A 54,813-nucleotide genomic window follows, 5' to 3' on the forward strand; every position below is an offset into this window, starting at 1 on the left:
CACCGGCCGGTGGTCGGTGTCACTGAGTTCGTGCACGCTGAACGCGCGCACTCCCATCCGCCTGTCGGCGAGCACGTGGTCGATCGTCACCCCCGGCAGCGGCCGCCATCCCTGCTGCGGCCAGGTCGCGGTGAACCCCTGCCCCGTGACGTCGGCCGCGTCCCTGTAGCCCGAGTCGAGCAGCGCCCGCACCGGCCAGTGGTCGAGGGTGGCGTTGAAGTCGCCCGCCAGCACCGTCAGCCGCTCGCCCGCCCTGGGCAGCGCGGCCAGTCCCGAGCGCCAGCACGCCATCTTCTCGGCATGGCTGGGCGCGCACGGATGCACCGACACCACCTCGATCTCGGGTCCTTTCGGGGGCTTGATCACCGCTCTGGCCTGGCGGAACCTGCCCAGTGCGATCAGCGGCCGCTCGGTCAGCGGGTGCAGGGAGTAGAGGCCGGACCCCCAGACCCCGCCCTGGGACCTGTCCACGACGTGCGGCATCCGCTTGCGCAGGCCGAGCGCGTCGAGCCGCTTCCTGGCCTCGGGGGTGAGCTCCTGGATGGCGAGCACGTCGGGCTTGAGCCGTTCGACCAGCTGCACCAGCTCCGTGGTGTCTCCCGCACCCACCGCCAGGTTCGCCGCCAGCACCCTGAACGTGGCGCCGTTCGCGGGCGGCTGCGCGTCGGTGAAGTACCGGGGCAGGACGGCCAGCGCCAGCGCTCCAGCCGTCACCACGGCCACCGCCATGGGGACCCACCGCCTCAGCAGGCCGGTCAGCAGCACCGGCACCACCGAGGCGGCGGCCACGTAGGGGGTGAAGGCGACCAGCTGGATCCACCGGTCGGCGATGTCGGCCCCCGTCACTCTCAGCACCGCCCACACGGCGAACGGCACGACCACCAGCCAGGCGAGGAGAGTCCGGATCATGGAGCGGAACCTACCGGGTCAATGTGCAGAAACCGTGAAGAGGTCAGACGGTCACCGAGGACTCGACGGGCAGGCCCGCCTCGACCCAGTCCTGGATGCCCTCGCGATAGGTGCGGACGTCGGTGTAGCCCAGCGCGGTCAGGCGGTTGGCCACGGCCTTGCTGTTGGGGCAGGACGGGTTGGAGCAGTAGGTGACGATCGCCGCGTCCCTGTCGGGCAGCAGCGCGGCGGCGCGCTCGGCCACCTCGCTCTCGACCAGGGCGATGGCGCCGGGCAGGTGCTGCTGCGCGTAGTAGTCGCCGCCGAGGGCGTCGACCACGGTGACGGCGCCTGCCTCGATCGCGGCCTTGAGATCGTCGCGGGAGATGTGCACGGTCATTGCGACCTCCGAGATGGACTACAGTCCGTTTTGTGGATGGCACCGAAATTAGCGGACCGCAGTCCGGTTCGTCAAGCGAGGTACTGGAGATCCTGCGCACGCGCCCGCCCCAGGAACGGGCCGACGCGGCCCGCAACCGTGAGAAGGTGCTGGCCGCCGCGGCCACGCTGTTCGCGGACAAGGGCGTCGAAGCGGTCTCCATGGACGCGATCGCCACGGCGGCGGGCGTGGGGAAGGGGACGCTGTTCCGCAGGTTCGGCGACAAGTCGGGGCTGGCCGTGGCGCTGCTCGACGCCCGCGAGCGCGACCTGCAGGAGCGGATTCTGTCGGGTCCGCCGCCGCTGGGCCCCTCACCTGAGGCCGGACGGCCCGCCGCGACGCCGGCCGACCGGCTGGCGGCCTTCGTCCAGGCCTACCTCGACTACCTGTTCGCCCACCTCGACCTGGTGCGGATGTCGGAGACCGCCAGCCCGGGGGCGCGTTACCGCATCGGCGCGTACGGCTTCTGGCACAGGCACGTGGCGATCCTGCTGGGCGAGGCGCTGCCGGGCGAGGACGCCGAGGTGCTGTCCCACGCCGTCCTCGCCGTCCTGGCCGGGGAGAGCGCCGCCGCGCTCAAGGACAGGTACGGCGAGGAGCGCGCCAAGGCCGCCCTCGCCACGACCGCCCTGGCCCTCTGCCCCGCGACGTGACGGCCCTCAGGACGGTTCCCGGCTCAGGACCGGCGCCAGCCCTCGGGCATCTTGTCGCCGTACTCGACGCCGGTGGCGCCGACGAGCGCCGCCAGATCGGCGATCTGCTCGGTGACCGCCTCGCGCAGCGCGGCGGTCGGCCGGACATCTGCCTCCAGGTACAGACCCTCGATCACCAGGACCGTCCGGCTCCGGTCGTAGCGAGGTGAGAGCCGGCCTGTCAGGCGGTCGCCGTGCAGAATCGGCAGCAGGTAGTAGCCGTACTCCCGTTTGGCCTTCGGCACGTACATCTCGTTGCGGAAGGCGAAGCCCCACAGCCGTTCGGTGAGGCGCCGGTCGTTGATCAGGTTGTCGAACGGCGACAGCAGCGCGGTCCGTCCCTGCCAGTGGCCAGCGCGGATCGACTCCAGCTCGCCCAGCGCCTCGACGTGCACGTACCACGTTTCGGACGGAGGTCCACCGTCGACCCGCACAGGCACGACGCGGCCCTGCTCCTTCAGGGTGCGCAGGACCTCGGGCAGGCCGGTGTACTGCCCGCGGACGAAGTACTGCCTGACGTCCAGCGGGCGGGCCACCCCGAGAGCGCGCAGCGTGTGCTCCGTGGCCGCGGTGACCATCTCCAACGGTGACACCGCCTGCCTGTCGGCCTCCGGCGGCAGGCAGGCGTCGGGAAGCCCCCACAGCCGCTGCCCCGCGGCCCGGCCCGCCACCATGATCCGGCCCTGCAGCCACAGGAAGGTCAGCATGCGCTCCACGTTGCGGCCTGCCGTCCAGCCGCTGGAGGGCCAGTCCACCACCGAGCAGTCCTCGAAGGCGTCGGTGGGCAGAGGAGCGCCTTCGCCGAGCCGGCGCAGCACGTGCCGGCGAAGCGCGTCGTTCGCCTCCATCCAGCCTCTGGCGTACGAACGGTTCGCGGGGGGATAGGCGTCCATCGTCACCCGGTGGAGCGGGTAGTCCTCGGTGAGCACGAGGGCCGCGGCGTGGGCCCAGTACTCGAACAGCCACCGCTCGTGCCACCACAGTCCGGGCAGGTGGGAGCCTGCCTGAGGGCCGAGGCGGCTCCACAGGACGAGATCGTGGCTCGGGGCCACGACGCTGACGGGATCGAGCTGCAGGTAGCGCAGCGACCGGAGGACGGCGCGCAGGCTCTCTTCCCGCGCGGGCAGGCGGGGGCCCGCCAGGTGCTGCCGCGTGAGGGCCAGCCGGCGCGCGTCCGTCTGGCTGATCGTCAGAGGTCGCTGGGGTGGGGGCATCGCGGGGTTCCTCGCTCCGTCACCTGGGCCCGTGGGCGTTGCGGTTCGGTGGCACACCCTACGGTGCCCCGCGCCTCTAGTGCGCGACAGGGGTGCGCGCCCTCCTCCGTGCCTCGGGGACGATCAGCGGGGTGCCCGACTGCGGATCGGCGATGATCTCGCACCGCAGGTCGAAGACCTGCTCGACCAGGTCGGGCGTCATCACCGCGGCGGGCTCACCCTCGGCCACCAGCACGCCGTCACGCATCACGATCAGATGCGTGGCGTACCTGCAGGCCTGGTTGAGGTCGTGCAGCACCGCCACCATGGTCCTTCCCTGCTCGTGCAGGTCGGCGCAGAGGTCCAGCACCTCGATCTGGTGGGAGATGTCCAGGTAGGTGGTCGGCTCGTCCAGCAGCAGGATGGGCGTCTCCTGTGCCAGCGCCATGGCCAGCCACACCCGCTGCCGCTGCCCGCCCGACAGCTCGTCCACGATGCGTTCCGACAGCGACGTGACGTCGGTGGCCGCCATCGCCGAGGCCACGGCCACCTCGTCGGCCTTGGACCACTGCCGCATCAGCCGCTGGTGCGGATAGCGCCCCCTGGCCACCAGGTCCGCCACGGTGATGCCGTCGGGCACGATGGAGGTCTGGGGGAGCAGCCCGAGCCTGCGAGCCACCTCCTTGGAGGGCAGCGAGGTGATCACGCTTCCGTCGAGGTGGACCGCGCCCGTCTTGGGCCTGAGCATGCGGGCCAGCGCTCGCAGCAACGTGGACTTCCCGCACGCGTTCGGGCCGATGATCACCGTGAAGGACTCGTCGGGGATCTCCACGTTCAACGACGACGCCACCACCCGCTGCTCGTAGGCGAGGGTGAGGTCCGAGCCGGTCAGACGAGCCATCAGCGGCGGTCCTTTCTCAGTAGCAGAGCCAGGTAGGTGCCGCCGATGGCGGCCGTCAGCACTCCGACGGGCAGCTGGGTGGGGGCGAGCAGCCGCTGGGCGGCCAGGTCGGCCGCGGTCAGCAGCACCGCGCCGGTGAGGGCGGAGGCGATGAGTGTCACGCCGGGGGAGCGGGTCAGCCGCCTGGCCAGCTGCGGCGCGGCCATGGCGACGAACATCACGGGCCCCGCGGCGGCCGTGGCGACGCCGCACAGCAGCACGCCCGCCACGATCGCCGCCGCCCGCACGGGCTCGACCCTGATGCCGACCGCCCGCGCGGCGTCGTCGCCCATCTCCATCATCCGCAGCGGCCTGGAGACCGCGCAGCACACGGGGACCAGCACGGCCAGCGCGATCGCGACGGGAAGGGCGTGATCCCAGCCGCGGCCGCTGAGGCTGCCGTTGAGCCAGGCACCCGCGTTGGCCGCGTCGTTGATGTTGGCCTTGGTCAGCAGGTAGTTGTCGGCGGCCAGCAGGACGGCGTTGACGCCGATGCCGACCAGGACGAGCCGGTAGCCCTGCACGCCCCTGCGGAAGGCGAGCGCGTAGACCAGGACCGCCGAGATCACGCAGCCGAACATGGAGCCCGCGGCGATCTGCACCGCCGTACCGCCCATCACCACGGCGAGCACGCCGCCGGTGGCCGCGCCCGCGGTGAACCCGATGAAGTCGGGGCTGCCCAACGGGTTGCGGGTCAGGCTCTGGAAGATGGCCCCGCTCAGCCCGAAGGCGGCGCCCACGGCCAGCCCGGTGACCACGCGAGGAGCGCGCAGCTGGCTCACGATCAGCTCGGCCACCGGCGTGCCCTGCCCGAACAGGGCGGTGACGATGTCGGCGACCGGCACGGTGAACTCGCCCGTGGAGATCGCCACCAGCGCCAGCGCGACCGAGGCCGCCACCAGCGCGAGGCTCACCACGAGAGCACGGGGGGCGGGCCGCATGGAGTAGGGCCCGACCCTGACAGGAGTCGTCATAGCGCGGCCAACCTCCTGCGCCTGGCCAGCAGGATGAAGACGGGCGCGCCGACCACCGCGCACATGATGCCCACCTGCACCTCTCCGGGGGTCGCGATGACGCGCCCCACGATGTCCGCGCCGAGCAGCAGCACCGGCGCCAGCACCGCCGCGTACGGCAGCAGCCACCGCTGGTCGGGCCCCACGACCGCCCTGACCGCGTGCGGCACCGCCAGCCCGACGAACCACAGCGGCCCAGCCCCCGCGGTGGCCGCGCCGCACAGCAGCGTCACGGCGACGGCGGTCAGCACCCTGGTGCGTCCGACGGCCACGCCGAGCGCCCTGCCCGCCTCCTCGCCCAGAGCCAGGGCGTTGAGCGGCTTGGCGAGCAGCAGGCCGAGCGCGATGCCTACCGCCATGAAGGGCACCAGGCGTATGATCACGTCGGAGGTCTGCGCGGCGAGCGAGCCGGTGAGCCAGAACCTCATCCGGTCGAAGGCCTGGGAGTCCATGCGCAGGATCGCCGAGGAGACGGCGGTGAAGACCATGCCGAGCGCCACGCCTGCCAGTGCCAGCCGTACGGGGGAGGCGCCCGAACGCGCGGCCGAGCCGAGCGCGTAGGCCAGCGCGGAGGCCAGCGCGGCGCCCGCGAAGGCGAACCACACGTAGACGGCGGGGTTGGTGAGACCGAGCAGCCCGATCGCGATCGTCGCGCCGAGCGCCGCGCCCTGGTTGATGCCGAGCAGCCCCGGATCGGCCAGCGGGTTGCGCGTCAGGCTCTGCATGAGCGCACCCGCGAGACCGAGCGCGGCTCCGACGCCGAGGCCGAGGATGGTGCGCGGCACCCGCAGCTCGCGGATCACGGTGTGGTCGCTGGACCCGTCGGGCGCGGTGAAGGCGGTGAGAACCGTCGACAGCGGCACCGAGCGCGCGCCGAGCGCGACGCTCAGCAACGCGACCAGCACGAGCAGGCCGAGCGCGGCGAGCAGCCCCGCCGCGAGTACGGCGGAGCGGCCCCGTGTGGCGGCGGAGGGCTCCGTCTTCGCGGTGCCCGCCAGGGGAGGCGCGGTCATGTTCCCTCTCGTCGTAAAGGGTTAGGCAAGGCTAATCTAACAAGTCGTGAATGAGGTAAGCCTAGCCTTAGGAGTCGATATGTCGGTATCCAGGAGAGGGTTCCTGGGCCTCGTGCTCGCGGCCACGGCCTGTGGATCCGAGTCGCGCCCGACCCCGACCGTCGCGGCGGGGAAGGCATGGTCCTTCACCGACGACCGCGGCAGGAAGATCGATCTGCCGGCGCGGCCGACCCGGGTGGTCGCCCAGGTCAGCGCCGCCGCCACGCTGTGGGACTTCGGAGTGCGCCCGATGGCGGTCTTCGGCCCGCACCGCCTGGAGGGCGGCGCCAAGGACCCGGAGGCGGGCGACATCGACATCACCAAGGTCCAGGCGATCGGCAACGCGTGGGACGAGTTCGACGTCGAGCGGTACATCGCGCTCAGGCCCGAGGTGCTCATCGCGGGGATGTATCTGAAGAACGAGCTGTGGTACGTGCCCGCCAAGTCCAGCGCCGCGATCGAGCAGGTGGCCCCGACCATCGGCATCCAGCAGGAGAACAAGGCGGGCGACGAGCTGATCAGGCGCTACGAGCAGCTGGCCGTCGCGCTCGGCGGAGCGGCGCAGGCTCAGGCCAGGGAGAGGTTCGTGGCGGCGGAGAAGGCGCTCGTCAAGGCGGTGGGGCCGAAGGTGCTGTTCTGTGCCGCCTCGCCCGACCAGTTCTGGGTGTGTGACCCGCGCAGGTTCCCCGACCTGAAGTACCTGCTGTCCAAGGGGCTCGACATCGTCGTCCCCGACCGGCCCGACGGCTACTTCGAGACGCTCAGCTGGGAGAACGTCGACAAGTACGAGGCCGATGCGATCTTCCTCGACGCTCGCGCGCAGTCGATGAAGGCCTCGGAGGTGATCGCGAAGCCGACCTGGCCGAAGGGCGCTCAGGTGTACCCGTGGCGGGCCGAGATGCGCTTCAGCCACCAGGGCTATGCGGCGCTGCTGGAAGAGCTGGCGGTGAATCTGGCAAAGGTAAGGCTAAGCTAACCTCCAGTCCGTTTTAGGTAGGCCTCACCTTAGGAGTTCCAAATGTCGGTATCCCGTAGGGGATTCGTCGCGGCGGCCACCGGCCTGGGCGCCCTCCTGGCCCTCGCCGCCTGCGGCGGGGAGCCGGCGTCCGCGCCCGCCGCCTCCGCCGCGAACGCCGCGCAGACGAGCGCCGCCACCCCCTTCTCCTACACCGACGACCGCGGCAAGAAGATAGACCTGCCGAAGACGCCCACGAAGATCGTCGCGCAGGTCGGCTCGGCCGCCGCGCTCTGGGACTTCGGCGTGCGCCCCATCGCCGTCTTCGGCCCCCACAAGCTCGAGAACGGCAAGACCGATCCCCAGGTCGGCAACGTGGACATCACCAAGGTCCAGGGCCTGGGCAACGTGTGGGACGAGTTCAACGTCGAGCAGTACATCGGCCTGCAGCCCGAGCTCCTGGTCAGCAGCATGTACCTGAAGGACGACCTCTGGTACGTGCCCGCCAAGTCCAAGGACACGATCGAGAAGGTCGCCCCCACCGCGGGCGTCATGCTCACCGGCAGGAACGCCACCGAGGTCATCACCAAGTACGGCGAGCTGGCCGCCAAGCTCGGCGCGAACCTCGACGCCCCCGAGATCACCCAGGCCAAGACCCGCTACGAGGCGGCGCTGGCCGAGCTCGAGAAGCTCGCGGCGAAGGGCCTGACGATCGAGCTGGTCTCCGGCAGCCCCGACGCGATGTACGTCTCGACGCCCGAGATGGTCCCCGACTTCAAGCTGCTGAGCGACGCGGGGCTCGACATCGTCAAGCCCAAGGTCGACGCCCAGGGCTACTTCGAGCCGCTGAGCTGGGAGAACGCCGACAAGTACAAGGCGGACGTCGTGCTGTTCGACAGCAGGACCCAGGCGCTCGGCCTGGAGGAGATGAGGAAGAAGCCGACCTTCGCCAAGCTTCCCGCGGTCGCCAAGGGCCAGATCTACCCGATGTGGGTGGAGACTCCTTACAGCTACCAGAAGTGGGCCGACCAGCTCGAAGAGCTCGTCGCCAACCTGCGGAAGGCTAGTAAGCTCCCCTGACCTCGACGATCTCGGCCAGCGGGAACTCGAGGTAGTCGCCCGCCTCCTCGCACCAGGCGTCGAGCGTGCCGCCGCGTAGCTCGCCGTGGCTTATCGTCGCGGTCAGCCCGTCGGTCAGCGTGATGCCCGCCCGCACCCCGCGGTCGACGACGAAGCCGAGCAGCGACTGCTGGGCGGTCGGCAGCCTGGTGGCGTTCCTGCCGATGATGGCCCAGGTGCGGCCGTTCTGCTCGGCGCCCTCCTGCGACTCCAGCAGGCGGCGGGCGTGCTCGTGCGGGTCGGGCGGCGGCTCGGCCAGGGCGTAGGCCCCGTGGTGGAGCTGGGAGTCGAGCTCGGCCACCTGGCCGCCGGGCAGCAGGATCAGCTTGCCGTTCTGCGCGTCGGAGCCTGCGCTTTTGGAGCGCCTGATGGTGATCTCCCCCGTGTCGGCGATCGGCACGGGGGCGTAGCCGTTCTCGCGCAGCGCTGCCAGTGTGCGCTCGGCGGGTGTGGAGCTGACCAGCACGGTGGGGGCCAGCAGCCGCAGCCCCAGCCTGGACAGGCGGCGATGCGCGGCGATCTCGGCCAGCAGCGCGGGGTCGGAGGCCTGCACGATGCAGGCCACCGTCGTCACCGTCACCTCACCGTGCCTGCGCGCGACGTCGCGCACGAGGTACTCCAGCGGCTGGGGGATCTGACCGACCTCGCTCAGCTCGGCGAGCAGCTCGTCGGCGTCGTAGCCCACGTCGAGCGCGCCGCGGACGCTCTCGGTGGTGAAGCGCCACACCGAGGCGGCCCCCCGCGACTCGCGCTCGGCCACCCTGTCGAGCAGCTCGGCCAGCTCGGTGGAGGGCGGGGCCCGTGACCACCGCGGTCAGGTCGGGGCCGAACAGCGCGCTCCTGCGCACGCTGGCCAGCGCCCTGGTCGAGGCCTCCACCAGCACGGGGTCGTGCTCGACGAGCGGGACGGTGTCGTCGTTCTCGTCGCCCGCGTGGGCGGCCAGCCCCGCCAGCGCCCTTCCGAGGTCGGTGAGCGCGTCGTTGGCCAGCACGCCGAGCAGCCTGGCCTCCTCGAGCGCCGCCGCCGCGCAGTCGGTCAGCAGGGCCTGGTCGAGCAGCGGCGCGTGCCAGTGGGCGTTGCGGACCAGGCTGCCCCTGTCAGCGAAGGCGGTGCCCGAGGGCAGGTGCGACAGCACCCCCAGCACGGCCCTGCGGACCCTGGCGACGGCCGCGCCGCTCTGGTCGTCGCCGAGGACGGTGGGGTACTTGCCCTCGATCTTGCGCAGCGACGAGCGCTCCATGCGCCACCAGGCCGACAGCAGCACCCGCAGCCTGGCCGAGCCCTCGTCGAGCCGCCACCTGTCGAAGCGCTCGGTGGGGACCATGCCGCCCGACTTCTCGTCGAAGGCCAGCAGCCTGGAGACCGCGCAGATCTCCAGCAGCAGCCTGGTCTCGTCCTCGTCGCAGCCGGTCTCCTTGGCGACCCTGCGCACCTCGCGCACGCCCACTCCGCCGGTCTTCAGCAGCGGCAGCGGGGTCTTGGCGGTGTTGTCGAGCAGCGCCGCGCACCGTTCGACGACGTGCGGGGCGGCCAGTGTCATCAGGTGGTCGACCTCTTCGGGATCGACGGGGATCGTCGCGATCTCGGGAGGCTCGGGGGAGAAGGGCGGGTGGTAGCCGGGCCCGCGCACCGACAGCGCGACCTCGCGCGGCATCTCGGCGACCTCCCATCGAGGGCGGTAGAGCAGGCCGTGGTCGGCGGCCCACTTCTCCGGCGTGCCCAGCATCACGAACCTGCCGCCGTCGACGTCGCGGACGGGGCCGTCCCACGCGAAGTCGGCCAGCAGCCGCTCGGTGCCCTCGGGGGCGTTGCGCAGCAGGGCCGCCAGCCGTACGCCGTCGGAGAGCACCTCGGTCACCCTGGCGATCGTGCGCCGCTTGTTGCCGTGGGGCGGGAGGCCGAGGTTGCGGGCCAGCGCGCGCAGGGTGTCGTTGCTGACGGTCCAGGAGTTGAGGTAGTGGTCGAGCGGCTCGCCGAGGCCGAGAGGCGCCGCCCACCAGCGGGAGACCGCCTCGGCCAGGTGGACGCGGCCCTCGTCGTCGGGCCAGGCCAGCGCGTGGTCGTAGAGGACGTCGAGCCAGGGGGTGAGCGTGGCGACGGGCGCGTCGAGGAAGGCGGCGAGGCGATCGGGCGGAGTGCGGTCGCCGAGCACCAGGCAGGCCTGCGCGATCTCCAGACACGGCAGCGGGAGCGCCCGCATGGCCTCCATGACGGCGAAGCCGTTGCCCAGGCGCTGGGCGAGCGTGTCGAGCCGCCGCGGCCACGGTGCCGCTATGGCGTCAGGTCGGTTGGAGAGGACGCGCGCGAGCCTCGCTTCGTCCAGTGTTCGCAGCCAGCCGAGCAGGTGATCATCCATCTGTCAGCACTCTCAGTGGGTCGCGCGCGGGGACTCGCCTTGAGCCTTGACCATCCACGTGGCCCTCACTACCAATGAGAAACGTGCGTCACAGACTCGGAGGCTGGCGCACGTTTTTCTCATGTGATGCGAGGCAGAACTCAGCATACGCGCTCGTTGCCCGGGTGTCCGGGCTTCGCACTCAGGAGAGAACGGCCCAGACGATCTTCCCGTACGGCGAGAGCGCCGACCAGCCCCAGCGCAGGCTCAGCGACTCCACGATGTGCAGTCCGAGCCCTCCGACGTCGAGCGGGCCCGGGTAGCGCAGCACGGGAACGGAGGCGGCGGGATCGGTGAACGCGCAGGTGACCAGCGCGCCTCTGCGCACCAGCGACATGCGCACCGGCTCGTGGTGCCTGGCCTCGGCCAGGGTGAGGCCGTGGCGCAGCGCGTTGGTGGCCAGCTCGGAGACCACGAGCTCCATGCTGTCGGAGAGCTCGCCGAGCCCCCAGCCCGAGAGCGTGCCGAGGGTGAAGCTGCGGGCGGAGTGGACGGAGGCGGCCGAGGGCGGCAGGACGAAGGTGGCGCTGGCGCCGATCGCCGTGCCGGGAACGAGGAGGTCGCGCGCCGCCTCAGGCCACCAGCCGACCGGGGGCCACCAGTCGAGGGTGGTCCACAGGCCGAGGGGTTTGGTGGACTGCACATTGATCATTCTGGGGCAGAGTCTCGTGCAGGTGCAAGAGCGAATGCACGTGCAGAAGTAGGGGCCAGCCGCTACGGTTTGCCAGGTATCGGTAAATCGGGTGGCAAAGGGGGATCTTGTCGCGACCCATGATCTTTGGGGCGCGAGGTGACAGACTGTCTGGTACGGAAACGACCAAGGAGCAGCACGTGTCCATGGATCCGCCGGGTTCTGGCTCAACCGTTCGGCGCATCATGCTCGGCGCCAGCCTGCGTCGCCTGCGCGAGGAGCGCGGACTCACCCGTGATGTGGCCGGATTCCACATCAGGGCCTCCGAGTCCAAGATCAGCCGCATGGAGCTCGGCCGCGTCGGCTTCAAGACACGTGATGTGGAAGACCTTCTCACGCTGTACGGCGTCAGCGACGACGCCGAGCGGCGGGCCCTGCTGGAAATGGTCCGCGAAGCCAACACCCCCGGGTGGTGGCACAAGTACTCTGCCGTCCTTCCCCAGTGGTTCTCCACCTATGTGGGCCTGGAGGAGGCCGCGAGCCTGATCCGCACCTACGAGGTGCAGTTCGTGCCCGGCCTGCTGCAGACGGCGAACTACGCCAGGGCGGTCTACCAGCTCGGCAACCCCGACGCCACTCCCGAGGACATCGATCAGCGCGTGCATCTGCGCATGCAGCGGCAGGAGCGCTTCACCCGCAAGGACGGCCCCCGTCTGTGGGCGGTCATTGACGAGGCGACCCTGCGGAGGACGATCGGCGGCGGAGAGGTCATGTCCGAACAGCTTCAGCATCTGCTGCACGTGGCGACCTTCCCCAACATCACCATTCAGGTGATGCCCTTCAGGTACGGCATGCACGCCGCCGAAGGGGGCGCCTTCAGCATCATGCGGTTTCCCGAGTCCGACCTGTCGGACGTCGTCTACGTCGAACAGCTCTGGGGTGCCCTGTACCTGGACAAGCGTGAGGACATCGACCCGTACCTCACCGCCATGGAGCAGCTGTGCGTGGAGAGCACCACGCCGGGCGGCACCGTGGAGCTCATCGACGGTCTTCTCAGAAAGATGTAGATGGAGCACACCTACAACGGCATGCCCGCCACCGACCTCACCGAGGTCGCCTGGCGCAAGAGCCGCTACAGCAACTCGCAGGGCAACTGCGTGGAGCTCGCGGAGCTTCCAGACGGCGGGATCGCGGTTCGCAACTCGCGCTTCCCCGAGGGCCCCGCGCTGATCTACACCCGTGACGAGATCCGGGCCCTGGTGCTCGGGGTGAAGGACGGGGAGTTCGACGGCCTGCTGGTTTAACACGGTGTTCACCTCCGGCGCACCCGCTTAACGGGGTGCGCCGGAAGGCGTAATAGTCCGGTCTCGAGGCTCCTGCAGGATTCACTCATGATCGACCAGATGACGCTCTACCCGATCGCCGACGACGTGCTCATCGCGCCAGGCGGCAAGGTGGTGATCCGCACCTACGGCGTGGGCGCCGCCGTCCCCGACGGGACGGTCTCCTACCGCACCTGGGTCACGGGGGTGCGTGACCAGCCCCGCTACTGGCACTGGGGTCACTTCGAGGACGCCGCCTCGGGGCACCGCAGGGTGCTGGAGTGGCTCACCGGGCGCGGTCCCCAGCCGGTGCCTGCCGTGGCCTGATCACCAAGGGACGTGCCGGTTCGGCCGATTACCGACCTTGGACCCACTTGTGCACGTCTCTCGTTGAGATACGCTCGAACCCGAGCAATCGCTTGGTTCGATCTCGGGAGGCCCGTGTGCGACGAGGGATCCACCTGCTCGAGGAGGTCGACTTCCGGCCGATGAACTCCCGCAGGCCGCTGGAGTACCTCACCTGGCTGACGCGCTACAAGCAGGAGGACGCCGGGCGCGCCGCGCCCGAACTGACCGAGGGGATGTCCATCCGCTCCCGCGAGATCGACCTCGTGGGCGCCTTCTACGCCGTCGGCATCACCGGCCACCAGCAGTTCAAGGCCGTCACGCTGTGGGACTGCCACGGCGGGTGGGAGGGCGGCTGGCGGCAGATGATGGAGATCTACTCGGGCGTCGACTCGCGCCTGTTCCTGTCCGACATCGACGACCTGCGCTTCTCGGCCTTCTCCAGGCCGCTCGGCGCCGTCCACGGCAGCCCCGCGCTGTCCTCGACGCGGCCCGCTCCGCTGTTCGTCTTCGAGAGCGCCTCCGTACGGCCGGGCGCCGCCCTCGACTACCTCGAGGCCGTCCGCTCCGAACGCCTGCCCATCCTGGCCGACCACGGCCACACGCTGGTCGGCCTGTACGAGGTGCTGTTCTGCGACAGCGAGGTCGTCACGGTCTGGGGCACCACCCTCGACGCGCACCTGGCCACGCAGCGGGCCAGGGACGCCGCCCTCGGGCTCGACGACGAGGCCGTTCCCGACGAGCGGCTGCTCACCTGGGGCAAGCGGGCCCGCGACTACCTGTCGGGGCCCTGGAGGGAGACGCTTCTGGTGCCGTTCCCCGGTAGCAGGCTCTCGCCTACACCGGCGCGTTCCAGTTGAGGATCACCGGCTCGGCGTGCTCGAAGCCCAGCCGGGAGTAGGTCCCGGTGTCGAGCCTGAAGAACCTGCCGTTCTGCGGCGGCAGGCCCAGCCATCTGGCGGTGAGCACGCGCAGGAAGTGACCGTGCGCGACCAGCGCCACCTGGCCCTCGGCCCCCTTCGCCCGCGCGATCACCCGGTCGGCCCTGGCCGCCACCTGCTCGGCGCTCTCGCCCGGGTGGTCGTGGTCGCCGGGGACCACGCCGTCCCTCCACAGGTACCAGCCAGGACGGCTCTCGCGGATCGTCGGCGTGGTGATGCCCTCGTAGCCGCCGTAGTCCCACTCCCACAGGTCCTGGTCGACCTCGTAGTCGGTCAGTCCCGCCAGGTCGGCGGTACGGCGCGCCCTGGCCGCGGGGCTCACCAGCACCAGGTCGAAGGAGCGCGCCTTCACCAGCGGGGCCAGCGCCCTCGCCTGGTCCTCGCCGTGGGGGGTCAGCGGCAGGTCGGTGCGGCCGGTGTGGCGGCCCGCCCTGCTCCACTCGGTCTCGCCGTGTCTCAAGAGCATCATCTCGTCCATATCAGGACCATCATCTCCGACCGCGCCCGCTCGCCTTCCCGCCGGGTTGACCTCAACTCGGCTTGAGGTTGCATCGTGGGTGGCGAGCACCACGAATGGAGAAGCTGATGCACGCCGTCGTCCTGCACGCCTTCGGCCCCGCCGAGAACCTTTCCTACGAGAGCGTCGAGGACCCTGTGCCCGGCGAAGGGGAGGTGCGCATCGCGGTGAAGGCCGCGGGGGTGCACCTCATCGAGACGCTGCTACGCACCGGGGCGACGATCGGCCCGCCGGTGCCCGAGCTGCCTGCCGTCTTCGGCGGTGAGGTGGCGGGCGTGGTGGAGGCCGTAGGACCCGGCGTCGACGGGTCGTGGCTCGGCCGCAGGGTCGTGACCGGCAGGAGCAGGCCCGGAGGGTACGCCGAGCTGAGTGTGGCCTCGGTCGAGTCGCTGCACGCCGTGCCCGGCGAGCTCGGGTTCGAGGAGGCGGTGGCCATGATCGTGACGGGCACCACCACCATGGCGCTGATCGACCTGGCCGCGCCCACCGCCGACGACGTCATCCTGGTCAACTCGGCCGCCGGCGGCATCGGCCGCCTGCTCGTCCAGCACGCGCGCAACCTCGGCGCCAGGGTCGTGGGGGCGGCGGGAGGGCCGGCGAAGGTGGCGAAGGTGCAGGCGCCCGCCGTCGACTACGACGTGCCGGGCTGGAGCGCGCAGGTCGGAGAGGTGAGCCTGGTCTTCGACGGGGTCGGCGGCAGCAGGGGCCGCGAGGCGTTCTCGCTGCTGGCCCCCGGCGGCAGGCACATCGTGTACGGCAACGCCTCGCGCGAGGAGACCGAGGGGCCCACGCCCGAGGAGGTGAAGGCCAGGAACATCACCTCGATCTACGCCATCGAGCGGATCCTCGGCTGGCCCGGCGGGCTGCGCGGCCTGGAGGAGCGCGCCCTCGAGGCCGCCGCCGCCGGCCGGCTGTCACCGGAGATCCACGCCTTCCCGCTGTCCGAGGCCGCGGCCGCGCACGCCGCGCTGGAGAGCCGCGCCACGACGGGCAAGGTCGTCCTGATTCCCTGACCCTCAGCGACCGGACAGCTCCTCGACGATCGGGGCGAAGGCGTCCAGGTCGCGCTCGTGGTGGAGGACGAAGTAGGACAGGTCGTAGCCGTCCCTCCAGTGGCGGAGCCTGTCGACCATGTCGCGACGCGTGCCGAGCAGCACCTGCGGAGTCTCGCCCTGTCCCGAGGGGTCGGCCGCGCTCCACGACTCCACCGGGCCGGCCGTGCCCACCTGCTGGATGCTGGTCCCGAGCTCCAGCCGGTCGTAGCGCTCCCCTGCGGCCTCGCGCACCAGGGAGAGCTTGGAGAGGAACGCCGCGAGCCCCGCGTCCGCGCCGTCGGGGCCCGTGCCGTCGGCGCGCACCCGCATCCCGAGGTTGACCACGTCGGCCTCGCGGGCGGCCAGGGTGAGCACGCGGGGGCCGCCGCCGCCCAGCAGGAGCCGTGGGTGCGGGCGCTGGACGGGCTTGGGCTGCTGGTCCAGAGCCTCGATCCGGTAGTGCGCGCCGGAGAAGGAGAAGGGGCCGGCGCCCCACAGCCCCTTGAGCACGGTCACCGCCTCGGCCAGCCTGGCCACCCGCACGGCGGGAGGGTCGAGCGGCAGCCCCGCCGCGCTGTAGTCGGCCGCCATCCACCCGGTGCCGAGCCCGAGCTCCAGGCGGCCGTCGGACAGCAGGTCGAGGGTGGCGCTCTCCTTGGCCAGCACGGCGGGGTGCCTGAAGTCGTTGGCGGCCACCAGCGTGCCGACCCTCAGCCTGGAGGTCGTGCAGGCGGCCGCCGTCATGGCCGAGAAGGGTGCCAGGCGGGGGCCGACGAGGTGGTCGGGCACCAGGAGCACCTCGAAGCCCGTGGCCTCAAGGCGCCTGGCCTTGTCCGCCCATGCCTTGCCCGACTCCGCCTGCCGTACGACCGCCGCGAACCTGAACCGCCGCATCCCGACTCCCTACCAAGCGTTTGGTAGACACCATAGGCCGGGGCGGGCCGCCGGTGAAGCTCACCGGTCGTTCAGCAGGCCCAGCGCGACGCCGCCCATCCCGATCGCCATCAGCAGCCAGGCGCCGCCCGCCGCGAGGTCGCCGAGCCCCGCGAACCAGGGGACCGGCACCAGCACGGGAGCGACGATCAGCGTGATCGCCGCCCACCGGGGGGCGGTCCTGCCCAGCAGCGCGGCGACGCCGAGCAGGAGGAAGCCGAGCAGGCCGAGGAAGAACGACATGCCGAAGATCGAGGTGGGCAGGCTCTCCCCGTAGGCGGTGTAGATCTTGGTGAGGGTGGCGGGGTCCACTCCGGCCTGGACGCCCGCGTACAGGACGTCGTCGGAGTTGCCCCCCACCGGCACGATCATGACGAAGGCGAGGATCATGGCGACCAGGCCGAGAGCCGGCCTGCCCGCCCGGGCGACCCTCGCCACGGCCAGGGCGCCGGGGATGATGGTGATCGCGCTGAGAGCCGACAGCCATGCCGAGGCCGGGTAGGAGTCGGCCTCGGCGATGAAGCCTCCGACGTAGGCCGCGCCCTCGGCGGTGATGTCGCCGGGGGCGAGCAGAAGGGTGAGCGCGAGCGTCAAGGGCGCGATGACGGCCGAGGCGAGCATGGCGTAGCGGACGAAGGTGTCGGCTCCCGATCGGGGAGTCGTGTCGAGGCTGGTCATGCCCAGAGACTCCGCCCCGCGCGCATCCGGCGCATGAGTAGGTCCCTACTCAATCTTGTTTTACCAAGCGCTTGCTCAGACACTGTGGGCATGGACGTGCGCCCCGCGACCGACGACGAGGTCGCCTTCTTCCACACCAACGGCTGGGTACGGCTGCCGCGCCTGCTCGACCCCGCAGGCGCGGCCGTCCTGCGGGAACGCGCCCTGGCCAGGATCGGCGAGAGGTCCAGGGTCCACGCGACGCTGGTCGACCAGGCCTTCGGACAGTCCCGCGACGTCGCGGCGGACGACCCGCTGTTCGGCGAGCTGAGCGCCGCCCTGGCGCCCAACGCCGTGCGGCTGCTGCACGGTGTCGCCTCCGTCCGGCTGCAGGTGACCAACCTGCTGGTGAAGGAGCCGGGCGAGCACGGCGCCACCGAGTTCCACCAGGACTTCCCCTGGATGCCCATGGACCGCTCGGCCATGCTGACCATCTGGCTCGCGCTGGTCGACGTGCCCGCCGACATGGGCTCGCTGCGCTTCTACAGCGGCTCGCACCGCCACGGCCTGCTCGGCAGGAGCTTCACCAGGGCGGGCGACGACCAGCTCACCCAGCATCCATGGCTCAAGGAGCTGGAGACCTCACCGCCGCTCGACCTCAGGGCGGGTGACGCGACCGTGCACCACGCCCTGACCGTGCACGGCGCGCCGGCCAACCGGCGCGACAGCCCGAGGCTGTCGTTCACCGCCACCTACTTCGACGCCGACGCGCTCTACACCGGCATGCCGTACGGCCAGACCGACGGGCTGGGGCTCGCGGTGAACCAGCCCTTCGACCACCCGAGGTTCCCGTGCCTGTGACGGTGAAGGGCGAGGTCGGCGACCTGGGCGCCACGCTCATGCACGAGCACGTCTTCGGCCTGAGCCCCGAGATCCTCTGGAACTGGCCCGACATCCCCGAGGGGTGGGACCTGGAGGTCAGGGCGCGCGAGGCCGCCGCCAAGCTCGACGCGGTGAAGGCGGCGGGCATCGACACCATCGTGGACCTCACCGTGGTCGGCCTCGGCCGCTACGTCCCCGCCGTCCAGCGGGTCGCCGAGCTGACCGAGGTCAACATCGTGGTGGCCACCGGGCTCTACACCTACGACGCGCTGCCGCCCTACTTCGGCAACCGCGGCCCGGGTAGCCTGTTCGGCGGCGCCGACCGGCTGGCGGAGTTCTTCGTCAGGGACCTCACCGAGGGCATCGGGAGGACGGGCGTGCGGGCGGCGATGCTCAAGTGCGCCTCCGACCACCTCGGCATGACGCGGGGCTGCGAGCGGGTCTTCAGGGCGGTGGCCGAGGCGCACGTGGCCACCGGCGCGCCCATCACCACCCACAGCGCCCAGCCGGGAGGGCTGGAGCAGCAGCGTGTCCTGGCCAAGGCGGGCGTGGACCTCACCAGGGTGGTCATCGGCCACGCCGGCGACTCCACCGACCTGGCCTACCTGGAGGAGCTCATCGCCAACGGCTCCTTCCTCGGCATGGACCGCTTCGGCATCGAGACGATCAGCTCCTTCGACGACAGGTGCTCGGTGGTGGCCGCCCTGTGCGAGCGCGGCCACGCGGGCAGGCTCGTGCTGTCCCACGACTCCTACTGCTTCAACGACAGGTTCGACCCCGACGTCGTACGGCGCCGCCACCCCAACTACCACCTGCTCCACATCCCCACCGACGTCCTGCCCGAGCTGCGAAGGCGTGGCGTGACCGAGGAACAGATCCACCAGATGCTCGTCGACAACCCGCGGAGGATCCTCGGATGGACTTCGACGTCACCCAGGACTGGCACGTCGCCTCGCCGTACGACTTCCTGAGAACGCTGCGGCACCAGCAGCCGGTCTTCCACAGCGCGCACCTGGGCGCCTACGTCCTGACCAGGTACGCCGACGTGCGCGCGGCCTACGGCGACCCGCGCGTCTTCTCCTCGAAGGGCTCGCTCACGATCTCTCGCAGCCTCACCGAGGAGACCAGGAGGAGGCTCGGCGAGCACGGCTCGTTCCTGTCCAGCTTCGTGGCCAACGTGGACCCGCCCGACCACACCCGGCTGCGCCGCTCGGTCTCGCGCGCCTTCACCCCGCGCGCGGTGGCCGCCATGGAGCGCCGCTTCCGCGAGCTCAACGAGAACCTGCTCGACCGGCTGGCAGGGCGTCGCGAGGCCGACTTCGTCCAGGAGGTCGCGCACGAGCCCTCGGTCAAGCTCACCGCCGCCTTCATCGGCGTGCCGGAGTCCGACGAGAGCTTCGTCCAGCACCGGGTCAAGGACTGGTTCCAGCTGTTCCTCTCGCCCCAGCCGCCGGACAGGCAGCTGGAGCTGGCCGACAGCTTCCTCACCTACCTCGACTACGTCGACAGGCTGGTCGCGGCCAGGGCCAAGGAGCCGCGCGACGACTTCACCTCGCTGATGACCTCTCTCATCGGCAAGGAGCTCACCCACCGCGAGGTGGTCGAGCTGATCTCCACGATCCTGCTCGGCGGCAACGACACCGTGCCCAACCAGCTCGGCAACAGCGTGCTGCGCCTGCTGCGCGAGGGCCTCTGGCCGGTGCCGCCCGAGCGGATCCCGAACGCGGTCGAGGAGTGCATGCGGATCGACGGCGCCTCGCTCGGCTCCTTCCGCCACACCACCGCCGAGGTCGAGCTGCACGGCGTGCGCATACCTGCCGGGGCGCTGGTGCTGCTGTCGACCGACTCCGCCGCCCACGACGAGACCGTCTTCCCCGACCCCGAGACCTTCGTGATCGACAGGGCCAACGCCGACGCGCATCTGGTCTTCGGCTACGGCATCCACTTCTGCGTCGGCGCCGCGCTCGGCAGGCTGCAACTGCGCACCGCACTGGAGGTGCTCGGCCGCCGCCTTCCCGGGCTCAAGCCGGTCCCCGGCGCGCCCGTCGCCTACCGCAGGTCGATCGTCGGGCGCGGACTGCCGTCCCTGCTGGTGCAGTGGTGAGCCGCTTCGACGGCAAGGTGGCGCTGGTCACGGGGGCGGGCTCGGGCATCGGCGCCGCCTGCGCGGCCAGGCTCGCCGCCGAGGGCGCCTGCGTCGGCGTGGCCGACCTGCGCTCGGCCGCCGCCAAGAGCACCGCGGCGGCGATCAGGGCGAGGGGCGGCACCGCCATGGCCATCGCCTGCGACGTCTCCGAAGAGGTGCAGGTCGCGGCGGCGGTGGCCGACCTGGTGGGCAGCTTCGGCCGCCTGGACGTGCTGCACTCCAACGCCGCCTGCCTCGACCCCGACGTCTACGGCCGCGACGGCGACCTGGCCGACCTCGACGTCCGGGTGTGGGACAGGACGATGGCGGTCAACCTGCGCGGCGCGATGCTCATGGTCAAGCACGCCGTCCCCGCCATGGGCAGCGGCTCGGCGATCGTGATCACCTCCTCCCTCTCCGGTTACCTCGGCGACGTCGACCACGCCGCCTACGGCACCTCCAAGGCGGCGCTCACCGGGTTCGTCCGCTACGTGGCGACCATGTACGGCTCCCGCGGCGTCCGCTGCAACGCCGTCGCTCCCGCCCTGGTCATGACCGAGGCCGCCAGGCTCGCGCTCGGCCCCTCCCGCCTGGCCGACAAGGCCGCGGAGCGCCTGCTGCCGTGGCCGTGCGAGGTGGAGGACGTGGCCGCGCTGGTCGCCTTCCTTGCCTCCGACGAGGCGCGCTGCGTCACGGGACAGAGCCTGGTCATCGACTCGGGCACCTCCGCGCACCGGCCCGAGCACGCTATCCACACCTGGCAGGGCCTAGAGTGAAGATCATGGAGCCTGTCGCGGTAGGACTCATCGGCGCCGGACCCTGGGCGGAGATGGCGCACGCGCCCATGCTGGCCAAGGGGCCTCACACCAGGCTCGCCGGCGTGTGGGCGCGCCGTCCCGAGGCCGCGGCCAGGCTGGGCGCCCCCGTTCACGAGCGGATCGAGGAGCTGTTCGACGCGGTCGAGGCGGTGGCCTTCTGCGTGCCGCCCGCCGTCCAGGCCGAGCTGGCCGTGCAGGCCGCGAAGGCGGGCAAGGCGCTGCTGCTGGAGAAGCCCCTCGCGGCCGATCTCGACGGCGCGCGCAGGCTGGCCGACGCGGTGGCCGAAACGGGCGTCGCCTCCCAGATGCTGCTCACGCTCCGCTACGCCCCGCAGACCAAGGACTTCCTGGCCAGGTGCGCCCAGATCGAGGCGTTCGGCGGCCACGCGGCCAACATCTCGGGCGCACTGACAAGCGGAGGCCCCTTCGCCACGCCCTGGCGGCTCGAGCGCGGCGCGCTCCTCGACGTCGGCCCGCACGTCATCGACCTGCTCGACGCCGCGCTCGGCAGGGTGGTCGGCGTCCGCGCGCACGGCCACCCGCTCAGGTGGGTCGGCCTGCTGCTGGAGCACGAGGGCGGCGCGGTCAGCGAGGTGTCGCTGTCCATGGCAGCGGCCGGCGACCTGCCGCCGCAGCGCGTCGAGGTCTACGGCAGGCTCGGCAGCGCCCGCCTGCCCCACTTCGACGACGACCCGCTCTCCGTCGTGGCCGAGGAGTTCGCCATGACCGTACGCCGGGGCGGCGGCCACCCGCTCGACGCGGCGCGCGGTCTCCACCTGCAGGAAGTCATCGCCGAGGCGGAGGCCCAGCTCAACACCCCTTGACTTCGGGCCCACGGGGAGAATTGATAACGTGTGTCCGACGCGTAGTGCCGCAGCGAAGTCCGGTGTGATTCCGGCGCTGTCCCGCAACTGTCAAAGCCAGGTCGCCTGCCGCTGCGCTGACGTCATCAACCCTCGTGGAAAAGGGTGATCCGTCGCGTTTTCGCGGGTCTCTCGGTTCCGACAGAAAGGACTCCTCGTGAGGCCCGTACGCACGGCCTTCGCGGGCGCGCTGCTGGGAACGGTCATGCTGGCAGGCTGCGGCCAGACCAGCGCGACCCCGTCCGGCGCCCCCTCGTCCAACGCCCCCTCCTCCGCCCCCTCCGCCTCGCAGGACGCCGCCTTCCCCGCCAAGGTGCAGGCGGCCAACGGCGAGATCACGATCGCCAAGCGGCCCGAGCGCATCGTCTCGATCTCGCCGACCGCGACCGAATCCCTCTTCGCGATCGGCGCGGGCCCGCAGGTCGTCGCGGTGGACGCGCTGTCCAACCACCCGGCCGAGGCGCCCAGGACCGACCTGTCGGGCTTCAAGCCGAACGTCGAGGCGATCATCGCCCACAAGCCCGACCTGGTCATCGCCTCCGACGACACGATCGCCGCCGAGCTGGCCAAGGTCAACGTGCCCGTCCTCGTGGAGCCGGCCGCCACCAAGATCGACGACGCCTACGACGAGATCGCCGACCTCGGCCTCGCCACGGGCAACAAGGACAAGGCCGACAAGGTCGTCGCGGACATGAAGTCGGCGATGGAGAAGCTGTCCGCCCAGGCGACGGACGGCAAGAAGCTCACCTACTACCACGAGCTCGACACCACGCCCTACGCCGCGACCTCCAACACCTTCATCGGCCAGATCTACTCGATGTTCGGGCTGGTCAACGTGGCCGACAAGGCCCCCGACGCGGCGGGCGGCTATCCCAAGCTGTCGGCCGAGTTCGTCGCACAGGCCGACCCCGACCTGATCTTCCTGGCCGACGTGAAGTGCTGCAAGCAGAGCAGGCAGACGCTGTCCGAGCGGCCGGGCTGGAAGGAGCTCAAGGCGATCAAGAACGACAGCGTCGTCCAGCTCGACGACGACATCGCCTCCCGCTGGGGCCCGCGCATCGTCGATCTGGCCACGACCATCGGCCAGGCCGTGCAGAAGGCCAACGGCCGCTAGTGGTCGCGCACGCGCCCGCCAGAGCCAGGCCCCTCTGGATCGTGGCCGCCCTCGTGGTCCTCGCGCTCTCCATGATCGCCGGGATGCTGGGCGGCGCGGCGGGCATCTCGCCCTGGCAGGTCGTGCTGCAGGTGCTCGACTGGCTGCCCGGCGTCGAGATCGACGCCGGGCTGGCCCCCATCGAGCAGGGCCTGCTGTGGCAGATCAGGCTGCCGCGCGTGCTGGTTGCCGCCACGGTCGGCGGGCTGCTGGCCATCGCGGGCGGCGGCTACCAGGGCGTCTTCCGCAACCCGCTGGCCGACCCCTATCTGCTCGGCGCCGCCGCGGGCGCGGGCCTCACGGTCACGATGGTCATCGTGCTCCTCCCCGGCGGCGGGGCCGCCATCCCTCCCGCCGCGTTCGCGGGCGCGGTCGGGGGCGTCCTGCTCGCCTACGCCCTCGGCAACACCGCGGGACGGTCCGGCGGCACCGTCACCCTGGTCCTGGCGGGCGTGGCCGTCACCTCCTTCCTCACCGCGATCCAGACGTTCATCCAGCAGCTCAAGGTCGAGGAGCTCAAGCGCATCTACTCCTGGATCCTCGGTGACGTGCGCGGCGGGTGGGACCAGATCGCGCTCATCGCCCCCTACGCGCTGGTCTCGACGGCCGTGCTCCTGCTGCACGGGCGGATGCTGGACGTGCTGTCGGTCGGTGACGACGAGGCGACCGCGCTCGGCGTCAGGGCCGCGAGGGTCAGGCTCGTCGTGCTCGTCGCCGCCTGCCTGGCGACCGCGGCGGCCGTCGCGGTCAGCGGGCTCATCGCCTTCGTCGGCATCGTCGTCCCGCACGTCGTGCGCCGCCTCGCAGGGGGCTCCTACCGGGTCGTGCTGCCACTCTCGCTGATCGGCGGCGGCGCCTTCCTGGTGCTGGCCGACCTCGCCGCGCGCACCGTCATCGCCCCCGCCGAGCTGCCCATCGGCGTCGTCACCGCCTTCATCGGCGCCCCCTTCTTCGTCGGCGTCCTGCGCATGACCAGGAAGGCGGAAATGTGATCGAGGTCCAGGGGCTGTCGGTCGCGCTGGGAGGGCGGCCTGTCCTCTCCGACGTCGCCCTGACGGTGCGGCGGGGCGAGTGGCTGGCCGTCATCGGCCCCAACGGCGCGGGCAAGTCGACGCTGCTGCGGGCGATCATGGGGCTGATCCCCTGCGAGGGCTCGGTCCTGTTCGACGCGGCGCCGCTGGGCCGTCCGAGGGAGCGGGCCAGGACGGTCGCCTTCGCCCCGCAGACGCCCGGACTGCCCCCGGACATGACGGTCTTCGACTACGCGCTGCTGGGACGCACGCCGTACATCCCCTACCTCGGGCGCGAGAGCCGCAGGGACAGGGAGGTGACCGCCTCGGTGCTCGACAGGCTCGATCTGACGGCGCTGGCGGGGCGGCGGGTGGAGAACCTCTCAGGCGGCGAGCGGCAGCGGGTCGTGCTGGCGAGGGCGCTGGCCCAGGAGGCGCCCGTCCTGTTGCTCGACGAGCCCACCACCGCCCTCGACCTCGGCCACCAGCAGCAGGTGCTCGAACTCGTCGACCACCTCAGGCTCGCCGACGGGCTGACCGTCGTCACCACCCTGCACGACCTCAGCCTCGCGGGGCAGTACGCCGACAGGCTCCTGCTCCTGGCCGACGGCCGCGCGGTAGCCTCGGGCAGGCCGTCCCAGGTGCTGACTGAGGCGCTGGTGGGCAAGCACTTCGACGCGCACGTCAAGATCGAGCCGGGCCCCGACGGGCGGCCCGTCGTCCACCTGGTGAGGGGCCGTTGAACCTGTCGTACCGCATGGAGGAGGGCGAGCGCCTCGGCGCGCTGCTGTGGGAGTTCGGCCCGGGCTGGCGGATGATCTCCTCTGCGATGCTCGGAGGGGGCATCGGAGCCCGCTCCTGGGTGCTGAACGCCCAGGTCACGGCGGGATACTCACGGATGGACCCGGTGGAGCACCTGCTCTCGCTCGGCCCCGCGGGTGAGGGGGTCGGCATGATGACCGCCGCCTCGGTGGACCGCTGCACGACGGGCTCGGACGGCGGCGTCGAGGCCGTCGCCACGGTCGGGCTCCGCGTGCCCACCTGGGCCGCCGCCCCTGAGGGACACGTCGATGCCGAGCTGGCGCCCATGCGCGTGGGCACGATCAACATCATGGTGACCGTGCCTGTCGCGATGACCGACGCGGCGCTGGTCAACGTGGTGATGACCGCCACGGAGGCCAAGACGCAGGCGCTGGTCGAGGCGGGCTATCCGTGTACGGGAACCGCTTCGGACGCCGTCTGCGTCGCCGTCCCTTCCTCGGGCCCCGAGGAGATCTTCGGCGGGCCCCGCTCGCCGTACGGCGCCCGCGTCGCCCGCGCCGTCCACGCGGCGGTACGGCAGGGCGCGCTTTCGTGGCGGCCTCGTGACGGAAAGTAGCTGAAATCGGGGAAGTAGCATCTGTGCAAGGGCTGGACTCCCGATACTGAATGGGTGACCGCGATGGCGACGACCGAACCGACCACGAGGCGCACGGTTCTTCCAGGAGAGCCGCCGTTCACCGTCGACGACCTGCTCAAGTTCCCTGACGACGGGAACCGTTACGAGCTCTTCAACGGGAGCCTACTCGTGAGCCCTGCCCCCACCTCCTTCCACCAATTGGCGATCATCCGTCTCGGACGGATTCTGGAGGACGCCGCTCCACCTGAGATGCAGCCGCTGCCCACAGTCAACCTCCGGGTGAGCGACAAGGATTTCTACATCCCCGACCTCGTCGTCGTCTCTGCTGAGTCCATGGAGGACGACAAGCTGATGTTCGTTCCGGGCGACCTGCTACTGGCCGTCGAGGTCGTCAGCCCCAGCACCCAGGCGCGCGACCGGGGGTTCAAGACCGAGGCCTACGCGGCCGCCGGCATCCCCGTCTACTGGCGGATCGAGCTGTCCGAAGGGCCGGCGCTCTACGTCTACCGGCTCGACGGCGACGCCTACGAGCCGCCCGTCGTCCACAAGCCGGGCGAGCTCGCCACCCTGTCCACGCCGTTCGAGGTCAGCTTCGACCCGGGCGAGCTGGTGAAGCGGCGGGGATGACCAGTCCGTAGTCGCGTCGGGCGCCCTGCTCGGTGATCAGGCCCGCCCTGAGGTCGGCCTCGACGAGGGCGCGATCCCTCGACAGCGGGGGTCCGAGACCGCCTCCCCCCGTCGTCTCGACGACGAACGCCTCGCCCTCCTCGAACCGCACGTTGTTGGCCTTCGACGGTAGCCGTTCCAGCGTGCCGTCCAGGTGCCGTCTGTAGAAGCCGCCCAGCCTGCCGGGCAGCCCGCCCTCGCGGCCCTGCGGCGCCAGGCTCAGCCGGTCGCCGCGGGTGGTGACGTGGCAGGGGGCCAGGAACCTCAGCACCGTACGGGAGCCGAGCCCGCCCCTGAACGTGCCGGGCCCTCCGGAGTCGGGGATGGTCTCGACCGACTCCACGATCATCGGGCAGCGCGTCTCCACCGGCTCGGCCTGGGGCACGGAGTTGCGGCCGATGCCGAAGTGCACGCCCGTGGCGTCGGGCCCGTCCAGGCCGCGGCGGGCGCCGACCCCGCCGAAGTCGTAGGACAGGTGGATCCAGTACGGCGCCCCGACGGCGGCGATGGAGAACGGCTGCAGGATGCCGCTGGCGGCGATGGCCCGCTCGGGCACCGCCTCGGAGAGGGCCTGGAAGACGGCCTCCATGGCGGCGTAGATCGGTACGAAGCGGCCGCCGCAGGGGTGCGGGGGCGTGGCGTTGAGCAGCGAGCCGACGGGCAGGCGCACGTCGATGGCGCGCAGGCAGCCGTCGTTCATGGGGATGGTGGGGTCGAGGAAGCAGCGCACGGCGAAGACGGCGGCCGCCATCGACTGGGAGGCGGAGGAGTTGATGGCGGCGGGCACCTGCGGGCCTGTCCCCTCGAAGTCCACCACCACGGGAGCGCCCGCCGGAGCCCCGCCCCCGCCCCCGCTCTCTCCGCCCTCGCTCTCTCCGCGTTCCGCCGTCCCCCGAACTCGCGACTGCCCGGTGACCGGGTGCGGAGCCTCCGTGCCGTGGGTGGGGAGGGTGACGGTGACACGGACGGTGTGCGGGCGGCCGGGGTGGATGCCGTCGTCGTCGATCGGGTACGACGCGGTGAAACGGCCCCTGGGCAGCTCGGTGAGGGCGGCGCGGGTGCGGGCCTCGGTGTAGTCGAGGTAGGCGTCGATCCCCTCGGCCAGCCCGGCGGCGCCGTACTCCGTGACCAGGGAGGAGAGGCGGGCCGCGGCGACGGCGGTGCCGGCCAGGAGCGCGCGGACGTCGCCCATCACCTTGTCGGGCGTGCGTGAGTTGGCGCGCAGGATCGCCTCGACGGCGGGCACGATCCCCTCGGCGGTGGCCAGCCGCACAGGAGGCAGCTGGAGGCCCTCGAGGAAGATGTCGGTGGCGAGAGGGGCCATGCCGCCCGCCGACAGGCCGCCGAGGTCCGAGACGTGGATCATGGTGGCGGTGAGGTAGGCGGGCTCGCCCTCCACGAAGACGGGACGGTAGACGAGCAGGTCGTTGGTGTGGACCCCGCCCCTGTAGGCGTCGTTCATGACGTAGGCGTCGCCGGGCGCCATGGTGGCAGGCGGGTGGTCGGCCAGCAGGAAGGGGAGGGCGACCTTGAGCGCCATGCTGTTCATGAGCGTGGTCGCCATGGACTGGGCGATCAGGCGTCCTCGGACGTCGAGGACGGCGGCGCTGGCGTCGGAGCCCTCGACGATGAAGGTGGAGTAGGCGGACCTGACGACGACGACGCTCGCCTCCTCGGCCGTCACGACGAGGGCGTTGCGCAGGACCTCCGCGGTCAGGGCGTCGTTCACGCGCCGCCCTCCCCTGTGAGGGTGACGGAGCCGTCGGGCGACAGGGCGGCGCCCCAGCCGGGCGGGACGACGATGGTGGACTCGGGGTCCTCGATGATCGCGGGACCCCGGAGGGAGCCCACGGCGGCGCGGGTGAGCACAGGGACGTCGACGTAGCCGCCGCACTCGGCGAAGTAGGCGAGGCGGCTGCGGGGCGGCCGGCCGGTGGGCCCCTCTCGGGTGCCGGGGTCGCCCGCCGTCCGCCGCCCGGCCGGGATGGTGAGGCGCAGGCGGTAGCTGACGATCTCGATCTCGCCTTCCTGGGCGATGCCGTACACCTGGTGGTACTTCAGGAAGAACGCGGAGTCCACGGACGGGCCCCATGGCACGGTGAGCTCGTGCGCCTGCCCACGGAAGCGCACGTCGACCGAGCGCTCGACCCGCAGGCCGGCCGCGCCGGCCGCGACCCCGAGGTCGGCCAGGGCGGCGGCCTCCAGAGCGGCGAAGACCGCGCCGGGATCGGGGGCTGACAGGGCCGACAGGACCCGCTCGGTGGACAGCTCACCGGCCAGCAGCCCCGCCGCCGACGCGACCCCGCACAGGGCGGGCACGACGACGGTGCCGATGCCGAACCTGCCTGCCACCCTGGCGGCGTGCATGGGGCCCGCGCCGCCGAAGGCGACCAGGACGAACCCCCGAGGGTCGATCCCGCGCTGCACGGTCACCACGTGCACCGCCGAGCCCATCGCCGCCCCGACGATCTCGTGCACGGCATGCGCCGCCGCCTCCCTTGCCACCCCGAGCGCGCCCGCCACCCTGTCCACGGCCTTCTCCGCGAGCTCGGCGGAGAGCGAGAAGGCGGCGAAGGAACGAGGAGAGAGGTAGCCGAGAACCAGGTTGGCGTCCGTGACGGTGGGGGAGGAGCCGCCCAGCCCGTAACAGGCGGGCCCGGGGGAGGAGCCCGCCGAGCGGGGGCCCACGCGCAGCGCGCCCGCGGCGTCCACCCAGGCGATGCTGCCGCCGCCCGCGCCCACCTCGGCCAGGTCGATGGCAGGGGTCTTCACGGGGACGCCGGTCCCCGCGCGACGGCCGCCGAAGCTGCCCTTGCCGCCGACGTGGAACTCGTGGGTGATCTCTGGCCGGCCGTTCCTGATCACGCACGTCTTGGCGGTCGTGCCGCCCATGTCGAAGGAGATCACGTCCGGGTGTCCGGTGAGCGAGGCGGCCAGCACGCCCGCCGCGGGCCCCGACTCGATCGTGGCCACCGCCCTGCGCGCCGCCTGGACGGCCGACATGACCCCGCCGCCCGACTCCATGACGTGCACGGGGGCGGTGATGCCGAAGGAGCGCAGCTCGTCCTGGAACCTGGTCAGGTACGACGCCATGAGCGGCCCGACATATCCGGACATGATGGTGGTGGTGGCTCGTTCATACTCCCTGAGCTCCGGCCACACCTCCGAGGAGATCACCACGCTGGGCACGAACTCCCGCAGCAGATCGGCCACCTGGCGCTCGTGCGAGGGGTCGGCATAGGAGTGCAGCAGGCACACGGCAGCCGAGGTGATCCCGCGAGCGGCGATCTCGCGGCCCGCCCGCCGTACCGATTCGGGGCACAGGGGAACCAGCACCGAGCCGTCCGCGCCGACGCGCTCGTCCACCTCGAAGCAGTCCTCGGCGGCCACGGGCGGGACGGGCGGGGTGAAGCGCAGGTCGTAGCGGTCCTCCTCGACGCGTGCGTAGCGGCCGAGAGGTATCAGGGAGCGGAAGCCCTTCGTCGTCACGAACGCCACCCTCGCGCCCGTGCGCTCCAGCACCGCGTTGGTGGCCAGCGTGGTGGCGTGCACGACCCTGGTGATCAGTGAGGGAGTAACGTCGCCGAGCGCCTGAGCGATACCGCTCATGATGCCCAAGAGAGGGTCGTCGGGTGTGCTGAGGCACTTGACGGCCGAGACCTCGCCATGAGGAGCGCGCAGCACGACGTCGGTGAAGGTGCCGCCGACATCGACACCCAACTGGTATCCCACGCCGATAACGTAGGACTCAAGCAAGCGCTTGTCACGATTGACTTTCGGCGGACCGCAGGCAGTCTGGTCTTGTCGCACGTAGGGAGCTCACGATGAGACGTCTCACAGTGCCTGCGATGGCGGTGGCCGTCGTCCTGGTGAGCGCGCCCCTGGCCATGGCGCACGAACACCCCAGCGGCATCACCGACCTCGTCACGCCCGCGGTGGTGCGCGTCGAGGCCACGGCGAAGATCGACATCACCCTGCTCGACCACGTGGGCGAGCTGCTCCACGTCGAGCGCACCTACGAGGTGCCGATCGGGACGGGCACCGGCATCGTCGTCAACCCCGAGGGCGGCGTGGTCACGCTCACCCGGGTGGTCAGCACCGACAAGGACCTGGCCGTCTACGCGGCCAACAGGGTCTTCGCCGAACACCACAAGGCGAAGATCCCCGCCGACTTCGCCAGGCACGAGGTCTCCGACGACACGCTCAACCACCACCTGGAGCTCTGCTACGACCTCAAGAGCAAGATGTCGACCTGCATCATCGACATCAAGCCCGACATCACGATCTTCCCGAACATCGCGCCCGCCGACGGTCGCGGGTTCAAGGCCGAGGTCGTGAAGCTGGGCGACAAGCCAGACAGCCCCGTCGTGCTCAAGCCCACCTCCCGCGCCGACGGCGGCGTGGGCCTGCCCACCGCCCCGCTGGCCGACAAGGTGCCCGACAAGCCAGGCTCGCCCACCTCGGTCGCCGGATTCCTGGCCAGGCCCGCCGCCGACAAGCCGGTCAAGCTCGACATCGCCCACCTCGGCCAGGGCGGCGCGGGCGAGGGCGGACGGCCCTTCGCCGACCCGGAGAAGAAGGTCGACGAGCCGGCCAAGCTCGGCAAGCTCATCGACCAGGGCATGCTCGGCGCCCCCGTGATCGGCGACAAGGACGGCCACGTCATCGGGCTGCTCATCGGCGGCGGCAAGGACGCCAAGATGATCGGCGTCCGCGAGATCACCTCCGCGCTGACGGCGGCGAAGACCCCGCCGCGCAGGGGGCCGCTCGACGCCGCCTTCGAGGCCGCCCTCACCCGCTTCCACACCAAGAACTACACCGACGCGGGCCCCGCCTTCCAACGCGTGCTCGACCTCTACCCCGGTCAGCCCGTAGCCGCCGCGCACCTGAAGGAGTCGCTGGCCAAGAAGGGCAGCGCCGCCGACACGGGGGTGCGCAAGGCCGCGCAGCCGAGGGGCACCACGATCCCGCTGTGGCCGTTCATCGTCGCGGCCGCCGTCGTGCTGGTCATCGCCCTGGGCGGCGGGTTCCTGCTGTGGCGGCGAAGGGCCGCGACGGAGGAGACGCCGCCGCGCATCGAGATCCCGTCGCCTCCTCCCGACGACGGCGCCAACCCGACCGTGATGGTCAGACGTTCCCAGGCCTTCCCTGTCGTCCCCCCGCACCAACCGCAGCCGCAACCTGTGCTGACCGCACAGCACCAGGTGAAGTTCTGTACGGCCTGCGGCATGAAACTGGGCCCCGCGCACCGGTTCTGTGGCTATTGCGGCCACCCGATCGAAACGTGATGCACTTGAACGAGAGATCCCTGATCGGCCAGGAGGTCGCCGGGTACTACATCGAGGACGTCATCGGCAAGGGCGGCATGGCGGTGGTCTACCTGGCCCTCGACCCCAGGCTGAGCCGCAGGGTGGCGTTGAAGATCCTCAACCCCATCCTCAGCGTCGACGACCGCTTCCGCCAGCGTTTCATCCTGGAGTCGAGGACCGCCTCCAGCATCGAGCACCCCAACATCATCCCGATCTACGAGGCCAACTCCGACGACCACGGCGTGCTCTACATCGCCATGCGCTACGTGGACGGGCTCGACCTGCGCCGCCTCATCTACGACAGGGGCCCGATGCCCGTCGGCCAGGTCAACAGCATCGCCGCCCAGGTGGCCGCCGCACTCGACGCCGCCCACGCCCACGACCTGATCCACCGCGACGTGAAACCCGCCAACATCCTGCTCGCGGGCGACGAAGCCAGCCAGCACGTCTACCTGACCGACTTCGGCATCACCAAGCACCGCACCTCGATCTCCGGGCTCACCCAGACCGACCAGTTCATCGGCACGCCGAGATACATGTCGCCCGAGCAGATCAACAAGGAGCACATCGACGGCAGGGCCGACCAGTACGCGCTGGCCTGCGTCGTCTACGAGGCGCTGGCCGGACGGATGCCTTTCGAGAGGGACAACGACGTCGCGCTGTTGTGGGCCCATCTGGCCGAGTCGCCCGCCCCGCTCTCGCACCTGCGCCCCGAGCTGCCGCTCGAGGTGGACGGCGTGATGATGAAGGCGCTGGCCAAGTCGCCCGAGCAGCGCTACCCGTCCTGCACGGCCTTCGTCGGCGCGCTGCGCGACGCCATCAGCGGCGAGGTGGCACCGACCAGGCCCCAGCAGCCGATGCCCAGGACGAGCAGGGCGCCCAAGCCGGCCACGACGGGCAGGCGCAGGCTGCCCGCCGTCCTGATCGGGGTCACGGCCGCCGTCGCCGCGATCACGCTGGCGGTGCTGCTCGTGCTGGCCAACAGGGGCGAGGGCATGCTGACCTACCGGCCGACCCCCGCCGTGCCGATGACGTTCACCTATCCCGAGGGCTGGACCGCGACGACCCACGTGGACCTGTTCGCGCTCGCCTCACCCAGCGCCGCGCAGTTCGAGTCGCTGTTCGTCGCGGCGGCCAACGCCGACTGGAGCGAGGTCAACGCGCTCGACCCCACCGACGCCACCGGCCTGTACGTGCAGCTCGCCGACACCTTCGATCCCAAGGCCGACCTGCAGAGCATGCAGGAGACGCTCAACACCATGCTGCCCGGTAAGGTCACCTTCACCAACGAGCCCGCGGCCGACCTGATCGCGGGCCGTACGGCCACCAGGTTCGAGGGCTACCTGCGCAGCGCGACGGGCACGGGTCAGCTCAGGGTGACCGGCTACCTCGTCGAGACGCCGACCAGGTCCGCGCTCGTCCTCTACTTCTGCGCGGAGAGCGCCTGCGACCCCGCGCTGCTGGCGAAGATCAGGGAGAGCGTCGCGCTGACTTGAGCCTGACTTGGAGGCCGCTGTACCCCCATGGGCAAGCGCGGCTGAAACGTCTACTCTCCGCGTGTGGGCATTCGAATCGTCATCGCGGACGACCAGGCCATGGTCAGGGTGGGCCTTCGCATGGTCGTCGACAGCGAAGAGGGCATGGACGTCGTCGGCGAGGCAGCCGACGGCCTGGAGGCGCTGGCCGTGGTCAGGCGGACCCGCCCCGACATCGTCCTGATGGACATCTCCATGCCGCGCATGGACGGCCTGGCCGCGGCGCAGCAGATCCTCGAGGATCCGGCTCCGCCCAAGGTCGTGATGCTGACGACCTTCGACACCGACGAGAACCTCTACGCGGCGCTGCGGGCGGGCACCAGCGGCTTCCTGCTCAAGGTCTCGCCCCCCGAGCAGCTCGTGGAGGCGATCAGGGTGGTGCACTCCGGCGACGCCCTGCTCGACCCCGCGGTGACCAGCCGCGTCATCGCCTCCTTCGCGGGCAGGCACGACCCCTCGCCGCCGCCGCAACTGGCCGAGCTGACCCCTCGCGAGCTCGAGGTGCTGCGCCTGCTCGCCAGAGGCCTCACCAACGCCGAGATCGCCCGCGAGCTGTTCGTCGGCGAGGCCACGGTCAAGACGCACGTGGCCCGCGTGCTGATGAAGCTGGGCCTGCGCGACCGCGCTCAGGCGGTCGTGTTCGCGTACGAGTCGGGCGTCGTACGGCCCGGCGCCGCCATCGCGTAGTACGAGGCCCACGCCTCGTCTCCCATCCTGAGGATCTTCACGCCCACCCAGCCGAGGGCCACCACGGGCGCGTACCAGAACGGCAGGATCAGCGGCCCGTACGGCACCGCGAACGACCCCAGGTATCCGGCCGTCACCACCAGCGGCGCCCACCAGCCGACGAACCCGGTCCGCCACACCGCGATGAGCAGCAGCGGCAGCCCGACGAAGCCGAGGAAGATCCACGGCATCTGGAACGCGCCGACCGTGATCGGCAGGTCCAGCATCTCGTCCATGATCTGCTGCGCCCGCTCGGGCGTGTGGTGCCTGCCGAGCCACCACTCGACCGGGTCGATGATCAGCATGCCCGACAGCGAGCTGTAGCCCACGACCGTCAGGGCGCCGGAGACCTGCCCCAGCCTGGTGTTGCGCTGCCGGGTGAGGTGGACGAGGCCGAGGACGGCCACCGCCATGAGCAGCCAGCTCCAGTGGTAGAGCGCCGACTGCACCTGGGCGAGCGTCGGGTTGGCGCCGAAGCTGACCGCCTCCCTGTCGTCTCCCCACGTGCCCGGATCGACGGTGACGGCCAGCGCCTGGAGCAGCGGTGCGACGACGAGGAGCGCGCCTGACACGACTCTGCGGAAGGTGACGTGGTTGTTGAGCATGCCCGGCACGCTAGGCATCCGCGGCGCTGGAGTCGTCCGTCTGCCGGTCGACTCGCTCTCACTCTGGAGGGGGACGGCTGTCTCGCGATTCGGGAGGGTATGGCGGTGCATGCCTTATCTGTGTGTATATTTTCCGTTATAGGGCGTCTAATTCAGGAGATTTTCATGCGAGCGTTCCCCAGGGTGTTGTTCGACGAGGGGCATAGCGAGTCGTGGACGATCAGGCGTGAGACCGCCGAGGCCATGAACCCCGCCCATCCCGACGACAACAGCTACGCCCGCGCGGCCGAGCTGCTGCGCCGCCTGGGACATCAGGTGACCTCGGGCGGCCTGGAGTCGCTGGGTGAGCAGGATGTCCTGGTGATCGCCCACCCGTCGCAGCAGCGCTGGGAGCGCACCACGGGCCAGGGCAGCCCGGTGTTCAGCCCCGAGGAGCTGGACGCGATCGAGTCCTTCGTGGCAGGCGGCGGCGGCTTGGTCGTGCTGGCCGAGGAGGAGCAGGACAAGTACGGCAACAACCTGGCCGACCTGCTGGCCCGCTTCGGCATCGGCGTGACCCACACCACCGTGCGCGACCCCGGCAACTCCCACCGCGGCGTGGCCACCTGGGTCCTCGGCACCCCGGCCGGTGGCGGCCTGCTCGCGGGCGTCGGCACCGCGTGCTTCTATCGCTCGGGCGTCCTCACCGCCGGTGACGACGCCACCGTGCTGTTCACCACCTCCGCCACCGCCGACCCGGCGGGCGCGCCGCTGGCCGTCGCCGTCGAGCACGGCAAGGGCAAGGTCGTGGCGTTCGCCGACTCCGACCTGTTCGGCGACGACTCCATCGACGACTACGACCACCGCACGCTGTGGAGCAACGTCGTGACCTGGGCGGCCAGGGTGCCCGCCCCCGTCCGCGCCTCCGGCTCGCAGGACGGCGCGAAGGCCGAGTTGTTCGCCGACCTCAAGGCCGTCGTGGAGGAGCTGCGCCCGCTGCAGGTCAAGGACGGCTCCGTCCCCGACGACAAGCCGGCCGCCGCCGCGCTGGTCGCCCGCGTCTCCCAGCTGGTCGGCGAGCTCTCGGGGTACTTCCCCCATGACGCCGCCTACCTGCGGGCCGTCCAGGCCGACCTCGCCAAGTGGGTCGAGCAGGACCTCGGCGTGCCGGACTTCCTGGACTCCCTCGACCTCTTCCATCCAGACACCCAGCGTGTCGACGGCCTGGAGCACCTGGTGGTGTTCCCCATGTACACCCAGAACGGCAACCCCAACCGCAACCTCGAAGCGGTCTGGATCCGCACCATCTGGCCGTCGTGGCTGGCCGAGCTCGAGGCGAACGGCTACGACAACCCGCTGTTCGTGCCCATCGCCTTCGAGGACTTCACCTCCGGCTACGACACCTTCTCCGCCGTGCTGTTCCCCGAGACGGTCGCGGTCAGGAAGGCGCCCGAGCGCTTCACCTGGGGCGGCATCTTCGCCGACAGGGAGGCCGCCCGCTTCCGCAGGGTGAGCAGCGCCGCCGCCACCACGCTCAAGCTGGACCTGCCGCCCGACGCGGCCAGGCTGCTGGAGTCGCAGGAGCTGGCCCAGGACACCTTCGTCATGTGGGACCTCATCCACGACCGCACGCACAGCCACGGCGACCTGCCGTTCGACCCCTTCATGATCAAGCAGCGCATGCCGTACTGGCTGTACTCGCTCGAGGAGCTGCGCTGCGACCTGACCGCCTTCGGCGAGGCGGTGAAGCTCGAGGCCGCGGGGGTGCCGCACGCCCGCTACGTGCAGGTCGCGATCCTGTTCGACAGGCTCTTCCGCTTCCCGATCACCGGCGAGCGGGTGCGCAACTACGACGGGCTCGGCGGGCAGCTGCTCTTCGCCTACCTGCACCGCAACGACATCATCAGGTGGACCGACAACAGGCTGTCGATCGACTGGAACCGCGTGGCGGGCGGCGTGGCCGACCTGCGCGCCGAGGTGGAGAAGCTCTACCGCGACAGCATCGACCGCGCCAAGCTGGCTCACTGGATCGCCGCCTACGAGCTGGTCACCGCCTACGTCGAGCCGCACCCGCGCTCGGCGTGGAAGCGAGGCGAGCTGCCCGAGGAGCAGAAGGCGATGGTCGACGCGGTGCTGCCCGACGAGTTCCCCCTGAGCATGTTCTACGAGGCGCTGCGCCGTAAGCTCGGTGACGTCGTCGAGTCCACGAAGGGGATCACGGGAGCATGATCATTCTTGTTACGGGTGCGGCGGGCCCGACAGGCCAGGCCATCACCGGATACTTCCAGCGGAATGGTCACACCGTGATCGGGGTGGACAAGGACGACGTCGACCTGCTCGACCGCGCGGCCGTACAGGACCTCGCCGCGCGGATCGAAGGTGAGCACGGCCGGGTCGACGGCGTGGTGCACCTGGTCGGCGGCTGGCGCGGAGGCAAGACCTTCGCCGACACCGACCTCGACGACTGGACCGTCCTGCACGACCTGCTGGTCCGCACCCTCCAGCACGTCTCGCTGGCCTTCGAGCCGCTGCTCAGGAAGTCGGACAACGGCCGGTTCGTGATCGTGTCGGCCAAGGCGGCGCAGCAGCCGGCCGCGGGAGGCGCCTGCTACGCCGCCGCCAAGGCCGCCTCGGAGGCCTGGACGCTGTCGCTGGCCGACGCGCTGAAGGACACCGGCTCGGCGGCGACCATCCTGGTGGTCAAGGCCCTGGTGAACGACGCCATGAAGGCGGCCAAGCCGGAGGCGGCGTTCGCCGGCTACACCCACGTCGACGCCCTGGCGGAGGCGGTCGCGGGGCTCTACGAGCGACCCGCCCACGAGATCAACGGCACGCGATTGGACCTCACCCAGTGATTCCCCGTCACGACCCCGCCCTCAAGGCGTTCGCCAGCGACAACTACGCGGGCGTGCATCCGGAGATCCTCCAGGCCATCGCCGTGGCCAACGAGGGACACCAGATCTCCTACGGCGAGGACGTCTACACCGAGGCGCTCCAGGGCGTCTTCAAGCGCCACTTCGGCGACACGGCCCAGGTCTTCCCGGTCTTCAACGGCACCGCGGCCAACGTCGTGTCGCTGCGCTCCATGACGCGGCAGTGGGAGGCCGTCGTCTGCGCCGACACCGCGCACATCCACACCGACGAGGGCGGCGCGCCCGAGGTCGCCGGCGGCATCAAGCTGCTCACCGTGTCGACGCCCGACGGCAAGCTCACCCCCGAGCTGATCGACACGCAGGCGTGGGGCTTCGGCGACGTCCACAGGGCCCAGCCCAAGGTCGTCTCGATCTCCAACACCACCGAGCTCGGCACGCTCTACACCCCTGACGAGATCGCGGCCGTCTGCGAGCACGCCCACGCGCTCGGCATGACCGTCCACCTCGACGGCTCCAGGCTGACCAACGCCGCCGCGGCGCTCGACGTGCCGCTGCGCGCGCTGACCACCGACGCGGGCGTGGACGTCCTCTCCTTCGGCGGCACCAAGATCGGCCTGCTGTACGGCGAGGCCATCGTGGTGCTCAACCCCGAGGCGGCCAGCGGCATCGACTACCTGCGCAAGACGTTCATGCAGCTGTCGTCGAAGATGCGCTTCGTCTCCGCGCAGTTCGAGGCGCTGCTCTCGGGCGACCTCTGGCTGCGCAACGCCAGGCAGGCCAACGCCATGGGCAGGCGCCTGGCCGAGGCCGTCAAGGACATCCCGGGCCTGGAGGTGCCGCGCCCCGTGCAGGCCAACGCGGTCTTCGCCCGGCTGCCCAAGGACGCCATCGCGCGCCTGCAGAAGCGCTTCCGCTTCTACACCTGGAACGAGGCGATCGGGGAGGTGCGCTGGATGTGCGCCTTCGACACCACGGCGGCCGACGTCGACGCCTTCGCCGCCGCGATCGCCGAGGAGCTTCACGGCGAGCCGCCGGTCTCCTTCTCGTAGGCCGACAGCTGCTGTTCCAGGGCCTTCATCAGCTCGAAGACCTGGCTCGGCGGAATCCTCACGCGGCTGACGATCCTGGTCGGGACATGCACGACGGCCTGTCCCGACCCCGGCTCCTCGGTCAGCTGCGGGGGGCGGGTGATCACCGCGAAGTCGAGCACGAACCCGTCGCGGGTGTGCCACACCGAGGCGAAGTTGGCGTAGTGTCCCGCCTCGACCTCAGGTGTGATGCTGACCTCCAGGCGGCTTTCGGGCTCTTCCATGCGGCCATCGTCCCTTACTGGAGAATCGAGGGCAGCGCCACCGCGCCGCGTTTGGCCAGCAGGTCGCCCATCAGCTTGATCTCGCTGGTCTGGCTGTTGACGATCTGCTGCGCCATGCCCCTCACCTCGGCCCTGTCGGTCAGCTCCAGCAGCCCCTTCGACATGTCGACGCCGCCCTCGTGGTGGCGGGTCATCAGCTGCAGGTAGTAGACCTCGGCCTGCGCGCCCCGCAGGCTCCTGAGCTTGGCCATCTCCTCGTCGCTCGCCACGCCGGGCATCGGCTCGGGCTTGTCCTGGGTGCCGCCGTGGCCCGCGTGGCCGACCATCCACGCCATCTCGCGACGCTCGCTCGACTGGCTGAGGCCCCACTGCTGCAGCCATCCCATGAACATGCCGCGCTGGGCCGTCTGGGTGACGATGATGTCCTCGCTCAGATTCCGGATGTCGGGCGAGGTGGTCCTGTCGCGCACGATGAACGACATCTCGGCCGCCTGCGCGTGGTGCTTGCCCATGTCGCGGGCGAAACCCGCCTCAGGCGAGGAGTCGGTGGGCGTGCCGCTCCTGCCGAGGACGAAGAAGAGGACAGCGGCGACGGCGAGCACGGCGAACGCCGCCAGCTGGAAAGGCTTTCTGGTCATCGTTTTTCCAGACTACTCATGGCACAGTCCTTATTCGCTACATACGCCCGCAGGGCATAAGGTGACCCGCAGTTGGTCACCCATGTGGAGGAACGATGACGAAGGAGAAGGCGCAGGCCCGGCGCGAGCATCTGAACAAGATGCGCGCCGAACAGAAGGCCAAGGAGCGCCGTACCGCGATGCTGATGTGGGGCGTCGGTGGACTCGTCATCCTCCTGCTCATCGGCGGGGTCGGCTTCTACGTGGTGAAGGACCGCCAGGCGACCTCGCTCGACGCCGTCTCCAGCGTCTCCTATGCCGGTGGCGAGCACGTCTGGACCGCGGTGAAGTACAAGGAGAACCCGCCGGTCGGCGGCCAGCACAACAACTACTGGCAGCAGTGCGACATCTACGACAAGCCGATCCACAACGAGCACGCGGTCCACTCGCTGGAGCATGGCGCGGTCTGGATCACCTACCGTCCCGACCTGCCCAAGGCTCAGATCGACAAGATCAAGAGCATCGCCGGGTCCACGGGCGACGCCAACTACATGCTCGTCAGCCCCTACCCGAACCTGCCCGCGCCCATCGTGGCCAGCTCGTGGGGCCACCAGCTGACCTTCCAGAACGCCGACGACCCGAAGCTGCCGAAGTTCATCACCAAGTACCAGAACGGGCCCGACACCCCCGAGCTCGGCGCCACCTGCGGCGGTGAGTACGCGATCACCGCCACCGCCGACCAGCAGCCGCTGCCGCCGGAGCCCAAGGGCGAGGCCACGCCGCTGCCGAGCGAGTCGCTCGCGCCCTCGACCTCTCCCTCACCCGCGCAGTCCTGACCCGAGCGGTCCTGACCCGAGCGGTCCAGAGCCAGGCGGCCCTGGAGGAACTCGGTCCAGGGCCGCGGGCCTTGATCTCGCGGTCCTGGCCCGGAGGGACTAGGCGAGCACCTCTTCCAGAGGCGTCGACGCGAGCCCGTGCGCCTCGGCCACGGGCTCGCTGATCAGGCGCCCCTCGTAGGTGCTCAGGCCACGGGCGAGGGCGCGGTCGCGTCGGAGAGCGCCCAGCCACCCCTGCTCGGCGATGGCCAGCGCGTAGGGCAGGGTGACGTTGGTGAGCGCGTAGGTCGAGGTGTACGGCACCGCCCCCGGCATGTTCGCCACGCAGTAGAAGATCGAGTTGTGCACCGGGTAGGTGGGCTCGGCGTGCGTGGTCGGCCGGGAGTCCTCGAAGCACCCACCCTGGTCGATGGAGATGTCCACCAGCACCGAGCCGGGCTTCATCCTGCTGACCAGCTCGTTGCTGACCAGCGTCGGCGCCTTGGCCCCCGGCACCAGCACGGCGCCGATCACCAGGTCGGCCTCGAGCACGGCCTGCTCGATCTCCAGCGTGTTGGAGGCGATCGTCTGGCAGTGCCCCTGGTAGATGACGTCGGCCTGGCGCAGCTTGTCGATGTTGCGGTCGAGCAGCAGCACCTCGGCCTGCATGCCGAGCGCGATCGCGGCGGCGTTCATCCCCGACACTCCCGCGCCGATGACCACGACGTTGGCCGCCCGCACACCCGAGACGCCGCCCATCAGCACGCCTCTGCCGCCCTCGGGGCGCATCAGGTGGTAGGCGCCGACCTGCGGCGCCAGCCGTCCCGCGACCTCCGACATGGGCGCCAGCAGCGGCAGCGCGCCGTTGTCCGCCTGGACGGTCTCGTAGGCGATGCCGGTGACGCCCGCGTCGAGCATCGCCGCCGTGCACGGCCGAGAGGCGGCCAGGTGGAGGTAGGTGAACAGCACCTGCCCCTTGCGCATCCGGTGGTACTCCTCGGCGATGGGCTCCTTCACCTTCAGGATGAGGTCGCCCGTGGCCCACACCTCGTCGGCGTGGTCGAGGACGACGGCGCCCACCGAGATGAAATCCTCGTCGGGAATGGCCGAACCGCGGCCCGCGTCGCGCTCGACGAAGACGTCGTGTCCATGCCTGATCAGTTCATGTGCGCCCGCCGGTGTCAGGGCCACGCGATACTCGTGGTTCTTCACCTCGCGGGGGACTCCGACTCTCATACGATCCATCTTCCCTCCACCCGGACCGACATTCTGTATGGACCGTGCCAATCTTCCTTGCACTCTGTCGAGGATTACCCGCTTTTTGCCGTCCTCGCTAGGCTCTGCGGGAGCAACAGTCAGGATGGGGTTCACCGATGGAGAAACCGTCGCCGCCGGAGGAGTCGTCCGGGGCGCCGCCCACCGCGTCACCCGCGTCACCCCCGCCACCGGCGGGCCCCGCGGGACCCAGGGCGAGCAGGCTCACCACCATCGTCCTCATCGTCTCCCTGGTCCTGGTCGTGCTCACGGCCGGCGTGCTGGGCACCGTCGCGGTGCTCATGACCAGGAACCCCGACTCGCCGCTGTTCGGCGGCAAGCCCCTCACCAGGCTCGGGCAGCCGATCTACTTCGCCCCCGTCGAGGACCAGAAGGCCGCCCCCTGTCCTGGAGAGAAGGTGGCGCTCTCCCTCGACAGGACGGTCTGCTACTTCCTGTCCGACGCGGTGGCGGTCTCGGCGGTCCAGGCGATCGAGACGGTGAAGGAGAAGGACGGCTACGGCGTCAGGATCGCCGTGGCGCCCGCCTTCCGCGACGCGCTGGCCGCGCTGCTCAAGGAGCGGGTCGACCAGCAGATCGCCATCATGGTGGGTCAGAACGAGAGCGCCACCGTGCTGGCCGCGCCGACCGTCGCCCAAACCATGAGCGGCGACAGCCTGAGCATCGCGGGCTTCACCAAGGAGAAGGCCGACGAGCTGGTGCGGGCGATGCTGGGTGCCTCCGGCCCCACCTCGCCGGCGCCATCCTCGCCGGCCACCGAGCCGGGCACGGGCACCGTCCCGCCCGGCACCGGCACGACACCGCCGGGCCCCGCTTCCACGCCGCCCGGCACCGGCACCACACAGCCGGGCACCGGTACCACCCCGCCGGGCACCGGCGCCACCCCGGGCAGCGGCGGCACGCCACCGGGCACGGGCGCCACGCCGCCAGACACGGGGACGGGAACGACGGGCTCGGGGAGGGGCAGCGGCGCCCCCACCGGCGGCACGCAGTCCACCGGCTCCTCCCTCAGCGCGGGAGGCGAGAAGAAGTACGCCGACTGCGCGCAGGCCAAGGCGGCCGGCTACGGCGGGCCGTACCAGAAGGGCAGGCACCCGCAGTATCACTGGTACGCCGACAAGGACGGCGACGGCTTCGCCTGCGACCCCCAGGACGGCTAGAACAGCCCGTCGATCGCGAAGTAGACCAGGAAGATCAGCGAGACCACCCACAGCAGCCAGGGGATCTCGTCCCACTTGCCGCGAGCCGCCTTGATGAGCGTGTAGGCGATCACGCCCGCGCCGACGCCGTTGGTGATGCTGTAGGTGAACGGCATCAGCGCGATCGTCAGGAACGCGGGCACGGCCAGCTCGAGGTCGTCCCACGGCACCTTGCGGCTCTGCGTCATCATCAGCGCGCCCACCAGCACCAGCGCGGGCGCGGCCGCCGCGGCGGGCACGACCTCCGCCAGCGGTGTGAAGAGCATCGTCAGACCCAGCAGCGCTCCGGTCACCACGCTGGCCAGGCCGGTGCGCGCCCCCTCGCCCACGCCGGCCGCCGACTCCACGAAGACCGTGTTGGCCGAGGCGCTCACCGAGCCGCCGACCATGCCGGCGACGCCGTCGACGGTCAGGATCCGGCCCAGGCGCGGCACCCGGCCCCTGGTGTCGACCAGGCCCGCCTCGTCGGCCACGCCGATGATCGTGCCCATCGCGTCGAAGAAGCCCGACAGCACCAGCGTGAACAGCACGATCGTGGCCGTGAGCGCGCCCGCCGTCACGAAGCCGCCGAACAGGTCGAACTGCCCGACCAGCCCGAAGTCGGGTGTCGAGACGATCGAGTCGGGCACTCTCGGCACGACGACGCCCCAGGTCTTCGGGTCGATCACGGCCAGTGAGTTCACCACGATCGCCAGGATCGTGGTGATCACGATGCTGAGCAGGATGGCGCCGGGCGTCTTGCGGATGAACAGCACGATCATCAGCAGCAGTCCGAAGCAGAAGACCGTCACGGGCCAGCCCGTGAGGTGTCCCGCCGTCCCCAGCTGCAGGGGGGTGCCGCCGGTGCCCGAGACGAAGCCCGCGTCGACCAGGCCGATCAGCGTGATGAACATGCCGATGCCCACGCTGATGGCGTGTTTCAGCGCCAGAGGGATCGAGTCCATGATCAGCCTGCGGACGCCCGAGACCGCCAGGATGATGATCACCAGGCCTTCGAGCACCACCAGGCCCATCGCCTGCGGCCACGTCATGAAGGGGGCCGCCTGGTAGGCCACCACCGCGTTCAGTCCGAGCCCCGCCGCCAGGCCGAAGGGCGCGTTGCCCACGAACGCCATCAGCAGCGTGCTCACCGCTCCGGCCAGCGCGGTCGCCGTGGTCAGCTGCCCGATGCTGAGCTGGGCCCCCGTGACGTCCTTCGCCCCTGCCAGGATGATCGGGTTGAGCAGGATGATGTAGGCCATGGCCATGAAGGTCGTGATGCCACCACGCACCTCACGGCCGACCGTCGCGCCACGCGCGGTCAGCTCGAAGAGCCTCTCGAGCACGATCATCCCCCTTAGCCTTCAGGGGGATGATCGCCTTCTTACCCGCTTTGCCGTGCGGCTACCGCTGCTCGTGCTTGCCGCCGCCGACCAGGGCGACGAACTCGTCCAGCGTGATGCCGCCGTCACCGTCACGGTCGGCGGAGGCGACGAACGCCTCGATCTCCTCGTCGGTGACACCGTGGCCGCCGAGGGCCTGGTTCACCTGCCTGATCTCGCCCGCAGTGAGCACGCCGTCGTGGTCGGTGTCGAACTTCTCGAACTCGGCCTTGGCCGCCTCGCGCGCATCTGACATGGGGGCTGCTTCCTCCGGTGATAGTCGACCCTTACGGACCGCTCACCCTACAAGGTGTTCAGGACGTACCGGCACTCTGGTCAGGGCGACGCCCGTGGCGTCCCTGACCGCCGCCACGATCGCGGGGGTGGACGACAGCGTGGGCGGCTCGCCCGCGCCCCTCAGCCCGTACGGCGCGGCGGGGTCGGGGTTCTCCAGAATGGAAAGGCGCATGGGCGGCATGTCGAGAATGGTGGGGATCAGGTAGTCGGTGAAGGACGGGTTCAGCACCTTCCCCTCGCGCACCTGGATCTCCTCCATCAGCGCCAGACCGAGTCCCTGCGCCGAGCCGCCGTGGATCTGCCCCTCGAGGGCGAGCGGGTTGAGGATCTTGCCGACGTCCTGCACGGCCGCCAGCTCCACCACCTTCACCAGGCCCAGTTCCACGTCCACGTCCACGACCGCCCTGTGCACGCACAGCGCCAGCTGGGTGTGCGAGTCGGCCTGTCCCGTGACCGGGTCCATGGGGTAGGTGGGCCGGTGCCTGTACTCCCTCGTCTCCTCGATGGGGCCGAACTTCTCCAGCGCCAGCGCGGGCGGCAGCCCGTCGAACCGCGCGCGCACGGCCTCGCAGGCCGCCTTCACCGCCCCGCCCGTGACGTAGGACTGGCGGGAGGCGGACGAGGAGCCCGCCGAGCCGACCTGCGTGTCGGCCGTGGCGACGGTGACCCTCTCGATGCCCAGCTCGGTGCGGGCGATCTGGGCCTGGATCGTCACCAGTCCCTGGCCCACCTCGGCGGCGGCGGTGTGCACGGTGACGTGCGGCTCGCCGCCGATGAGCTCGGCCCTCACCCTGGCGGTGGAGTAGTCGTCGAAGCCCTCGGAGAAGCAGATGTTCTTGATGCCCACGCCGTAGCCGACGCCCCGCCGTACGCCTTCGCCGTGGGTGGTCTGGGAGACGCCGCCCGGCAGGTCGAGCAGGTCGGAGGTGGCGGCGGGCGGCATCGGCATGGCGGCCAGCTCACGCAGCATGTCGGCGAGCGGGGCGGGGGAGTCGATGATCTGGCCGGTGGCCAGGGCGGAGCCCTGGGAGACGGCGTTGCGGATCCGGATCTCGACGGGTGACAGGCCGCAGGCGGCGGCCAGCCTGTCCATCTGCGACTCGTAGGCGTAGCAGGCCTGCACCGCGCCGAAGCCGCGCATGGCGCCGCAGGGCGGGTTGTTGGTGTAGACGCCCGTGGCCACGATGTCGACGTTCGGGACCTCGTAGGGGCCCACGCCGAGTGAGGCGGCGTTCCCCACGACGGCGGGGGAGGAGGAGCAGTAGGCGCCGCCGTCGAGCAGGATCTCGGCCTTGACGTAGACGAGCTCGCCCTCGCGGGTCGCGCCGTGCTCGTAGCGCATCCAGGCGGGGTGGCGGTGCACGTGGCCGAAGAACGACTCCTCCCGGCCGTAGACGATCTTGACGGGCCGGTCCAGGCGCAGCGCCAGCATGCAGGCGTGCACCTGCATCGACAGGTCCTCGCGGGCGCCGAAGGCGCCGCCCACCCCTGCCAGCGACAGCCGTACCTTCTCGGGCGGCAGCCCCAGGCACGGCGCCAGCTGGTCGCGGTCCACGTGCAGCCACTGGGTGGCGATGTAGAGGTCGACGCCGCCGTCCTCGGCGGGCACGGCGAGGCCGGACTCGGGGCCGAGGAAGGCCTGGTCCTGCATGCCGACCTCGTACTCGCCCGTGACCACGACCTCCGCCTCGAAGGTGTCGCCGACCCTGACGGGCTGCCTCCTGACGAACTCCGTGGCCAGGCGCGGGTCGGTCACGGCCTCGCGGACCTCGTAGTCCACCACGATGGCCGCGGCGGCCCTGCGCGCGGTCTCCGGGTGCTCGGCGGCCACGAGGGCCACCGGCTCGCCCTGGTAGCGGACCTGGTCGATGGCCAGCACCGGCTGGTCCTTGTGCTCCAGGCCGTAGAACTTCTCGCCCGGCACGTCCTCGTGGGTGAGGACGGCGAGCACGCCCTGGATCGCCAGCGCCGGCCCGATGTCGATCGAGCGGATCCACGCCGAGGCGTGCGGGCTGCGCAGCGTCACGCCCCACACCATGCCCTCGAGCCACAGGTCGGAGGAGTATGCGAACTCGCCCGTCACCTTCAGCGTGGCGTCGGGGCGGCCGGCGCTCTCGCCCACCCCCTGCTGGACCCTGCCGGCCGTCTGCGGGCCGGCCGTCCCTGTGCTGGCCGTCTGCGTCATCCTCCGAGTACAGCACCCGCGGCCTGGGCGTCCTATGCGCGCGATGTGAAATCGCGGTAAGCCGCGCTTTGACCGGACTTGTATATTCCTCCAAGTGCGCATCAGGGACCTGCTCGCCGCCTCCGAACTCGGCCTCACCCTGCTCGTGGGGGACGAGGACACCGAGTTCACCGCCGTGCACGTCACCGACCTGCCCGACCCCTGCCGCTACCTGACGGGTGGGGAGCTGGTGCTCAGCGGGCTGATGTGGCGGCACGAGCCCGCCGACTCGGCCCGCTTCGTCGCCGCCCTGCGCTCCTCGGGTGTCGCGGCGCTCGGCGCGGGACAAGCGTGGCTCGGTCACGTCCCTGACGACCTGGTGGAGGCGTGCGCGCAGGCGGGCCTGCCGCTGCTGGAGATCCCGACCGCCGTCTCCTTCCGCGTCGTCGGCGAGGTGGCGGCACCCCGGCTGTCCGGCGACGTCAGGGCCGCGCTCGGGCGTCAGCGCAGGATCGTCGACGCCGTGGCCGAGGGCGCCGACCTCGCCGACCTGTTCGCGCTCACCGCCGCCGAGCTCGGCGTCAGCGGCGCCGTCCTCTCCACCACGGGAGAGCTGGTCGTCGGCTCCGTGACCGATCCCGCACCGGAGCAGGCGCCCGCCCTTCCGCTCCGCCTGGCCCGCGCGTTCCTGTCGGCTCCCAGACTGCCCTGCGTCGCCGAGGGCCACACCCTGTTCGCCGTCGGCAGGGGACACCGCGCGGCAGGCTGGGCGCTGGCCTGCGAGGGCGACCTGCTCGGCCGCGCCGACCTCGGCTTCGAGCTGGCCGCCTGCGTCGCCCTCGAACGCACCAGGATGGAGGAGGGCAGAAGGGTCGAGCGCCGCCTGGTCGAGCAGCTCGTGAGCGCGGCCTTCGCGGCCGAGGCAGACCCGGCCGAGCTCAGCGCCAGGCTGCGGATGTGCGGGCTGGGGGCGGCCGAGCCGTACTCGGTGGTGACGGCGACGGCCGCGCGCCCTGGGGCCACCCGCGGGCCCGACCCCGCCACGCTGGGCGGCCAGGTCCTGGAGGAGCTGCTGGGCCGCAGCGTCGTGGCCGCCGCGGGCGCGGACGGCGCCGTCGCCCTCGTCGCGCTGCAGGGCCCGGTCCCCGTGCTGGCCGACCGCCTGCGCTCAGGTCTCGAGGTGCTGTCGGTCCTCAGGGACACCAGGGTCTCCATCGGCGTGAGCGGCGCCCTCACCGGCGCGGCGGCGATCAGGGGCGGCGTCGAGGAGGCCGGCCACGCCCGCAGGCTGGCCGAGGCCCCGCTCGGGCGGGGTGGTCACCAGCGACGAGATCTACACCCACGCGCTCCTGCTGGCCACCGTGCCGGGCGACGTGCGCCGCTCGTTCGCCCACCGGCTGCTCGCGCCGCTGTTCGACTACGACGCGGGGCACCAGTCGGAGCTGGTGCGCACCCTCGGCACCTTCCTGGACACGGCGGGGTCGTGGAACGCCTGCGCCGAGCGGATGCACGTCCACGTGAACACCGTCAGGTACCGGATCAGGCGGATCGAGGAGCTGACCGGAAGGGATCTGTCGACGATGGCCGACAGGGTGGACTTCTTCCTGGCCCTGCGGTCAGGCTGACAGCCGTAAGCCCCCGAAATATGAGCATTCGGGGGCTTGTGGGGAGCGGCATGTTCGAGTGAACATGACCGCACTAGCAGCAGAGGTAGTCGAAGCTCGAACGAGCAGGAGACACTTCGGCACCTGCGGTCGTAACATTGCCTCCAACTGTGGCAATTGCCGCGATGAAGACAGCGAGTGCGGACATGACAAGACGCTTGCGCATGGGGGGTTCTCCCTCGCTCAGGTGGTGCTTGGCTTCATCATCCCAGGGAGACATTGCTGTGACCACATCTGACCTGGTCGGGCTGCGCATCAAGACAGTCCGCCGCCAGCGGGGGCTCTCACAGGCCCAGCTCGCTCACCCTGAGTTGTCTGACAGTTATGTCTCTCTGATCGAGAGCGGCAAGCGTACTCCAACACCTGCGGTGCTCGAGCTCCTGGCCCAGAAGCTGGACTGCTCGCTCAGCTACCTCGTCAACGGCGTCACCGCCGAGCAGATGAACGACATCGAGCTCGGCCTTGGCTACGCGCGGCTCGCCCTGGAGAACGGCGAGGTCCACGAGGCCCGGACCAGGTTCGCCGAGCTCCTTGCGGACAACAACCTGGCGGGTTTGACCGCTCTTCGTCAAGAGGCCGAGTACGGCCTGGCCCTGGCGACGGAGGCGACAGGCGACCTCAGCCAGGCCATCGAGATCCTCAGGCGGCTCGACGCCGAGGAGCTCAGCGCCGACCGTCACGTCGAGATCGCGCTGGCCCTGTGCCGCTGCCACCGCGACAAGGGCGACCTGGTCGCGGCCGTGGAGGTCGGCGAGCGGATCCTGTCCGGCGCCGTCCGTCCCGCGTGGACCGACGGCCTGGTCGAGCTGGGGGCCACCCTGCTCGCGGCCTACTGGGTGCGCGGCGACCTGCTGCGCGCCCGTCAGTTCTCCGCCGAGCTGCTGGCCGCGGCCGAGCTCCTCGGCACGCCCCGCGCGACGGTGGCGGCCAGCTGGAACGCCGCGAGGGTCGCCGAGTCCGTGGGCAGGGGCGAGGAGGCGCTGGCCCTGGTGGAGCGCGCCTACGCCATCCAGTCCGAGACCGGCGCCCCCCGCAACCTGGCCAGACTGCGCGGTGCCGTGGCGGGCCACCACGCGCGGCTCAACCCGCAGAACACCGACAAGCTGAGGGAGCTGTTCGGCCAGACGCTCAGAGACGTGGCGGAGAGCTCGGCCGGCGTGACCGACCAGGCCATCGCGGAGCTCGAGCTGGCCAAGGTCGAGCTGACGGCAGGCCGCCTCGAGCTTGCCATCGAGCACGCCAGGGCGGCCGACGGGCTCCTGGCCGCCGAGACCCCCGAGCTCGACGCCCAGGGACGGATGATCCTCGCCAGGGCGCAGGGCGCGCTGGGCGACAGGGAGCAGGGGCTGGCCAGCGCCCGCGAGGCGCTGCGGTTCATGCAGCAGTCGCCCGCCTCGCGCCAGGCCGCGGGCAAGTGGTACGCCCTCGCCGAGACCATCGACGAACTCGGCGACGAGGAGCGTGCCGTCGAGGCGTACCAGCAGGCGCTCGCCTGCGTCGGGCTGTAGCGAAGTCGGCACCGGGCGGGGCGGTGGGTAGCCTTGGGGGTGCCATGAACAGATCCCCACGCGCGGCCCTCACCGCCCTGCTCGCCGCCCTGGTCGCCGCCGTCGTCCTGGCGCCGCCCGCACTGGCCCACGACGCCCTGAAGAGCAGCAACCCGAAGAAGGACGCCACCGTCAAGAAGGTGGACCAGGTCGAGCTGGAGTTCACCGCGGCTCCGAAGCTGCCCTTCGTGATCGTGCGCGATGCCGACGGCACCGAGCAGCAGCTGGGCAAGCCCGAGATCGACGGCCCCGTCGTGACGCAGAAGCTCAAGGGCACGCTGTCCGACGGCGCCTACACGATCGCCTACAGGGTCGTCTCCTCCGACGGGCATCCCATCGAGGGTGAGATCCCGTTCAAGGTCAAGGGCGCGCCGCAGGCGACCCCGACCGAGGAGCCCACGCCCACGGCCGCCGTCAGTGAGAGCGCCCAGCCCAGCGCGACGGCCTCAGCCGCGCCCGTCGCCCAGCCGAGCGAGCAGGCGGCCGAGCAGGACAGCGCGCCCGGCTTCCCGATCTGGCTCATCATCGTGATCGGCGCCCTCGTCGGCGTCGGCATCGGCTTCCTGCTGAGCGCGAGGAAGAAGAAGCCGTGACCAGGACCGCCCGTCTGGCACTGGCGTTGACGGCCGCGGCGCTCGCCGCGCTGGTCGCCGCCATGATCGCTGGAGGCGCGGCGTTCCCGCGCATCATCCCCGGCCTGCCGGACGAGGGCACGCTGACCAGATGGGCGCTACCCGTCTCGAAGCTGGCGATGGACGTCGCGGGCCTGCTCACCGTGGGCCTCCTGCTGACCGCCACCGCCTTCCTGCCCAACGACAAGGGGCTGCTCGGCACGTCCGCTCTGGGCTACGTCAAGGCCGCCTCCTGGACGGCGCTGGTCTGGGCGGGGGCGGGCGCGCTCACGATGGTGTTCACCCTGTCGGAGACGCTCGGGCTGCCGGTGGCGGACGTGCTCGGCGGCAACGAGCTGACCAGCTTCGCCAGCCAGGTGGGCCAGGGCATCGCGCTGACCCTGGTGGTCCTGTTCGGCGTGTCCATCGCGCTGTTCTCGCGGGGGGCGATCACGGCCGGCGCGTCGGCGGGGCTGCTGGCGCTCGCCCTGGTCACGCTGCTGCCGCCCGCCCTGACCAGTCACGCCTCCTCCTCGCCCAACCACGACCTGGCCACCACGGGCGTCGCGGTCCACCTGATCTCGCTGGCGCTGTGGGTCGGCGGCCTGACCGTGCTCGTGACCCACGGGATGCGCAAGCAGCCGCAGCTGGAGGTGGCGGCGGCCCGCTTCTCCAGGATGGCGGTGTGGTGCTACGTCGGCGTCGGCCTGTCGGGCGTCTTCAGCGTGCTGGCCAGGCTGACCGCGATCAGCGACCTCTGGACCTCCCCCTACGGCGTGCTCCTCGTCGTCAAGACCGTCGCCTTCGTCCTGCTCGGCTACGTCGGCTGGTGGCACCGCCAGCGCACGATGGGCGAGCTGGCCAAGGGCAAGCCCGGCGCGTTCACCCGGCTGGCGGTCGGCGAGCTGGTCCTGATGTTCGCGACCATGGGCCTGGCCGTCGCGCTGGCCCGCACCCAGCCGCCCGCGGTGACCCTGCCCGCCGACCGCGCCTTCGAGCTGCTCGGCTTCCCGATGCCGCCGCCGATCACGCTCGGCAACCTGGCCTCGCTGTGGTGGCTCGACCTGTTCTTCGCGCTGGTCGCCGCCGCGCTGGCCGGCCTGTACGCCGGAGGCGTCATCAGGCTGCGCCGCCGGGGCGACGCCTGGCCGGCGGGCCGTACCGCCGCCTGGTTCGTCGGCGTGGTGATCCTGGTGCTGGCCACGCAGAGCGGCATGGCCCGCTACGCCCAGGTGCTGTTCAGCGTGCACATGATCGAGCACATGACGCTGGCGATGCTGGTGCCGATCTTCCTGGTCCTCGGCGCCCCCGTCACGCTGGCGCTGCGCGCGCTCAAGCCCGCCGCCCGACGCGGCGACAGGGGGCCGCGCGAGTGGCTGAACGTCGTGCTGCACAGCGCCTTCGTCCGGGTGCTCACCCACCCGGCGGTCGCCACGACGATCTTCATCGTCTCGACCTACGCGCTCTACTTCACGCCGCTGTTCGGCGCGGCGATGGAGGAGCATCTCGGGCACATCGTGATGACGCTGCACTTCCTGCTGAGCGGCTCGCTGTTCTTCTGGGTGATCATCGGCGTGGACCCGGCCCCGCACAAGCTGCCGCACGTGGGCCGCCTGCTGACGCTCTTCGTCACGATGCCCTTCCACGCCTTCTTCGGCATCGCGCTGATGATGATGGGCACCGTGATCGCCTCCGACTGGTACGAGCAGCTCGGCCGCACGTGGGGCGTCTCGCCGCTGCTCGACCAGCAGGACGGCGGCGCCATCGCCTGGGGCTTCGGCGAGATCCCGACCTTGATCGTGCTGCTGGCACTGGCCTTCCAGTGGTATCGCGACGACGACAGGAGGGCGCGCACGGCCGACAGGAGGGCCGACGCGGTCGCCGCCCGCACCGGCGGCAGCGGCGACGCGGAGCTCGATTCCTACAACGACTACCTGGCCAAGCTGAACAGACGCGACCAGGTCGAGTAGCCGCGAGGCCATGGCCTTCTATCTTCACCCCACGCGTCTCCGAACCGCCCGGTAACCTTGCGAGCGGGGGTGACGGGCATCACCTTTGTACGGCCGTCAGCCAGCGCCATCGTGGGGAGGCGCCCAGGGACACGGCCGCGGTGATCGCCCGGTGTGTGCTCAGGAAGGCGAGTGCCAAGTTGGTGGATGAGACGCGCATGCGTGGGGGGCAGAGCTTCGCCGAGGCTCTGGACAGCCATCTCGCGGAGTGGTCGCAGCGCACAGGGATCGCGGTCGAGGTCTGGGCGCTTCCTCGGAGCGACGTGCCCCCGACGATCGCGGGCAGCGTCATGGCCGTGGTCGAGGAGGCGCTGCTCAACGTCGAGCGGCACAGCAGGGCGGGCACGGTGTCCATCGCCGTCACCGTGGGCGCCAGTGGGCTGCGGCTGACGGTGAGCGACGACGGCGGCGGGTTCGCCGTGCCGCACGAGCGCAGGGGCATCGCCAGGATGCGCGCGAGGATGGCCGAGGTCGGCGGCACCCTGTCGGTCAACAGCGTCCAGGGGGAGGGCACGACGGTCTCGGCGGCGGTCCCGCGCAGGCCACGCTGAGGGAAGAGTGAGTACGGCGAGCCAGGCCCGGGCGTGGGCCTGGCTCGCCGCGCTGGATCAGGGGCTGGCTCGCCGCCCGGATCAGGGGAGGGTGAGGATCTCCGACCCCGTGTCGGTGACGAGGATGGTGTGCTCGAACTGGGCGGTGCGCTTGCGGTCCTTGGTGACGGCGGTCCACTTGTCCGGCCAGATCTCGTAGTCGATCGTGCCGAGCGTCAGCATCGGCTCGATCGTGAACGTCATGCCGGGCACCAGCTCCACCTGCAGCGTGGGGTCGTCGTAGTGCGGCACCATCAGGCCGGAGTGGAACGTCGTGCCGATGCCGTGCCCGGTGAAGTCGCGCACCACGCCGTAGCCGAAACGCTTGGCGTAGGCCTCGATGACCCTGCCGACGACGTTGAGCTGGCGTCCCGGCGCGACGGCCTTGATGGCGCGCATCGTCGCCTCGCGGGTGCGCTCCACCAGCAGCCGCGACTCCTCGTCGACCTCGCCCACCAGGTAGGTGGCGTCGGTGTCGCCGTGGACCCCGCCGATGTAGGCGGTGATGTCGATGTTGACGATGTCGCCGTCGCGCAACACGGTGTCGTCGGGGATGCCGTGGCAGATGACCTCGTTGATCGAGGTGCACAGCGACTTGGGATAGCCGCGGTAGCCCAGCGTGCTGGGGTAGGCGTCGTGGTCGAGAAGGAACTCGTGTCCGATCCTGTCGAGCTCGTCGGTCGTCACTCCTGGAGCGACGTGCTTGCCGACCTCTTCGAGGGCCTGCGCGGCGATCCTGCCCGCGACGCGCATCCGCTCGATGAGCTCGGGGGTCTTGACGTCGGCCTCTCCGGTCTTGGGCTGCTTCTTGCCGACGTACTCCGGCCGCTGGATGTGGGCGGGAACCTTGCGCATGGGCGAGATCCGCCCTGGCTGGAGCAGTGTGGTCATGAAAACGAGTTTACGGGGCACAATTCACCCCGTGAGCGAAGGTCAATGGTGGTTCTGTCTCAAGCACATGCGCGTCGAGCCCGAGCAGGGCTGCCCGAACAAGGACCGCATGGGCCCCTACGTGACCGAGCAGGAAGCGGCCGGGGCGCTGCAGCGCGCCGCCGACCGTAACAAGGCCTGGGACGAACAGGACCAGGACGACGATGACTGACCGGATGATCGACCGGATGACCGGCGGGGCGACTGGCTAGGCCGCCCGCACCACCGCGTAGGCGCGCACGGGGAAGGTGCCGAGACCGGCGATCATGGGTGGCGCCGCGTGGAAGCGGAACCCGCTGACCGGCAGGCGCGCCAGTCCTGTCAGATGCTCGACCAGCGGGATCCCCGCCGCCAGCAGCAGCGTGTGCGCGGGGCGCTCGCCCTTGGGCGGGGTCGCGTCGATGTTCAGCGAGTCGATGCCGACCAGCGCCGCGCCCTGCTCGGCCAGCCAGGCCGCGGCCTCGGGCTCGAGGTAGGGGTGCTCGCGCAGGTAGGCGTCGGTGCCGAAATGCCTGTCCCAGCCGGTGTGCAGGAGGACGGCCCTGCCGCGCACGTCCAGCTCCCGCAGCAGGTCGAGGCCCACGCTCGGCCTGCCCTCCGCGCGCACCACGAGCCCGGGCAGGTCGGCCATCCGCTCGATCGGCAGCTGTGAGAGGTCGGGCCCTTCGGCGTAGCGGTGATACGGGGTGTCCAGGTACGTCCCGGTGTTGGCGGTCAGCGTGATGGTGCCGATGTGGAACTCGGTGCCCTCCGCGTAGACCTCGCGGGAGTCCTCCCTGCTCAGGTGCGTGCCGAGCACGGGCCCCGGGATGCCGGGGTAGGTGGTCATGCCTTCGGTGATCCGGTGACTCAGCTCGATGATCATCGAACGGCCTCTTTCAGTCTGACGATAGAGACGACGCCGATCGCCGCCCACACCACGTTGAGGATCGCCGAGGGCCAGGCCGCGTTGTAGGCCGTGTTGACCATGAGGGCGAGGGATCCCGCCAGGTTGATCAGCTGGTACGGCAGGCCGTCCCCCGCCATCACCCCGGCCGAGACCCTGGCGTAGCCGTAGAGCATCAGGCCCGCGCCGATCCAGCCGACGGCGGCCACAAGGAGATCCATACGGACATTGTGGGGAGCCCGCTTCCTCAAGCGCAAATAATGAAATCTACACTTTGACGTAAGCTGAGCTAATGGAGATCGACCCCCGTCGCCTGCGGGTGCTGCACGAGGTGGCCCGCCGCGGCGGGGTCATGCGCGCGGCCGAGGCGCTGCACCTCACGGCCTCGGCCGTCTCCCAGCAACTGGCGCAGCTCGAACGCGAGGTCGGCCTCGCCCTCATCGACCGCTCCCAGCGCAGGGTCTCCCTCACCCCCGCGGGGCGCGTGCTGGCCGGATACGCCGAGCGGGTGGAGGAGGAACTGGCC

The 54,813-nt window shown here is 70.9% G+C and carries 56 protein-coding genes (2 of these 56 cut by a window edge); 33 read left to right on the top strand and 23 right to left on the bottom strand.

Annotated features, from left to right (window positions below):
- Together FHR33_RS37975 and FHR33_RS37980 are read right to left on the bottom strand one after the other, a co-directional pair.
- On the bottom strand, positions 1-909 hold the 5' portion of the coding sequence (locus tag FHR33_RS37975; protein WP_183658430.1) for an endonuclease/exonuclease/phosphatase family protein. The gene continues 24 nt to the left of window position 1, outside the view; only the first 909 of its 933 coding nucleotides appear in the window; the start codon lies at positions 907-909; its stop codon lies off the left edge, out of view.
- A gap of 43 nt (positions 910-952) precedes the next feature.
- Positions 953-1,288, bottom strand: coding sequence for a rhodanese-like domain-containing protein (locus tag FHR33_RS37980; RefSeq protein WP_183658433.1), 336 nt, complete (start codon positions 1,286-1,288; stop codon positions 953-955).
- Positions 1,289-1,320: 32 nt separating this feature from the next.
- On the opposite strand from FHR33_RS37980, the gene FHR33_RS37985 reads away from it, so the two are divergent.
- Positions 1,321-1,980 (top strand): TetR/AcrR family transcriptional regulator, encoded by a 660-nt coding sequence (locus FHR33_RS37985; protein WP_312895905.1) that lies wholly within the window; start codon positions 1,321-1,323, stop codon positions 1,978-1,980.
- Positions 1,981-2,003: 23 nt separating this feature from the next.
- Here FHR33_RS37985 and FHR33_RS37990 read toward each other — a convergent pair whose 3' ends face one another.
- From FHR33_RS37990 to FHR33_RS38005, 4 genes are all read right to left on the bottom strand, one after another.
- Positions 2,004-3,233, bottom strand: coding sequence for a winged helix-turn-helix domain-containing protein (locus tag FHR33_RS37990; protein ID WP_183658436.1), 1,230 nt, complete (start codon positions 3,231-3,233; stop codon positions 2,004-2,006).
- A 76-nt stretch (positions 3,234-3,309) separates the two neighbouring features.
- Entirely contained in the window at positions 3,310-4,113 is an 804-nt protein-coding gene (locus FHR33_RS37995; protein WP_183658439.1) for an ABC transporter ATP-binding protein, read from the bottom strand.
- Entirely contained in the window at positions 4,113-5,126 is a 1,014-nt protein-coding gene (locus tag FHR33_RS38000; RefSeq protein ID WP_183658456.1) for a FecCD family ABC transporter permease, read from the bottom strand. Before FHR33_RS38000 ends, FHR33_RS37995 begins: the two co-directional genes overlap by 1 nt.
- Complete coding sequence (locus FHR33_RS38005; RefSeq protein ID WP_183658458.1) at positions 5,123-6,178, bottom strand: FecCD family ABC transporter permease; 1,056 nt, start codon at positions 6,176-6,178, stop codon at positions 5,123-5,125. Before FHR33_RS38005 ends, FHR33_RS38000 begins: the two co-directional genes overlap by 4 nt.
- A 79-nt stretch (positions 6,179-6,257) precedes the next feature.
- Between FHR33_RS38005 and FHR33_RS38010 the strand changes: the two genes are divergently transcribed.
- Positions 6,258-7,193 carry an ABC transporter substrate-binding protein gene (locus tag FHR33_RS38010; protein ID WP_183658461.1) on the top strand — a complete coding sequence of 312 codons (936 nt, stop codon included), beginning with the start codon at positions 6,258-6,260 and terminating at the stop codon, positions 7,191-7,193.
- A gap of 42 nt (positions 7,194-7,235) precedes the next feature.
- A complete protein-coding gene (locus FHR33_RS38015; RefSeq protein WP_183658463.1) occupies positions 7,236-8,252 on the top strand; it encodes an ABC transporter substrate-binding protein in 1,017 nt (338 codons plus the stop codon).
- On the opposite strand, the gene FHR33_RS51005 is transcribed toward FHR33_RS38015, so the two are convergent.
- Together FHR33_RS51005 and FHR33_RS38025 are read right to left on the bottom strand one after the other, a co-directional pair.
- On the bottom strand, positions 8,236-9,051 hold the full coding sequence (locus tag FHR33_RS51005; protein ID WP_312895906.1) for a helicase-associated domain-containing protein: 816 nt from the start codon (positions 9,049-9,051) through the stop codon (positions 8,236-8,238). The two genes, FHR33_RS38015 and FHR33_RS51005, sit on opposite strands and share 17 nt — an antisense overlap.
- Positions 9,052-10,829: 1,778 nt before the next feature.
- Positions 10,830-11,339 (bottom strand): ATP-binding protein, encoded by a 510-nt coding sequence (locus tag FHR33_RS38025; protein WP_183658466.1) that lies wholly within the window; start codon positions 11,337-11,339, stop codon positions 10,830-10,832.
- A gap of 185 nt (positions 11,340-11,524) precedes the next feature.
- On the opposite strand from FHR33_RS38025, the gene FHR33_RS38030 reads away from it, so the two are divergent.
- From FHR33_RS38030 to FHR33_RS38045, 4 genes are all read left to right on the top strand, one after another.
- Entirely contained in the window at positions 11,525-12,385 is an 861-nt protein-coding gene (locus FHR33_RS38030) for a Sco1979 family transcriptional regulator (protein ID WP_491565881.1), read from the top strand.
- Positions 12,386-12,622, top strand: coding sequence for a DUF397 domain-containing protein (locus tag FHR33_RS38035; RefSeq protein WP_183658472.1), 237 nt, complete (start codon positions 12,386-12,388; stop codon positions 12,620-12,622). It begins immediately after the preceding gene.
- Between the two features lie 87 nt (positions 12,623-12,709).
- Complete coding sequence (locus tag FHR33_RS38040) at positions 12,710-12,967, top strand: hypothetical protein (protein WP_183658475.1); 258 nt, start codon at positions 12,710-12,712, stop codon at positions 12,965-12,967.
- Positions 12,968-13,083: 116 nt separating this feature from the next.
- Positions 13,084-13,845: a hypothetical protein gene (locus FHR33_RS38045; RefSeq protein WP_183658478.1), complete on the top strand. Its 762-nt coding sequence runs from the start codon at positions 13,084-13,086 to the stop codon at positions 13,843-13,845.
- Here FHR33_RS38045 and FHR33_RS38050 read toward each other — a convergent pair.
- Positions 13,823-14,404, bottom strand: coding sequence for a histidine phosphatase family protein (locus tag FHR33_RS38050; RefSeq protein ID WP_183658480.1), 582 nt, complete (start codon positions 14,402-14,404; stop codon positions 13,823-13,825). The two genes, FHR33_RS38045 and FHR33_RS38050, sit on opposite strands and share 23 nt — an antisense overlap.
- A gap of 107 nt (positions 14,405-14,511) precedes the next feature.
- On the opposite strand from FHR33_RS38050, the gene FHR33_RS38055 reads away from it, so the two are divergent.
- Positions 14,512-15,456, top strand: coding sequence for a zinc-binding dehydrogenase (locus tag FHR33_RS38055; RefSeq protein ID WP_183658482.1), 945 nt, complete (start codon positions 14,512-14,514; stop codon positions 15,454-15,456).
- Between the two features lie 3 nt (positions 15,457-15,459).
- On the opposite strand, the gene FHR33_RS38060 is transcribed toward FHR33_RS38055, so the two are convergent.
- On the bottom strand, positions 15,460-16,371 hold the full coding sequence (locus tag FHR33_RS38060) for a TIGR03621 family F420-dependent LLM class oxidoreductase (protein ID WP_183658484.1): 912 nt from the start codon (positions 16,369-16,371) through the stop codon (positions 15,460-15,462).
- A gap of 60 nt (positions 16,372-16,431) precedes the next feature.
- The gene (locus tag FHR33_RS38065) at positions 16,432-17,088 is read right to left on the bottom strand and encodes a hypothetical protein (protein WP_183658486.1); all 657 of its coding nucleotides are present in this window, start codon (positions 17,086-17,088) and stop codon (positions 16,432-16,434) included.
- Between the two features lie 90 nt (positions 17,089-17,178).
- Here FHR33_RS38065 and FHR33_RS38070 point away from each other — a divergent pair, with 90 nt between their 5' ends.
- The 10 genes from FHR33_RS38070 (at position 17,179) to FHR33_RS38115 (ending at position 25,944) form a co-directional block, all read left to right on the top strand.
- On the top strand, positions 17,179-17,928 hold the full coding sequence (locus tag FHR33_RS38070; protein WP_183658488.1) for a phytanoyl-CoA dioxygenase family protein: 750 nt from the start codon (positions 17,179-17,181) through the stop codon (positions 17,926-17,928).
- Positions 17,919-18,920 carry a phosphotriesterase family protein gene (locus FHR33_RS38075; protein WP_312895907.1) on the top strand — a complete coding sequence of 334 codons (1,002 nt, stop codon included), beginning with the start codon at positions 17,919-17,921 and terminating at the stop codon, positions 18,918-18,920. The genes FHR33_RS38070 and FHR33_RS38075 overlap by 10 nt, the downstream gene beginning before the upstream one ends.
- The gene (locus FHR33_RS38080) at positions 18,866-20,053 is read left to right on the top strand and encodes a cytochrome P450 (RefSeq protein ID WP_183658490.1); all 1,188 of its coding nucleotides are present in this window, start codon (positions 18,866-18,868) and stop codon (positions 20,051-20,053) included. The genes FHR33_RS38075 and FHR33_RS38080 overlap by 55 nt, the downstream gene beginning before the upstream one ends.
- A complete protein-coding gene (locus FHR33_RS38085) occupies positions 20,050-20,850 on the top strand; it encodes an SDR family NAD(P)-dependent oxidoreductase (protein ID WP_183658492.1) in 801 nt (266 codons plus the stop codon). The genes FHR33_RS38080 and FHR33_RS38085 overlap by 4 nt, the downstream gene beginning before the upstream one ends.
- Before the next feature lie 5 nt (positions 20,851-20,855).
- Positions 20,856-21,716, top strand: a complete 861-nt coding sequence (locus FHR33_RS38090; RefSeq protein ID WP_183658496.1) for a Gfo/Idh/MocA family protein — start codon at positions 20,856-20,858, stop codon at positions 21,714-21,716.
- A gap of 196 nt (positions 21,717-21,912) precedes the next feature.
- Positions 21,913-22,869, top strand: coding sequence for an ABC transporter substrate-binding protein (locus FHR33_RS38095; protein WP_312895908.1), 957 nt, complete (start codon positions 21,913-21,915; stop codon positions 22,867-22,869).
- Positions 22,870-22,940: 71 nt separating this feature from the next.
- A complete protein-coding gene (locus FHR33_RS38100) occupies positions 22,941-23,900 on the top strand; it encodes a FecCD family ABC transporter permease (RefSeq protein WP_221242373.1) in 960 nt (319 codons plus the stop codon).
- Complete coding sequence (locus FHR33_RS38105; RefSeq protein WP_183658499.1) at positions 23,897-24,661, top strand: ABC transporter ATP-binding protein; 765 nt, start codon at positions 23,897-23,899, stop codon at positions 24,659-24,661. The genes FHR33_RS38100 and FHR33_RS38105 overlap by 4 nt, the downstream gene beginning before the upstream one ends.
- A complete protein-coding gene (locus tag FHR33_RS38110; protein WP_246452310.1) occupies positions 24,658-25,296 on the top strand; it encodes an adenosylcobinamide amidohydrolase in 639 nt (212 codons plus the stop codon). The genes FHR33_RS38105 and FHR33_RS38110 overlap by 4 nt, the downstream gene beginning before the upstream one ends.
- A 63-nt stretch (positions 25,297-25,359) precedes the next feature.
- Positions 25,360-25,944 carry a Uma2 family endonuclease gene (locus FHR33_RS38115; protein WP_183658502.1) on the top strand — a complete coding sequence of 195 codons (585 nt, stop codon included), beginning with the start codon at positions 25,360-25,362 and terminating at the stop codon, positions 25,942-25,944.
- Here FHR33_RS38115 and FHR33_RS38120 read toward each other — a convergent pair.
- Together FHR33_RS38120 and FHR33_RS38125 are read right to left on the bottom strand one after the other, a co-directional pair.
- The gene (locus tag FHR33_RS38120) at positions 25,904-27,712 is read right to left on the bottom strand and encodes a hydantoinase B/oxoprolinase family protein (protein WP_183658505.1); all 1,809 of its coding nucleotides are present in this window, start codon (positions 27,710-27,712) and stop codon (positions 25,904-25,906) included. The two genes, FHR33_RS38115 and FHR33_RS38120, sit on opposite strands and share 41 nt — an antisense overlap.
- Entirely contained in the window at positions 27,709-29,715 is a 2,007-nt protein-coding gene (locus FHR33_RS38125) for a hydantoinase/oxoprolinase family protein (protein WP_183658508.1), read from the bottom strand. The genes FHR33_RS38120 and FHR33_RS38125 overlap by 4 nt, the downstream gene beginning before the upstream one ends.
- A 92-nt stretch (positions 29,716-29,807) precedes the next feature.
- Here FHR33_RS38125 and FHR33_RS38130 point away from each other — a divergent pair, with 92 nt between their 5' ends.
- The 3 genes from FHR33_RS38130 to FHR33_RS38140 all read left to right on the top strand — a co-directional run bounded on the left by FHR33_RS38130 (position 29,808) and on the right by FHR33_RS38140 (position 33,514).
- Positions 29,808-31,271 carry a zinc ribbon domain-containing protein gene (locus FHR33_RS38130; protein ID WP_183658511.1) on the top strand — a complete coding sequence of 488 codons (1,464 nt, stop codon included), beginning with the start codon at positions 29,808-29,810 and terminating at the stop codon, positions 31,269-31,271.
- Entirely contained in the window at positions 31,271-32,788 is a 1,518-nt protein-coding gene (locus FHR33_RS38135) for a serine/threonine protein kinase (RefSeq protein ID WP_183660545.1), read from the top strand. Before FHR33_RS38130 ends, FHR33_RS38135 begins: the two co-directional genes overlap by 1 nt.
- A gap of 63 nt (positions 32,789-32,851) precedes the next feature.
- Positions 32,852-33,514 (top strand): response regulator, encoded by a 663-nt coding sequence (locus tag FHR33_RS38140; RefSeq protein WP_183658513.1) that lies wholly within the window; start codon positions 32,852-32,854, stop codon positions 33,512-33,514.
- Here FHR33_RS38140 and FHR33_RS38145 read toward each other — a convergent pair.
- The gene (locus tag FHR33_RS38145) at positions 33,454-34,158 is read right to left on the bottom strand and encodes a hypothetical protein (RefSeq protein WP_183658516.1); all 705 of its coding nucleotides are present in this window, start codon (positions 34,156-34,158) and stop codon (positions 33,454-33,456) included. The two genes, FHR33_RS38140 and FHR33_RS38145, sit on opposite strands and share 61 nt — an antisense overlap.
- A 165-nt stretch (positions 34,159-34,323) precedes the next feature.
- Here FHR33_RS38145 and FHR33_RS38150 point away from each other — a divergent pair, with 165 nt between their 5' ends.
- The 3 genes from FHR33_RS38150 to FHR33_RS38160 are packed head-to-tail and all read left to right on the top strand — an operon-like array spanning position 34,324 to position 38,059.
- Positions 34,324-36,366 (top strand): DUF6421 family protein, encoded by a 2,043-nt coding sequence (locus FHR33_RS38150; protein WP_183658518.1) that lies wholly within the window; start codon positions 34,324-34,326, stop codon positions 36,364-36,366.
- Positions 36,363-36,992, top strand: coding sequence for an SDR family NAD(P)-dependent oxidoreductase (locus FHR33_RS38155; protein WP_183658521.1), 630 nt, complete (start codon positions 36,363-36,365; stop codon positions 36,990-36,992). The genes FHR33_RS38150 and FHR33_RS38155 overlap by 4 nt, the downstream gene beginning before the upstream one ends.
- On the top strand, positions 36,989-38,059 hold the full coding sequence (locus FHR33_RS38160) for a threonine aldolase family protein (protein ID WP_183658525.1): 1,071 nt from the start codon (positions 36,989-36,991) through the stop codon (positions 38,057-38,059). The genes FHR33_RS38155 and FHR33_RS38160 overlap by 4 nt, the downstream gene beginning before the upstream one ends.
- On the opposite strand, the gene FHR33_RS38165 is transcribed toward FHR33_RS38160, so the two are convergent.
- Together FHR33_RS38165 and FHR33_RS38170 are read right to left on the bottom strand one after the other, a co-directional pair.
- A complete protein-coding gene (locus FHR33_RS38165; RefSeq protein ID WP_183658527.1) occupies positions 38,029-38,322 on the bottom strand; it encodes a DUF3467 domain-containing protein in 294 nt (97 codons plus the stop codon). The genes FHR33_RS38160 and FHR33_RS38165 overlap by 31 nt on opposite strands.
- A 14-nt stretch (positions 38,323-38,336) precedes the next feature.
- Positions 38,337-38,960 (bottom strand): DUF305 domain-containing protein, encoded by a 624-nt coding sequence (locus FHR33_RS38170; protein ID WP_183658530.1) that lies wholly within the window; start codon positions 38,958-38,960, stop codon positions 38,337-38,339.
- A 95-nt stretch (positions 38,961-39,055) separates the two neighbouring features.
- On the opposite strand from FHR33_RS38170, the gene FHR33_RS38175 reads away from it, so the two are divergent.
- Positions 39,056-39,775: a thioredoxin-like domain-containing protein gene (locus FHR33_RS38175; protein WP_183658533.1), complete on the top strand. Its 720-nt coding sequence runs from the start codon at positions 39,056-39,058 to the stop codon at positions 39,773-39,775.
- 99 nt (positions 39,776-39,874) lie between these two features.
- Here the strand turns inward: FHR33_RS38175 and ald are convergent, their stop codons facing one another.
- Complete coding sequence (ald, locus tag FHR33_RS38180; protein ID WP_183658537.1) at positions 39,875-40,990, bottom strand: alanine dehydrogenase; 1,116 nt, start codon at positions 40,988-40,990, stop codon at positions 39,875-39,877.
- A gap of 137 nt (positions 40,991-41,127) precedes the next feature.
- Between ald and FHR33_RS38185 the strand changes: the two genes are divergently transcribed.
- Entirely contained in the window at positions 41,128-42,189 is a 1,062-nt protein-coding gene (locus FHR33_RS38185; protein WP_183658538.1) for an excalibur calcium-binding domain-containing protein, read from the top strand.
- Here FHR33_RS38185 and FHR33_RS38190 read toward each other — a convergent pair.
- From FHR33_RS38190 to FHR33_RS38200, 3 genes are read right to left on the bottom strand one after another with little or no spacing between them, the layout of a single operon-like run.
- Positions 42,186-43,559 carry an NCS2 family permease gene (locus tag FHR33_RS38190; RefSeq protein ID WP_183658541.1) on the bottom strand — a complete coding sequence of 458 codons (1,374 nt, stop codon included), beginning with the start codon at positions 43,557-43,559 and terminating at the stop codon, positions 42,186-42,188. The genes FHR33_RS38185 and FHR33_RS38190 overlap by 4 nt on opposite strands.
- A 52-nt stretch (positions 43,560-43,611) precedes the next feature.
- Positions 43,612-43,845 (bottom strand): EF-hand domain-containing protein, encoded by a 234-nt coding sequence (locus tag FHR33_RS38195; protein WP_183658544.1) that lies wholly within the window; start codon positions 43,843-43,845, stop codon positions 43,612-43,614.
- Between the two features lie 42 nt (positions 43,846-43,887).
- Positions 43,888-46,071, bottom strand: coding sequence for a xanthine dehydrogenase family protein molybdopterin-binding subunit (locus FHR33_RS38200; protein WP_183658547.1), 2,184 nt, complete (start codon positions 46,069-46,071; stop codon positions 43,888-43,890).
- 94 nt (positions 46,072-46,165) lie between these two features.
- On the opposite strand from FHR33_RS38200, the gene FHR33_RS38205 reads away from it, so the two are divergent.
- The 5 genes from FHR33_RS38205 (at position 46,166) to FHR33_RS38225 (ending at position 52,432) form a co-directional block, all read left to right on the top strand.
- A complete protein-coding gene (locus FHR33_RS38205; protein WP_446685813.1) occupies positions 46,166-47,737 on the top strand; it encodes a PucR family transcriptional regulator ligand-binding domain-containing protein in 1,572 nt (523 codons plus the stop codon).
- Positions 47,738-47,878: 141 nt separating this feature from the next.
- Positions 47,879-49,222 carry a helix-turn-helix domain-containing protein gene (locus tag FHR33_RS38210; RefSeq protein WP_221242377.1) on the top strand — a complete coding sequence of 448 codons (1,344 nt, stop codon included), beginning with the start codon at positions 47,879-47,881 and terminating at the stop codon, positions 49,220-49,222.
- A 44-nt stretch (positions 49,223-49,266) separates the two neighbouring features.
- Positions 49,267-49,854: a copper resistance CopC family protein gene (locus tag FHR33_RS38215; RefSeq protein ID WP_183658553.1), complete on the top strand. Its 588-nt coding sequence runs from the start codon at positions 49,267-49,269 to the stop codon at positions 49,852-49,854.
- Entirely contained in the window at positions 49,851-51,842 is a 1,992-nt protein-coding gene (locus tag FHR33_RS38220; protein WP_312895909.1) for a bifunctional copper resistance protein CopD/cytochrome c oxidase assembly protein, read from the top strand. The genes FHR33_RS38215 and FHR33_RS38220 overlap by 4 nt, the downstream gene beginning before the upstream one ends.
- A gap of 197 nt (positions 51,843-52,039) precedes the next feature.
- On the top strand, positions 52,040-52,432 hold the full coding sequence (locus FHR33_RS38225; RefSeq protein WP_183658555.1) for a sensor histidine kinase: 393 nt from the start codon (positions 52,040-52,042) through the stop codon (positions 52,430-52,432).
- 81 nt (positions 52,433-52,513) lie between these two features.
- On the opposite strand, the gene map is transcribed toward FHR33_RS38225, so the two are convergent.
- The gene (gene map / locus FHR33_RS38230) at positions 52,514-53,362 is read right to left on the bottom strand and encodes a type I methionyl aminopeptidase (protein WP_183658557.1); all 849 of its coding nucleotides are present in this window, start codon (positions 53,360-53,362) and stop codon (positions 52,514-52,516) included.
- On the opposite strand from map, the gene FHR33_RS38235 reads away from it, so the two are divergent.
- Positions 53,361-53,573, top strand: a complete 213-nt coding sequence (locus FHR33_RS38235) for a hypothetical protein (protein ID WP_183658559.1) — start codon at positions 53,361-53,363, stop codon at positions 53,571-53,573. The genes map and FHR33_RS38235 overlap by 2 nt on opposite strands.
- A 36-nt stretch (positions 53,574-53,609) precedes the next feature.
- Here the strand turns inward: FHR33_RS38235 and FHR33_RS38240 are convergent, their stop codons facing one another.
- The gene (locus FHR33_RS38240; RefSeq protein ID WP_183658561.1) at positions 53,610-54,266 is read right to left on the bottom strand and encodes a cyclase family protein; all 657 of its coding nucleotides are present in this window, start codon (positions 54,264-54,266) and stop codon (positions 53,610-53,612) included.
- Entirely contained in the window at positions 54,263-54,508 is a 246-nt protein-coding gene (locus tag FHR33_RS38245; RefSeq protein WP_183658564.1) for a CBU_0592 family membrane protein, read from the bottom strand. Before FHR33_RS38245 ends, FHR33_RS38240 begins: the two co-directional genes overlap by 4 nt.
- 71 nt (positions 54,509-54,579) lie before the next feature.
- Between FHR33_RS38245 and FHR33_RS38250 the strand changes: the two genes are divergently transcribed.
- Positions 54,580-54,813, top strand: the start of a protein-coding gene (locus FHR33_RS38250; RefSeq protein WP_183658566.1) for a LysR family transcriptional regulator. Its footprint extends 720 nt past the window's final position; the window shows 234 of its 954 coding nt (coding positions 1-234); its start codon is at positions 54,580-54,582; its stop codon lies beyond the right edge, outside the window.

Source organism: Nonomuraea dietziae, assembly GCF_014195505.1.
Lineage (GTDB): Bacteria > Actinomycetota > Actinomycetes > Streptosporangiales > Streptosporangiaceae > Nonomuraea > Nonomuraea roseola.

Excerpts from the sequence above, each read along its gene's own strand:
- FHR33_RS37980 (WP_183658433.1), bottom strand. The coding sequence starts at position 1,288 with ATGACCGTGCACATCTCCCGCGACGATCTCAAGGCCGCGATCGAGGCA.
- FHR33_RS37990 (WP_183658436.1), bottom strand. The coding sequence starts at position 3,233 with ATGCCCCCACCCCAGCGACCTCTGACGATCAGCCAGACGGACGCGCGC.
- FHR33_RS37995 (WP_183658439.1), bottom strand. The coding sequence starts at position 4,113 with ATGGCTCGTCTGACCGGCTCGGACCTCACCCTCGCCTACGAGCAGCGG.
- FHR33_RS38000 (WP_183658456.1), bottom strand. The coding sequence starts at position 5,126 with ATGACGACTCCTGTCAGGGTCGGGCCCTACTCCATGCGGCCCGCCCCC.
- FHR33_RS38005 (WP_183658458.1), bottom strand. The coding sequence starts at position 6,178 with ATGACCGCGCCTCCCCTGGCGGGCACCGCGAAGACGGAGCCCTCCGCC.
- FHR33_RS38010 (WP_183658461.1), top strand. The coding sequence starts at position 6,258 with ATGTCGGTATCCAGGAGAGGGTTCCTGGGCCTCGTGCTCGCGGCCACG.
- FHR33_RS38015 (WP_183658463.1), top strand. The coding sequence starts at position 7,236 with ATGTCGGTATCCCGTAGGGGATTCGTCGCGGCGGCCACCGGCCTGGGC.
- FHR33_RS38025 (WP_183658466.1), bottom strand. The coding sequence starts at position 11,339 with ATGATCAATGTGCAGTCCACCAAACCCCTCGGCCTGTGGACCACCCTC.
- FHR33_RS38030 (WP_491565881.1), top strand. The coding sequence starts at position 11,525 with ATGGATCCGCCGGGTTCTGGCTCAACCGTTCGGCGCATCATGCTCGGC.
- FHR33_RS38035 (WP_183658472.1), top strand. The coding sequence starts at position 12,386 with ATGGAGCACACCTACAACGGCATGCCCGCCACCGACCTCACCGAGGTC.
- FHR33_RS38040 (WP_183658475.1), top strand. The coding sequence starts at position 12,710 with ATGATCGACCAGATGACGCTCTACCCGATCGCCGACGACGTGCTCATC.
- FHR33_RS38050 (WP_183658480.1), bottom strand. The coding sequence starts at position 14,404 with ATGGACGAGATGATGCTCTTGAGACACGGCGAGACCGAGTGGAGCAGG.
- FHR33_RS38055 (WP_183658482.1), top strand. The coding sequence starts at position 14,512 with ATGCACGCCGTCGTCCTGCACGCCTTCGGCCCCGCCGAGAACCTTTCC.
- FHR33_RS38060 (WP_183658484.1), bottom strand. The coding sequence starts at position 16,371 with ATGCGGCGGTTCAGGTTCGCGGCGGTCGTACGGCAGGCGGAGTCGGGC.
- FHR33_RS38065 (WP_183658486.1), bottom strand. The coding sequence starts at position 17,088 with ATGACCAGCCTCGACACGACTCCCCGATCGGGAGCCGACACCTTCGTC.
- FHR33_RS38070 (WP_183658488.1), top strand. The coding sequence starts at position 17,179 with ATGGACGTGCGCCCCGCGACCGACGACGAGGTCGCCTTCTTCCACACC.
- FHR33_RS38080 (WP_183658490.1), top strand. The coding sequence starts at position 18,866 with ATGGACTTCGACGTCACCCAGGACTGGCACGTCGCCTCGCCGTACGAC.
- FHR33_RS38090 (WP_183658496.1), top strand. The coding sequence starts at position 20,856 with ATGGAGCCTGTCGCGGTAGGACTCATCGGCGCCGGACCCTGGGCGGAG.
- FHR33_RS38100 (WP_221242373.1), top strand. The coding sequence starts at position 22,941 with ATGATCGCCGGGATGCTGGGCGGCGCGGCGGGCATCTCGCCCTGGCAG.
- FHR33_RS38115 (WP_183658502.1), top strand. The coding sequence starts at position 25,360 with ATGGCGACGACCGAACCGACCACGAGGCGCACGGTTCTTCCAGGAGAG.
- FHR33_RS38130 (WP_183658511.1), top strand. The coding sequence starts at position 29,808 with ATGAGACGTCTCACAGTGCCTGCGATGGCGGTGGCCGTCGTCCTGGTG.
- FHR33_RS38135 (WP_183660545.1), top strand. The coding sequence starts at position 31,271 with ATGCACTTGAACGAGAGATCCCTGATCGGCCAGGAGGTCGCCGGGTAC.
- FHR33_RS38145 (WP_183658516.1), bottom strand. The coding sequence starts at position 34,158 with ATGCTCAACAACCACGTCACCTTCCGCAGAGTCGTGTCAGGCGCGCTC.
- FHR33_RS38150 (WP_183658518.1), top strand. The coding sequence starts at position 34,324 with ATGCGAGCGTTCCCCAGGGTGTTGTTCGACGAGGGGCATAGCGAGTCG.
- FHR33_RS38155 (WP_183658521.1), top strand. The coding sequence starts at position 36,363 with ATGATCATTCTTGTTACGGGTGCGGCGGGCCCGACAGGCCAGGCCATC.
- FHR33_RS38165 (WP_183658527.1), bottom strand. The coding sequence starts at position 38,322 with ATGGAAGAGCCCGAAAGCCGCCTGGAGGTCAGCATCACACCTGAGGTC.
- FHR33_RS38170 (WP_183658530.1), bottom strand. The coding sequence starts at position 38,960 with ATGACCAGAAAGCCTTTCCAGCTGGCGGCGTTCGCCGTGCTCGCCGTC.
- FHR33_RS38175 (WP_183658533.1), top strand. The coding sequence starts at position 39,056 with ATGACGAAGGAGAAGGCGCAGGCCCGGCGCGAGCATCTGAACAAGATG.
- ald (WP_183658537.1), bottom strand. The coding sequence starts at position 40,990 with ATGAGAGTCGGAGTCCCCCGCGAGGTGAAGAACCACGAGTATCGCGTG.
- FHR33_RS38185 (WP_183658538.1), top strand. The coding sequence starts at position 41,128 with ATGGAGAAACCGTCGCCGCCGGAGGAGTCGTCCGGGGCGCCGCCCACC.
- FHR33_RS38190 (WP_183658541.1), bottom strand. The coding sequence starts at position 43,559 with ATGATCGTGCTCGAGAGGCTCTTCGAGCTGACCGCGCGTGGCGCGACG.
- FHR33_RS38195 (WP_183658544.1), bottom strand. The coding sequence starts at position 43,845 with ATGTCAGATGCGCGCGAGGCGGCCAAGGCCGAGTTCGAGAAGTTCGAC.
- FHR33_RS38200 (WP_183658547.1), bottom strand. The coding sequence starts at position 46,071 with ATGACGCAGACGGCCAGCACAGGGACGGCCGGCCCGCAGACGGCCGGC.
- FHR33_RS38210 (WP_221242377.1), top strand. The coding sequence starts at position 47,879 with ATGGGGGGTTCTCCCTCGCTCAGGTGGTGCTTGGCTTCATCATCCCAG.
- FHR33_RS38215 (WP_183658553.1), top strand. The coding sequence starts at position 49,267 with ATGAACAGATCCCCACGCGCGGCCCTCACCGCCCTGCTCGCCGCCCTG.
- FHR33_RS38225 (WP_183658555.1), top strand. The coding sequence starts at position 52,040 with ATGCGTGGGGGGCAGAGCTTCGCCGAGGCTCTGGACAGCCATCTCGCG.
- FHR33_RS38235 (WP_183658559.1), top strand. The coding sequence starts at position 53,361 with ATGAAAACGAGTTTACGGGGCACAATTCACCCCGTGAGCGAAGGTCAA.
- map (WP_183658557.1), bottom strand. The coding sequence starts at position 53,362 with ATGACCACACTGCTCCAGCCAGGGCGGATCTCGCCCATGCGCAAGGTT.
- FHR33_RS38240 (WP_183658561.1), bottom strand. The coding sequence starts at position 54,266 with ATGATCATCGAGCTGAGTCACCGGATCACCGAAGGCATGACCACCTAC.
- FHR33_RS38245 (WP_183658564.1), bottom strand. The coding sequence starts at position 54,508 with ATGGATCTCCTTGTGGCCGCCGTCGGCTGGATCGGCGCGGGCCTGATG.